The 57,671-nt window shown below is 67.7% G+C and carries 45 protein-coding genes (2 of these 45 running past the window's edge); 17 read left to right on the top strand and 28 right to left on the bottom strand.

What is annotated here, in order from left to right; genetic code table 11:
* From EDD31_RS09135 to EDD31_RS09050, 18 genes are all read right to left on the bottom strand, one after another.
* On the bottom strand, window positions 1-604 hold the 5' end (the start) of the coding sequence (locus EDD31_RS09135) for a molybdopterin-dependent oxidoreductase (RefSeq protein WP_123303871.1). The gene continues 929 nt to the left of window position 1, outside the view; 604 of the gene's 1,533 nt are visible here — the first part of the coding sequence; the start codon lies at window positions 602-604; its stop codon lies beyond the left edge, outside the window.
* A gap of 122 nt (window positions 605-726) precedes the next feature.
* A complete protein-coding gene (locus EDD31_RS09130; RefSeq protein ID WP_123303870.1) occupies window positions 727-1,401 on the bottom strand; it encodes a DUF624 domain-containing protein in 675 nt (224 codons plus the stop codon).
* 3 nt (window positions 1,402-1,404) lie between these two features.
* The gene (locus tag EDD31_RS09125; RefSeq protein ID WP_123303869.1) at window positions 1,405-2,316 is read right to left on the bottom strand and encodes a carbohydrate ABC transporter permease; all 912 of its coding nucleotides are present in this window, start codon (window positions 2,314-2,316) and stop codon (window positions 1,405-1,407) included.
* Window positions 2,316-3,275 carry a carbohydrate ABC transporter permease gene (locus EDD31_RS09120; protein ID WP_483964266.1) on the bottom strand — a complete coding sequence of 320 codons (960 nt, stop codon included), beginning with the start codon at window positions 3,273-3,275 and terminating at the stop codon, window positions 2,316-2,318. Before EDD31_RS09120 ends, EDD31_RS09125 begins: the two co-directional genes overlap by 1 nt.
* Window positions 3,276-3,280: 5 nt before the next feature.
* The gene (locus EDD31_RS09115) at window positions 3,281-4,585 is read right to left on the bottom strand and encodes an ABC transporter substrate-binding protein (protein ID WP_123303868.1); all 1,305 of its coding nucleotides are present in this window, start codon (window positions 4,583-4,585) and stop codon (window positions 3,281-3,283) included.
* A 28-nt stretch (window positions 4,586-4,613) separates the two neighbouring features.
* Window positions 4,614-6,182, bottom strand: coding sequence for an apiosidase-like domain-containing protein (locus EDD31_RS09110; protein WP_123303867.1), 1,569 nt, complete (start codon window positions 6,180-6,182; stop codon window positions 4,614-4,616).
* A gap of 28 nt (window positions 6,183-6,210) precedes the next feature.
* Window positions 6,211-6,882: a GntR family transcriptional regulator gene (locus tag EDD31_RS09105; RefSeq protein ID WP_170163260.1), complete on the bottom strand. Its 672-nt coding sequence runs from the start codon at window positions 6,880-6,882 to the stop codon at window positions 6,211-6,213.
* Window positions 6,883-6,892: 10 nt separating this feature from the next.
* Entirely contained in the window at window positions 6,893-7,744 is an 852-nt protein-coding gene (locus EDD31_RS09100) for a sugar phosphate isomerase/epimerase family protein (protein ID WP_123303865.1), read from the bottom strand.
* Window positions 7,744-8,706, bottom strand: a complete 963-nt coding sequence (locus EDD31_RS09095) for a sugar phosphate isomerase/epimerase family protein (RefSeq protein WP_123303864.1) — start codon at window positions 8,704-8,706, stop codon at window positions 7,744-7,746. The genes EDD31_RS09100 and EDD31_RS09095 overlap by 1 nt, the downstream gene beginning before the upstream one ends.
* Before the next feature lie 102 nt (window positions 8,707-8,808).
* Window positions 8,809-11,685, bottom strand: coding sequence for an FAD-binding and (Fe-S)-binding domain-containing protein (locus EDD31_RS09090; RefSeq protein WP_123303863.1), 2,877 nt, complete (start codon window positions 11,683-11,685; stop codon window positions 8,809-8,811).
* A 69-nt stretch (window positions 11,686-11,754) separates the two neighbouring features.
* Window positions 11,755-13,203 (bottom strand): glucosidase family protein, encoded by a 1,449-nt coding sequence (locus EDD31_RS09085; RefSeq protein WP_123303862.1) that lies wholly within the window; start codon window positions 13,201-13,203, stop codon window positions 11,755-11,757.
* On the bottom strand, window positions 13,200-15,701 hold the full coding sequence (locus tag EDD31_RS09080; protein ID WP_123303861.1) for a hypothetical protein: 2,502 nt from the start codon (window positions 15,699-15,701) through the stop codon (window positions 13,200-13,202). The genes EDD31_RS09085 and EDD31_RS09080 overlap by 4 nt, the downstream gene beginning before the upstream one ends.
* Before the next feature lie 71 nt (window positions 15,702-15,772).
* Entirely contained in the window at window positions 15,773-17,716 is a 1,944-nt protein-coding gene (locus EDD31_RS09075) for a glycosyl hydrolase 2 galactose-binding domain-containing protein (RefSeq protein WP_148058915.1), read from the bottom strand.
* 43 nt (window positions 17,717-17,759) lie between these two features.
* The gene (locus tag EDD31_RS09070; RefSeq protein WP_170163259.1) at window positions 17,760-19,280 is read right to left on the bottom strand and encodes an ABC transporter substrate-binding protein; all 1,521 of its coding nucleotides are present in this window, start codon (window positions 19,278-19,280) and stop codon (window positions 17,760-17,762) included.
* A gap of 45 nt (window positions 19,281-19,325) precedes the next feature.
* Entirely contained in the window at window positions 19,326-20,282 is a 957-nt protein-coding gene (locus tag EDD31_RS09065; RefSeq protein WP_123303858.1) for a carbohydrate ABC transporter permease, read from the bottom strand.
* Window positions 20,283-20,286: 4 nt separating this feature from the next.
* Entirely contained in the window at window positions 20,287-21,189 is a 903-nt protein-coding gene (locus tag EDD31_RS09060) for an ABC transporter permease (protein ID WP_123305367.1), read from the bottom strand.
* Between the two features lie 166 nt (window positions 21,190-21,355).
* Complete coding sequence (locus tag EDD31_RS09055; RefSeq protein WP_123303857.1) at window positions 21,356-22,354, bottom strand: LacI family DNA-binding transcriptional regulator; 999 nt, start codon at window positions 22,352-22,354, stop codon at window positions 21,356-21,358.
* Window positions 22,355-22,432: 78 nt separating this feature from the next.
* Window positions 22,433-24,427 carry a PfkB family carbohydrate kinase gene (locus EDD31_RS09050; RefSeq protein ID WP_123303856.1) on the bottom strand — a complete coding sequence of 665 codons (1,995 nt, stop codon included), beginning with the start codon at window positions 24,425-24,427 and terminating at the stop codon, window positions 22,433-22,435.
* Between the two features lie 128 nt (window positions 24,428-24,555).
* On the opposite strand from EDD31_RS09050, the gene EDD31_RS09045 reads away from it, so the two are divergent.
* The 4 genes from EDD31_RS09045 to EDD31_RS09030 are packed head-to-tail and all read left to right on the top strand — an operon-like array spanning window position 24,556 to window position 29,945.
* A complete protein-coding gene (locus EDD31_RS09045; protein ID WP_123303855.1) occupies window positions 24,556-25,398 on the top strand; it encodes a class I fructose-bisphosphate aldolase in 843 nt (280 codons plus the stop codon).
* Window positions 25,395-26,567: a Gfo/Idh/MocA family protein gene (locus EDD31_RS09040; protein ID WP_123303854.1), complete on the top strand. Its 1,173-nt coding sequence runs from the start codon at window positions 25,395-25,397 to the stop codon at window positions 26,565-26,567. Before EDD31_RS09045 ends, EDD31_RS09040 begins: the two co-directional genes overlap by 4 nt.
* Window positions 26,568-26,583: 16 nt before the next feature.
* Window positions 26,584-28,941, top strand: coding sequence for a glycoside hydrolase family 38 N-terminal domain-containing protein (locus tag EDD31_RS09035; protein ID WP_123303853.1), 2,358 nt, complete (start codon window positions 26,584-26,586; stop codon window positions 28,939-28,941).
* Between the two features lie 14 nt (window positions 28,942-28,955).
* A complete protein-coding gene (locus tag EDD31_RS09030) occupies window positions 28,956-29,945 on the top strand; it encodes an acetylxylan esterase (protein WP_123303852.1) in 990 nt (329 codons plus the stop codon).
* On the opposite strand, the gene EDD31_RS09025 is transcribed toward EDD31_RS09030, so the two are convergent.
* Both EDD31_RS09025 and EDD31_RS09015 read right to left on the bottom strand, forming a co-directional pair.
* Window positions 29,934-32,909 (bottom strand): hypothetical protein, encoded by a 2,976-nt coding sequence (locus EDD31_RS09025; protein WP_148058914.1) that lies wholly within the window; start codon window positions 32,907-32,909, stop codon window positions 29,934-29,936. The two genes, EDD31_RS09030 and EDD31_RS09025, sit on opposite strands and share 12 nt — an antisense overlap.
* 433 nt (window positions 32,910-33,342) lie before the next feature.
* On the bottom strand, window positions 33,343-36,594 hold the full coding sequence (locus EDD31_RS09015; protein WP_148058913.1) for an LPXTG cell wall anchor domain-containing protein: 3,252 nt from the start codon (window positions 36,592-36,594) through the stop codon (window positions 33,343-33,345).
* A gap of 407 nt (window positions 36,595-37,001) precedes the next feature.
* Here EDD31_RS09015 and EDD31_RS09005 point away from each other — a divergent pair, with 407 nt between their 5' ends.
* On the top strand, window positions 37,002-37,958 hold the full coding sequence (locus EDD31_RS09005) for an acetylxylan esterase (protein ID WP_245991328.1): 957 nt from the start codon (window positions 37,002-37,004) through the stop codon (window positions 37,956-37,958).
* Between the two features lie 370 nt (window positions 37,959-38,328).
* On the opposite strand, the gene EDD31_RS08990 is transcribed toward EDD31_RS09005, so the two are convergent.
* Genes EDD31_RS08990 through EDD31_RS08980 form a run of 3 tightly spaced genes read right to left on the bottom strand, consistent with a single transcriptional unit; the run spans window position 38,329 to window position 41,245 of the window.
* Window positions 38,329-39,699, bottom strand: coding sequence for an MFS transporter (locus EDD31_RS08990; RefSeq protein ID WP_123303848.1), 1,371 nt, complete (start codon window positions 39,697-39,699; stop codon window positions 38,329-38,331).
* Window positions 39,696-40,625, bottom strand: coding sequence for an NADP-dependent oxidoreductase (locus tag EDD31_RS08985; protein ID WP_245991087.1), 930 nt, complete (start codon window positions 40,623-40,625; stop codon window positions 39,696-39,698). The genes EDD31_RS08990 and EDD31_RS08985 overlap by 4 nt, the downstream gene beginning before the upstream one ends.
* The gene (locus EDD31_RS08980; RefSeq protein WP_281270464.1) at window positions 40,622-41,245 is read right to left on the bottom strand and encodes a DsbA family oxidoreductase; all 624 of its coding nucleotides are present in this window, start codon (window positions 41,243-41,245) and stop codon (window positions 40,622-40,624) included. Before EDD31_RS08980 ends, EDD31_RS08985 begins: the two co-directional genes overlap by 4 nt.
* Window positions 41,246-41,350: 105 nt before the next feature.
* On the opposite strand from EDD31_RS08980, the gene soxR reads away from it, so the two are divergent.
* From soxR to EDD31_RS08925, 11 genes are all read left to right on the top strand, one after another.
* Window positions 41,351-41,800 carry a redox-sensitive transcriptional activator SoxR gene (soxR, locus tag EDD31_RS08975; RefSeq protein WP_123303846.1) on the top strand — a complete coding sequence of 150 codons (450 nt, stop codon included), beginning with the start codon at window positions 41,351-41,353 and terminating at the stop codon, window positions 41,798-41,800.
* A gap of 235 nt (window positions 41,801-42,035) precedes the next feature.
* Window positions 42,036-43,043 (top strand): ABC transporter substrate-binding protein, encoded by a 1,008-nt coding sequence (locus tag EDD31_RS08970; RefSeq protein ID WP_123303845.1) that lies wholly within the window; start codon window positions 42,036-42,038, stop codon window positions 43,041-43,043.
* A complete protein-coding gene (locus tag EDD31_RS08965; RefSeq protein WP_123303844.1) occupies window positions 43,040-43,891 on the top strand; it encodes a siderophore-interacting protein in 852 nt (283 codons plus the stop codon). Before EDD31_RS08970 ends, EDD31_RS08965 begins: the two co-directional genes overlap by 4 nt.
* Window positions 43,892-43,893: 2 nt before the next feature.
* Window positions 43,894-44,955, top strand: a complete 1,062-nt coding sequence (locus EDD31_RS08960; protein WP_123303843.1) for a FecCD family ABC transporter permease — start codon at window positions 43,894-43,896, stop codon at window positions 44,953-44,955.
* Complete coding sequence (locus tag EDD31_RS08955; RefSeq protein ID WP_123303842.1) at window positions 44,952-46,016, top strand: FecCD family ABC transporter permease; 1,065 nt, start codon at window positions 44,952-44,954, stop codon at window positions 46,014-46,016. Before EDD31_RS08960 ends, EDD31_RS08955 begins: the two co-directional genes overlap by 4 nt.
* Window positions 46,013-46,834, top strand: coding sequence for an ABC transporter ATP-binding protein (locus EDD31_RS08950; RefSeq protein ID WP_123303841.1), 822 nt, complete (start codon window positions 46,013-46,015; stop codon window positions 46,832-46,834). The genes EDD31_RS08955 and EDD31_RS08950 overlap by 4 nt, the downstream gene beginning before the upstream one ends.
* An 18-nt stretch (window positions 46,835-46,852) precedes the next feature.
* Entirely contained in the window at window positions 46,853-47,872 is a 1,020-nt protein-coding gene (locus EDD31_RS08945; protein ID WP_123303840.1) for an ABC transporter substrate-binding protein, read from the top strand.
* A 22-nt stretch (window positions 47,873-47,894) separates the two neighbouring features.
* Entirely contained in the window at window positions 47,895-48,896 is a 1,002-nt protein-coding gene (locus tag EDD31_RS08940) for an iron-siderophore ABC transporter substrate-binding protein (protein ID WP_123303839.1), read from the top strand.
* A gap of 23 nt (window positions 48,897-48,919) precedes the next feature.
* Entirely contained in the window at window positions 48,920-49,858 is a 939-nt protein-coding gene (locus EDD31_RS08935; RefSeq protein WP_123303838.1) for an ABC transporter substrate-binding protein, read from the top strand.
* A gap of 65 nt (window positions 49,859-49,923) precedes the next feature.
* Entirely contained in the window at window positions 49,924-51,813 is a 1,890-nt protein-coding gene (locus tag EDD31_RS08930) for a siderophore-interacting protein (RefSeq protein ID WP_170163258.1), read from the top strand.
* Window positions 51,810-52,784: an ABC transporter substrate-binding protein gene (locus EDD31_RS08925; RefSeq protein ID WP_123303836.1), complete on the top strand. Its 975-nt coding sequence runs from the start codon at window positions 51,810-51,812 to the stop codon at window positions 52,782-52,784. Before EDD31_RS08930 ends, EDD31_RS08925 begins: the two co-directional genes overlap by 4 nt.
* 66 nt (window positions 52,785-52,850) lie before the next feature.
* On the opposite strand, the gene EDD31_RS08920 is transcribed toward EDD31_RS08925, so the two are convergent.
* The 5 genes from EDD31_RS08920 to EDD31_RS08900 all read right to left on the bottom strand — a co-directional run bounded on the left by EDD31_RS08920 (window position 52,851) and on the right by EDD31_RS08900 (window position 57,388).
* A complete protein-coding gene (locus EDD31_RS08920; protein WP_123303835.1) occupies window positions 52,851-53,303 on the bottom strand; it encodes an ATP-binding protein in 453 nt (150 codons plus the stop codon).
* Window positions 53,300-53,632: an STAS domain-containing protein gene (locus EDD31_RS08915; RefSeq protein WP_123303834.1), complete on the bottom strand. Its 333-nt coding sequence runs from the start codon at window positions 53,630-53,632 to the stop codon at window positions 53,300-53,302. Before EDD31_RS08915 ends, EDD31_RS08920 begins: the two co-directional genes overlap by 4 nt.
* Window positions 53,629-55,581: a glycosyltransferase gene (locus EDD31_RS08910; RefSeq protein ID WP_123303833.1), complete on the bottom strand. Its 1,953-nt coding sequence runs from the start codon at window positions 55,579-55,581 to the stop codon at window positions 53,629-53,631. Before EDD31_RS08910 ends, EDD31_RS08915 begins: the two co-directional genes overlap by 4 nt.
* Window positions 55,578-56,726 (bottom strand): PP2C family protein-serine/threonine phosphatase, encoded by a 1,149-nt coding sequence (locus EDD31_RS08905; protein WP_245991324.1) that lies wholly within the window; start codon window positions 56,724-56,726, stop codon window positions 55,578-55,580. Before EDD31_RS08905 ends, EDD31_RS08910 begins: the two co-directional genes overlap by 4 nt.
* 179 nt (window positions 56,727-56,905) lie before the next feature.
* Entirely contained in the window at window positions 56,906-57,388 is a 483-nt protein-coding gene (locus EDD31_RS08900) for a flavodoxin family protein (RefSeq protein WP_123303831.1), read from the bottom strand.
* Between the two features lie 119 nt (window positions 57,389-57,507).
* Here EDD31_RS08900 and EDD31_RS08895 point away from each other — a divergent pair, with 119 nt between their 5' ends.
* Window positions 57,508-57,671, top strand: partial view of an FAD-dependent monooxygenase gene (locus EDD31_RS08895; RefSeq protein WP_123303830.1) — the start only. The gene runs 1,372 nt beyond the window's last position; only the first 164 of its 1,536 coding nucleotides appear in the window; it begins with the start codon at window positions 57,508-57,510; its stop codon lies beyond the right edge, outside the window.

The raw sequence follows: 57,671 nt of genomic DNA, 5'->3' as shown, positions 1-57,671 counted from the left end.
GCACCACGAAGGCCTCGCGCGCCATCCGCACCACGTCACCCGCCCCGCTCACCACCCGGCCTGCGACGATGCCCAGCACGCCGACTACCGTCAGTGAGGTCCCGCCGACCAGCACCGACCGGCGGGAGGGATCGCCGTCGGGCTCCGCCGCGGCAGCAGTCGTGGCCCGCGTGAGCCGCGCGAGGGTGATGGCGCCGAGCGCGGTACCCACCACCGTGGGCAGTGCGTCGGAGAGCCCGGAGCCCGGCCGGCTGAACACCGCGATCACGGCGAGCACACCGACGGCGGCGAAGCCGATGACCGCTGCCGTGGTGCGATGCCGGGCCAGGATCCCCAGTCCGGCGCACACCGCGACGAGCACCAGCCCCATGCCGACAAACAGCGCGATCTTGTCGGCGGTGCCGAAGGTGGCGATCGCGAGTTCCTTGAGCCATGCGGGGGTGAGGTCGACGAACGCCTCGCCCACCGCGAGCAGCGGCGAGGGCGTACCGAGCGTGTCCGTCGCGCGGACCAGGAGGCCGGCGAGCACCTCGGCCAGGCCGATTGTCACCGCCCCCGCGGCCAGTCCAGCCAGCGCGGCGACTCCTCGCGTGATGCGCGTCATCCCGTCATGGTGGCACGGGTAGGCGCGCGGCGCGGGGTGAGTGCGGGTCTACCGCTTGGCGAGCCCTGATGCGGGGCGTCAGGGCTCGAGCTCGGACATCAGGTCTCGGCAACATGCCGTGCTCACCGGCCTGGAGCCAGGCCTCCACTGAGCGAGAACTCATCCCGGCGCAAGATACCGGTGGGACCGCCGCTGTCCGCCCGAGGCGGCACCGCCGGCGCTGTGCGATGCGCGCGCCGCCAGCTCATGGCGGCGATATGCGCGAGTCCCCCTGGCACCACCAGCGCCGCCAGCGGCAGCGCCACGACCAGCACCACCGCGCACGCCATCCCCAGAATCGTGTGCACCGCGCCAAGCGGCGCGCGCAGGAGCGCGCACGAGGCTCGGCGGAGCACCCCCCGGGCGGAAGCGCCCGGATCGGTCACGATCGCCATGGGCAGCACCGACGCGTACAGCGCCAGCGTCATCCCCACGGCCAGCAGCGTTATCAGCAGAGGGATCCGGAGGGCACCCATCGCCCCCACGACGGAGAGATTCACCGCGAGGACCCCGGCCAGCACCACCCATGAGCCCAGCACCACGGTCGCGGTGCGCATGGACCGGCGCAGCTCCCGGGCGAAGGCGCGCGTCACACCGGACTCCAGCCTGGCGTCCTGCATCCGGGCGCTGACCGCAAGGAGCGCTGTCGTCCCCGCAGCAGCGGGCACCACCAGGAGCACGCACAGCCACCACAGGATGCTGAGCCATAAGGTGTCCAGAATCCGCTGCAGCGCAGACATCAATCCGGTCAGGCGCATGATTCAGCCCTTCAGTCCAGTGGTGGAAATGCCCTCGACGATCTGGCGCTGGAACAGCACGAACACGATGATGAGCGGCAGGAGCGAGAGCGTGCTCATGGCGAACATCGGCCCCCAGGAGGACTCCCCCGTGGTGTCCAGGAACATCCGGAGCGCCAACGGCACCGTGTACCGCGCCGTATCGGAGATGTAGACGAGCTGGGAGAAGAAGTCGTTGTACGTCCAGATGGTGGTGAAGATGGCCCCCGTCACCAGGGCCGGGCGCAGCAAAGGGAAAATGATCAAGGCATAGGTCCGGAAGGGGCCGGCACCGTCAACCTTGGCTGCCTGGTCAAGTTCCCGCGGGATCCCGCGAATGAACTGCACGAACAAGAAGATGAAGAACGCATCGGTCGCCAAGAACTTCGGCACGGTCAGCGGAAGGTAGGTGTTCACCCAGCCCAGCTCGAAGTACAGGGCGTACTGGGGGATCAGCGTGGCGTGGTACGGCAGCATGATCGTGCCCAGCATCACCGCGAACCACAGGGTCCGGAACCGGAAGTCCAGCCGCGCGAACGCGTAGGCCGCTAAGGAGCAGGAGAGCAGATTCCCCACCACAGCCAGTGCACTGATGATGAAGGAGTTGAGGTAGAACACCTCGAAGGGTTCACGCAACCCGTTCCAGCCATCGATGTAGTTCTGCCATTGCCAGATCTCGGGAAGCAGGGTCGCACTCCGGAAGATCTCGTTCTCCGGCTTCAGGGAGCTGGCTGCCATCCAGATGATGGGGTAGACCATCGCGAGCGCGCCCGCTGCGAGGAAGAGCTGCAGCACCACCCGACGGAGTGTCAGGCGGGGCCGCTGACGTGATCTGGTGGGCACCGGGGCGGCGTCCTCGCGCGCGGATGCCGGAGCGGAGTGTTCCAGGATCGCCATCAGCGTCCCCCATCCTCGTAGTGCACCCAGAATCGGCTCAGGGCGAAGTTGACCGCGGTGAAGGCCGCGATGATGCCCAGCAGCACCCAGGCAAGGGCCGAGGCGTACCCCATCCGGAAGTTGGTGAAGCCCTCGATGTACAGATACAGGGTGTAGAACAGCGTGGAATCCAAGGGCCCACCGGTGCCGCCGCTGATGATGAACGCCGAGTTGAACGCCTGGAAGGCGCCGATGAGCTGGAGGATCGCGTTCAGGAAGATCACCGGCGTGATCACCGGGATGGTGATGCGGAAGAAACGCTGCACCGGCGAGGCCCCGTCGACCTCTGCGGCTTCGTAGTACTCCTGGGGCACCTGGCGCAGCCCGGCAAGGAAGATCACCATCGGCGACCCGAACTCCCAGACCCGCAACAGGATCAGGGTGTACAGCGCGAAGTCCGGATCGGCGATCCACGTCGGCGGGTTCTCCCACCCCAGGCCGCGAAGGACGACGTTGACCGCGCCCTCACGCCCGAACACCTGACGCCAGAGGACCGCGACCGCCACGCTTCCGCCCAGCAATGAGGGCAGGTAGTACAGCGCACGGTAGGCGGAGATGCCGCGCAACGCGCGATTCAGCAGCACCGCGATACCCAATGCGAACGCCAGCTGCAGTGGCACCGAGACGATCACGTACGTCAACGTCACTCGCACCGCCGCGAAGAAGCGATCATCAGCGGTGAACATCCGCTCGTAGTTGTCCAGGCCCACCCAGTTGGGTGTGGACAGCAGCGAGAAGTCGGTGAAGGAGTAGTACAGCGAGACGAGCATCGGCCCCGCGGTCAGGACCACCAGCCCCACGAACCAGGGCGTCAGGAACAAGTAGCCCCATCGCCCTTCGGCGCGGCTCGCCGAACTGCGGGTGTTGGTGCGCCGTCCGCCCGCGCCGGTGGCCGGTGCGGGCGGACGGCGGATCTGCAAGGACGTCACGAGCCCGCCCGGAGTGCTTGCTCTGCGGTCGTGAAGAACTGCTCGACGGACTCGGAGACGTCCGCGCGACCGAATCGGACGTCCTCGGTGGCGGTGCCAAATGCCGTGTTCACGTCGTTCCACGCCGCAGGGAACTCCTGATCCAGCGTGATGGCCTCATCGGCCAGCTCGTCCGTGATCAGGTTGACGTAGTCGATGAACTGCTGTTCGGCCGGAGAATAGTCCAGAGTGTCGCGCAGCGCCCGGTTGGGGGGTGCCCCGAGCTCCGCGCCGAGGATCTCCACGGCTTGCGGGTCGTTGAACATGAAGTCCAGGAACTCCACAGCCGCCTCGGGTTCGTCGGTCCGGGAGAAGACACCCACCCAGTTCGAACCGCGCAAGAAGTGCCCGCTGCCAGTACCTGAGGGGTCGATCGGCAAGGTGGTGAGCGCCAAGGGGCTCTCAGTGAGCGCCTGCATCGAGCTCATGGCATTGGCATAGGTCTGATGGTTCGCGGCGTAGCCCCGGATGAGCGCAGAGCTGTCGAAGGTACCCCCGGCCTCCGCGGTGACGTCGGCCGGTGGCGCCGCCCCCTCCTCGCGCAACATCTCCCAGTACTCGATCCAGTCGGTCAGGTCAGTGGAGTCGAAGCCGAGTTCGCCGTCTGCTGTGAACGCGTACTTACCGCGCTGGAGCAGCCACACCTTGAAACCCTGGTCCAGTTGCGAGGAACGATCCTCGGTCCCGTAGAAGTCTCCGTCAACGGCGCGAGAGATATCGGCGCTGAAGCTCAGCAGGTCCTCCCAGGTGTAACCCGGCTCGGGCACGCTCTTGCCAATGCTCTCCAGCAGCCCGACGTCGTAGATCACTCCGTGCGCGTTGTCACCGAAGCTCAACGCACTGACCGCGCCGCCGATGCGTCCGAGATCGACCAGGCCGTCGGTGAACTCGCTGGTATCGAGGGCCTGCCCGATGTGATCGTCAAGTTCGAGCAAGGCGTTCTGCCGCGCGAACTGGGCGATGGCATTGTGGAAGATGCCCATGACGTCCGGGGCGTTCCCCCCGCTCACCTGCGTCGCCAGCCGGTCGATGTAGTTGTCGACGCTGGCCGCATCGAGCCGCACCATGCGGTCGGGGTAGCTGCCGGCGTAGGCCTCGAAGACCTGCTCGAGCAGCTCAAGGCGGCTGGAGGACCCGTACTGCGACATGGTCAGGCTCGCACTGCCGGAGCCGCCTCGTGTCCCACAAGCACTCAGGCCTGCGCCGAGGAGCGCCCCGAGTCCGATCCCGGCCGATGCCCGGAGGAAGTTTCGGCGTTCCATCTGATCTCCTTTGATAGTGGTGGGGGCGTTATCGGAGGTGGAGCACGCTCAGCGTCCAGTCCGATGGAGGGGAGAACTGGGCCGAGCCACCATCGGCCGGCCCAGCGTCGTGGCGCTCGCCGCTCAGCGGGGAGAACCAGGTGGCGTGTAGCTGCGCGCCCTCAGGGAGGTCGAGCGTGACGGGAACGGCCTCATCGGTGAGCACGACGTACTCCCTGCCGATGTCGGCGCGCACCATCACCGGAACAGCGGCGGTCGCGACGCCGGAGACCGGCGTCAGGCGCCGATGCTCGAGCGCATCCCAGAAGTCCGCCAGATGCCGCACCGCCCGGTAGCCGGGCGGCGTCGGGAAGGGCACGAACAGGCTCCACGCGGTGTTCCGGTAGTAGTAGTTGGGATAGCCGCCTCCGAGCACGATGTGCCACATCCGGCGCGTGACCTCCTCCCAGCTCTGGTCGTGGTCGGGGTCGTCAGAGGGCAGATCCTCGAGACCGGACTCGTAGCCGAACTCGATGTTGATGTACGGCTTGGACGTGCGGCGATGGTGCTCGCACGCATCGGCGTGGATGTCTTGCAGGATCTGGTCGGAAGTGACGTCGGTGAGGGCTTCGACGAGTTCGTTGTCGGGGTGGAGGTACTGCCGCCCCCAGGTCACGTTCGGCGGAGGGTTGGTGTCGTGCGCGGTCACCAGCCGTCGATAGCCGTCGTACTTGCGGATCGTGGCCAGCCTGGTCCAGATGTAGCCGGCGGGCCGGTGGTAGGACTCCTTCGCGGTGTCCCAGATGATCGACCCGTACGCCTGGTAGCGAGCCACGATCTGTCGCCAGTAGCGATCGTCGTCCGGCGAGGCCGGCTCCGGCCAGTTCACGTCCTTGTTGTAGACGTGAATCATCAGGTGGGTGACCAATCCCCGTCCGTGCAAGTACGCGACGGCGCGATCCATGTGAGCGAAGAAATCTGGATCCAGCCGGCCGTAGTCGGGGTTGCCGTTCCCACCGATCCACGGCGCGATCGACGGGACCACCCACCGCGGATCATGCTCGAGGTCCGCCGGGACGTACTGGCGGAAGGAATGGGCATAAGCGTTGACCGTCACGGCGGTGAACCCGGCCTCCAGGATGGAGTCAGTGAAGGCGTCCAGGCGCGTGAGTTCGTCGTCGTGCTGGTCGAGCATCAGCAGCCAGTTCGCCTCGTACCCCCGGAAGAAGAAGGGGGTGCCGTCGGCCCAGGCGAAATGCCGGCGGTAGGCGGGGTCGATCTGCAGGCCACCACGGTCCGAGCCCGCGGCGTCGACGTCGACGCGCAGCGGTTCGTCGGTGAGGGCCACGCCCGCCTCGTCGTAGGTCTGCACGGTCCACGCTCCTGGCCGAGGGAACGAGACCCGGGCGCGGTACCCCAGCCTGGAGTCATAGAAGGCTGGAACCGTCATGATCTCGCCATCGGGACCGCGCAACGTCGCGGTCGCCTCACGGTCGAAGGGATTGGCCGCTCCGGGCGGTTCGGGAAGTTCCACATCCACGATCGCCGTGCGCGGCACCGAAAGCCGGCCGTGCGCGGGGGCGGGGATCGGCATCACGGGGGAACGTTGGTCGTTCACAGGGCCTCCTCATTGAGGTGATGTGCGGTCAGGGCCGCGACGGTGTGGGCAAGGTCGGAAAGGACCCGAAGCTGGCCTTGAGGAAGGCCACGTTCTCGTCCCGGACCCGGTCGAGGTGGTTCTCGTGTGCGATCCGCGCACGCTGCCCGTCGTGCGCGGCGAGGGCCTCATAGACCCGGCGGTGTTCCTGCGCCGAGAGCGCCGCCCCCTCTGGGCGGATGTTCAAGGACAGGAACCGCACACGGTTGATGACGGTCTCCACCCGCTGCAGCATCGAATTGAGCAACGGGTTGCCCGCCTGGGCGCTGAGCAGATGGTGGAAGGTCTCATCACCCTTGACCCACGCATGTTGATCACCACTGGTCGCCGCCGACTCCATCTGAGTGATCGCCTCATCGAGCGCGCGCAGATCAGCGTCGGAGATCTGCGCGGCAAGGCGCTTGACCAGCATGCCCTCCAGCGCTCCTGCGATCTCGTAGGCCTGTTCGACCTCGTCCACGGTCAGCGGCCGCACCCAGGCCGCGCGATTGTCGTCGCTGTCGACGAGGCCATCAGCCTTCAGTCGTTGCAAGGCTGCACGTATCGGCGTCCGGGAGACGCCAAGATCGCTGGCGAGCCGGACGCTGGTCAGCCGCTCCCCCGGGGAGTACGCCCCCTGCAGGATCGCATCGCGCAACCGGGCGTAGCACTGTTCCGCCACGGGTGAAGAGTCAGACTGCGGCACGGGTACCTCCGGTGGACCAGAGCGGGTTCAGGGCAGGGTGGGAACGAGCCGTCATCGCCGACTCGCGGCGCCAGCGCGTCTCGGTGGTGATGGCGTCCTGCAGTGAGGAGCCGGCCGGTGACCACTGCTCGAGGATCACGGCCATGCCCTCCGGTGCATGCGGAGCGATCTCCTCGACGATCGCCGCGATGTCGCTCCAGCCCTGGGCCAGCGGTGCACCGATCACGGCCGCCCCCACTCCGTCAGGGCTCGGCTCGATCCGGTAGTCCTTGAGATGCAGGCAGCGCACGAAGGGCGCCAGCGCGGCAATCGTCTGGTCCGGCCATTCCTGGCAGGCGATCGAGTTCGCCACATCCACGGTCAGACCCACCGCGCGGCTATCGATCTCTGCGACCAGTTCCACCAAGCTGGCGCTGGAGGTCAGGAAATGGTTCTCGATCGCCAAGGTCACGCCCGCCGCTTCATAGTCGGGTGCGAGCCGCGTGAGCGCCCTGGCTGCTTCGCGCTCGTCCTCGATCCCGCGCCCATGCAGGACGACCCGGGCCAGATCGGCGCCCAGGCTCGTGGCAATCCGCAGGTGATCGGTCAGGCGCTCGACGGTGGCACCGGTCAAGCCCGTCTGGAGGGCTACCCCGGCGCTCGCTGCGTGCGCACGCAGGTCGGTGAGCTCGGCGGCCGAGGCAGACTCGAGCGCGTCGAGATCCGCCAGTTGCAGCACCTCACATCCGAGGTCGGCCGTCTCCCGGATCAGATCCGGGACGCTCCCGAGGGCCGCGGGCGACGGCGTGCCGATGCCCATGGCCCATCGGAAGGCGTAACTGCCGAGTCCAAGACGCATCAGCGGACCAGCGCCTTGATCAGATAGGCGGTGGCCTCGGCCGGCTCGACATCGTCGATCAGTTCCTGCAGCTTCTCGCGGCTCAAACGGTCCAGCAACGCGACCAGGGAGTCCATGACCTCGATCGTGGAAGTGAAGGCCTGGACCGGATCGCCGTGCTTGGTGAACACGTCGTAGGCCAGCCATCCCTCCCACCCCATGCGTTCCAGGTAGAAGAGGGTCTCCACCATCTCCCAGAGATTCACCGCGCCCGGGACGATGTCCCAGTCCCAGCCACGGTTGTTGTCATTGAAATGCACATAGAACATCCGCCCGGCGGCCTGCGCCATCGCCGCACTCATCGCCGGGGTTTCTTGGGCGATGAGTGCGTGGCCGACGTCCATCGTGACCCCGAGGTTGTCCAGGCCCACGCGATCACAGAGGTGCAGGGTGGTGCCGATGTCCGGGACGGTGATCTTGGTGCGGGACTCGAAGGCCTTGTACTCGATACTCACTCGCACGTCGGATCGGTGGCTGGCCCCGGCGTGCATGCTCTCTGCGAGCCAGTTCCACTGATTGACGTAGTCGACCTGAAAGCTGTAATCCCACCCGTCCATCAGCGGGCAGACCGTCACCATGTTGGCTCCGAGGTCGGCGCTGAGATCCATCGCGGTCTGCAGCCACGTCACTGCTTCGCGGCGGATCGCCGGGTCCGGGTTGGTGAAGGAGCCCTCGCGCCAGCGCTCATCGGTCTTGATGTTCAGATTCACTGCCGAGACATCCAGGCCGGAGGCCTGCACCAGCGTGCGTGCACGCTCCACATCGCCGAGGTCTGCGGGGTAGACCAGCTCGACACCGTCGGCACCGGGGATGCCGGCAGCCTGCTCCATGCGTCGCTCCAGCGGAACGGCAGGCTGGAACTCCGTGAATCGGTCGGCGTAGCGGTCGAGGATCCCGACCATGATCGAGTGGCGGAGCTTCATTGCGCTGTATCCCTTTCTGGATCCACTTTGGAATACAGGAACAGTAGGGACGTGCTCGAACGTGTGTCAAGTGTTCTGCCAAGGGTGCGGGCGAGGACCCGCCTACGCCGGCCGGGTCACCCGCGCGAGCAGCTCCAGCACGTGCTCGTACTCGCGCCCGGTGGCGCGGGTCATCCCCATCTCGCAGGTGCGGTTACAGGAGGCGTAGGCCTCGAAGGCACCGTGCTCGGCCTCGGCTTGCGCGATCTCCGCGGCCTCGGCCTCTGTGGCTCCGGCGGTGAGCTCGGGGTGCAGCATGCCGCGATCCCCGGCGTAGCCGCAGCAGCCCCAGGACGGCGGCACCGTCACCTCCCGGGCCACCGCTGCGGCCACGGTCTGCAGGTCGCCACCGGTGCCGAGGTGTTCGGTGGAGCAGGTGGGGTGCAGCGCCAGCGACTCGAGCGGTGCGGTCACGTCGAGCCGGGCGAGCACCTCGCGGCGCACGTAGCTGACCGCGTCGAGCACCTCCACGCCCGCCCAGGCCTCGGCCCGCGCGGGATCCAGGTGCTCGCCGAGTTCGGCGAGACCGTGGGTGCACGAGGCGGCGTCGCTGATCAGTGGCAGCCGGCCGCCGTCGGTGGAAGCCAGCACAGAGTCGGCGACGCGCACGGCCATGGCGTCGTGGCCGGCGGCGAATCCCTTGGAGGCCCAAGGAGTGCCGCAGCACAGCCCGTCGATCCGATCAGCGAGCGCCACAGTCAGTCCGGCCCGCTCACAGACCTCCAGGAACGCAGCCGAGGCCCCCTCTCCCCCGGCGGCCGGGCCGAACATCGCGCCGGTGCAGGAGGGGAAGAAGACGGCGTCGATCGTGGCCGATCCGGCTGTGGCCCCGGTTGCGGACGCCTCAGGCGCCGGTAGGGCGCTGCGCTTGCGACCTGCGCCGGGCAACTCCGGCCCCACGGCGGGCACGAGTTCGTGCGGCAGCACGGCACGCAGGGCCGAGGTGACACCGGAGAGCACCGGCGTGGGCATGACATCGGCCACCCGCATGCCCGTGCGCACCCCGGCCGAGACCGGCCCCCAAGCGCCGGCCACCGCCCGGCCGCCGCGCTGGGCGAGGGCGCCATGCCCCTCGGTGCGCAGAGACTTCATCAGTGAGCCGGTGTCGATATCCACCGGGCAGGCCCGTGCGCACAGCGAATCGGCCGCACAGGTCTGCACGGCGTCGTAGTCGTAGGCGGACTCGATCGCGTCACGGGTGGCGGTATCCCCGGTGGCGGCGGCCAGTTCGGCCTCGCGCAGCAGAGCGATCCGGCGCCGCGGCGTGGTGGTGGTGTTCCGCGAGGGGCAGGCCGGCTCGCAGAAACCGCAGTCCACGCAGCGGTCAGCCGCCCCACCGACGGTGGGCACCACCTTGAGGTGACGCACATGGGCGCGCGGATCGTCGTCGAGCACCACTCCGGGGGCGAGGATCCCGCGCGGGTCGCAGAGCCGCTTGACCTCGCGCATCACCTCGTACAGCTCGTCGCCGAACTGGCGGCGCACATAGGCGGACATGATCCGGCCCGTGCCGTGCTCGGCCTTGAGGGTGCCGTCCATGCCGAGCACCAGATCCACCAGATCCTCGGTGAAGGCCTCATAGCCGGCGAGCTCGGCGGGGTCGTCGAGGTTGGGGGTGATCATGAAGTGCAGGTTGGCGTCGCGGGCGTGACCGAAGATCACGGCGTCGTCGTAGCCGTACTGGTCGAACATGCGGGCGAGGCTGCGCACCGTCTCGGTCAGCGCGGCGGGTGGGACGGCGATGTCCTCGAGCAGGTTGGTGGTGCCCGGACGACGCGCACCGGCCACCGCGGCGTACAGGCCCTTGCGCACCGTCCACATCGCGGCTCGCGCGGCCGGTTCCGCGCTGAACTCGGTGGCGAGGCCCAGGCGCTGGACCACCGGCGCGGCCGCGGCGACCTGAGCGGCGAGCTGGTCGGCGTCGGTGGTCTGGAACTCCACGAGCAGGCCGGCGTGGCGCTCGATGCGCAGGTCTTTCATCTGCGCCGGCGCGGCGGTGAGCTGCTGGGCCACACGCAGCGCGGCCGCGTCCATCAGCTCCGCCGCCCGCGCGCCAGCGCCGAGCAGCTCCGGCAACGCATCGGTGGCGGCCCCGGCGTCGGGCAGCACCAGCAGGGCGGTAGCGTGCTCGGTGGGCACCGGCACGGCGCGCAGCACCACCGAGGCGATGTAGCCCAGCGTGCCTTCCGAACCCACCATGAGGTGGGCGAGGATCTGCGCAGGCTCGTCGTGGTCGAGGAAGGCGTTCAGGGCGTAGCCCATGGTGTTCTTCATGGAGAACTGATGCGCGATCACCGCGCGCAGGGTGGGTGTGGCACGGATCCGGTCCCGCAGGCGCAGCAGCCCGGCGTGCAGCTGCGGTTCGGCGGCGCGCAGGCGGGCATCGGCGTCCGCCAGGCCGGTGTCCACCACAGTGCCGGTGGGGAGCACGAAGCGGATCTCATCGAGCGTGTGATAGGCCGTGGCGGCGATGCCGCTGGTCATCCCGGAGGAGTTGTTGGCCACCACCCCGCCGACGGTGCAGGCGATCTCGCTGGCCGGATCGGGCCCGAGCTTGCGACCGTAGCGCGCCAGCAGCGCATTCACCCGGCGCAGCACCGCGCCCGGTGCGCAGCGCACCCGGGCGCCGTCGTCGAGCACCTCGACCTCGGCGAAATGCCGGCGCACGTCGATGAGCACGCCGTCGGTGCCGGCCTGACCGGACAGCGAGGTTCCGCCGGCACGGAAGACGACGGGTTGGCCGGCACGATTCGCCGCAGTGAGCGCCCCCACCAGTTCCTCGAGGGTAGAGGGCGTGGCGATCGCGCGCGGGCGGAGCAGGTAGTGCGAGGCGTCGTGCGCCATGCCGGCGAGATCGGCCGTCGTGGTGCTCCACGCCCCGGGATCCAGGGCGTCTCGCACCTGATCGAGCGGGGCTAGGGCTGCGGGCGTGGGGGCCATTCGAGCCAGCTTAGCCACGTGCGCACCACTGCGTGACGGCGGTCAGCACTCGGCGCGTGAGGCGCCTGGTCACGGGCGCACGCGCACACGCAGGGTGTGGTCACCGCGCAGATCAGCAAGAGCGATCGGGGCACCGGGGTCATCCCGGGCCACGTCATCCAGGCTGAGCTGCTCGACCACGTTGCCCGCGCCGCTCACCGTGATCGTCAGTCGCGCGCTCGCGAGCCGCAGGCCGCGCAGCTCGATGTGCTCGACCCCTGTGGGGAGTGTCGGCTCCAGCCGCAACTCGCCGTCGCGCACGCGCAGGCCGAACACCCCCTCGTGCACCATCCGCAGGAAGGCTGTCGCGCTCCAGGTCTGGTGGGGCTCCGAGTCCCACTGCCGCCCCGTCTGCCAGCCGCCGTCCACAGAGCCATCGACGGCGGAATAGAGCTCATAGAAGTCGCCGCCAGAGCCCTCCACCAGCCGGCGCAGATCATGCCAGGTGTCCGTGAAGGCTGCTGCTTGACCCCGCAGCGCTGCGGCAACCGCCCACTGGCCCATGGCCATCGGCCACAAGGCGACGTTGTGGCGCCCCGGCCGCTCATCGCTGTAGCGGGAGAAGTGAGGCCACACCAGCGCCAGGCCGGCCGGCGTACGTTGCATCCCCTCAACGATGGTGCGCACGCGGTCGTCGTCGATGCCACCGCACTCCAGGAGTAGCGCGAGCCCGAGGAGCTCCTGGTACTGCTCGGTCCGACCGTCGGTGCGCCGGAGGTAGGCGTACCGATCCCCCGTCCACAGGTGCTCCTCGATCGCCCGGCGGAGAGAGTCTGCCCGCGCGACAAGGTCATCCCCGGGCGCTGCGATTCTGGCTGCGAGTGCGGCGAGCGAGTCATGGGCTGCGGCGTAGAGGACATTCGTGGACAGGCACATGATCGACCGTGACCAGGAATGCTCGAGAACGAAGGGCGCGATCTCCTGCGCCCCGTCGGGCAAGGGGAACCCAGCCACGCCGTCCTGCATCACGGCGGGCCCGAGGTAGAGGCCCCACTGCGGGTCCCGGTACTGCTCGAGTTGCTCCAGGCTGTTGCGGCCCACGCGGTACGCCCACCTGGCGAACTCGGTGTCATCGGTCCATGCCGCATGGCGCTCCGCCGCGAGGATCCAGATCACCTGGTCCCACCATTGGTCGTCCTGCGCGACCAGGGGGCCGGACTCCCCGGTCTCGATCACGGCGCGCAGGGTCGCTTCCGCCAGACCGGGCGCCAGCAGCGAGAGCGCACTCCAGGAGTTGATGGCCGCGTCACGAGTCCACGGCGTGGGGTACCCACCGCCGGCTCGAACGAAGGCACCGTCCTCGTTCCGCACGGTGTTCACCGCGAACACGTTCTTCAGCGCGGCCGCGTAGAGACGCCCGATACCCGGATCGGAACCGCTGACTGTCGGCACGGTGCGCCGCAACTCCGGTGGGGTCTCGGCACCGCCGATTGACATGGCGGCTTCGATGGCGGCGAGGTCAGCGTGACTCAGTGTCATGATGCTCGGTCTCCGGCCGCTCCCACGGCGGCGTGGTGGGCGGATGTGGCGGGCCTGGCGCCATCGGCGGCGCTGTCCATGGTGAGCGGGTGACTGAAGCCCGGAGCAACCTCGGTGAACTCGCGCCGTCGCCCCGCCTCGGTGTCCGTCATGGTGGCAGTGTTCGCCGGGACGTCGATCTCCAGGGCCCAGACGTGGCCGCGCACATGCAGGCCGTCCAGGCCGCCCTGGACTCCTGGCAGGCCCAGGAGCAAAGGCGTGCCGCGATCCATCCGCAAGCCGTTGTTGAGCCAGACCGAGTCGATCACCTGAGTCATGCCGAAGATCGAGGGCCGCACACCGGAGGGGCGGGGGCGATCCGGGCCCCGGTCATACACCTCAGCGAAGGATCCACTGCGGACGACGTCGCGCAGGGCGATATTCGTCAGGGTCTGCGCCTGCTCCCACCTGGCACTGAGGAGCAGTCCGGCCACCGTGTAGCCGAGATTGGAGTGCTTCACGACGTCGAAGCCGGCGAGTTGGTCCTGCGGGTCGTACTGCTCGTCGAAGCGCGCATGCAGCGACGAGCGCTGCCAGTCCGCCAGGCCCTCGACCGCGAGGCCCATCACCACCGGGAGACCGAGCCCGTCGCAGCCACCGCGAGGTACGCATTCAGGATCCCCGGGAAACCAGTACTGGATCGCCCGGCGGCTCTCGCCCTGGAAGCAATGCGCAGCGTAGTCATCGAGGAGCGAGGCACGTAGCCCCGCATAGCTCTCGAGGTCGGCGGTCTCGCCCAGCACCTCGGCGATCTGCTGGGCGAAGCCGAGATCGATCACAACCGAGGTGAGGAACTCCGCGTCCTGCTCGCCCGGGTGGTCGTAGTCGCCGTACACCCACCGCGGGTGTTCAGCCTGCCAGCGCAGTAGCCGACGCAGTTGCGGGTAGTGGGAGGCGAGAGCCGCTCGGTCACCGGTGAGCTCGTAGAGAAGCCACGCGGTCTGAGCCTTGCGGCTGGGAAGACCCTCCCCCGCCAGTGATCCGTCCTCCACCACGAGCGTCATCAGCCCGTGGAAGGACGCCCAGGCGGTCTGCGGGTCCAGATAGGCCAGGTACTGGATCGCAAGAAAGGTCTCCCATGCGGCCGCGGTCCGGGCGCCCGGTGCGCCGTAGTTCCACATCGATGCTTTGCCGGTGGCCACGGTGGGGTGGGAGAAGCCGCTCTCGGGCTGCGGCGGCAGCACGTTCGAGGACAGACCGAGGAAGGCGCGGTAGTACGCGGCGCGCACGTCCTCCGCACTCACCCCCTCGTCATCCGGGAGACCGCGTAGCGCAAAGGAACGCGGTTGCGGCACGCGAGCGAGCACGCCGTCCCAGTACTCGTTCCAGTGCGCCGCGCGCTCCGCAGCCGAGTGGGCAGCAGCGGCGAGGGCCAGTCCAGCGGCCGCCTCGGGGTCATCGGGCGAGAAGCCGCACCCCAGCCGCAAGGAGCGCGTCCCCGAGGCGATGTGCGCCGCCCACAGACCGCTCCTGGCGAGCGGAGCGGAGGCCCCAGGAGCGCCGGACTGCAGTTCGGCTTCATCGGCGAAGAAGCGGATCTGCGAACCGGCGGGAAGGGCAACGGCCGCGACGGCGTGGGGCAGGCACATTCGCACGAGGCCGCGCGTCTGGTCCACCTCCACGTCCCCGACGTACTCCCCGGCCACCACCAGCTCAGCGCCGTCAGCGAGAGGCTCGCGCGTCACCTCCCGGAGCACGCTGTTCTCGTCGACGAAGACGTCCCGGCCCCGCAGGGCGCCTCCGTCGCGATACTCGGCCCTGAAGTCCAGGCTGCCCGGCGCCCACTCGGTGCTATACCGCCGCACGCCGGTGGCGTCGTCGTACCCGCCGAGCAGAGCCATCTCCTCCACGCGGACCGAGGCCCCGGCGCCGAGCAGGACCACGGAGAGTTCCACCTCAGCCTCGTGGTGTTCGCCCAGCAACTCAGCCAGGTCATAGCGGTGCAGGCCCACGGTGGCCGCACCGTCCTGGACCCTGATCTCCCGCCCAGCACCATCGCGGAGGCGAAGTGCCCACTGGCCCTGGACGGCACCGATGCTGACGCGCAGGGTCGCACGGGCCGGGTCGATCCGGATTCGCTGCCACAGCGTACCGCTGGGGGCACCGCCCTCCAGTGCCGCGGTCAGCACGCCCTCCGCATCATCGCAGGTCACATTCTCACCTTCCATCCACCGGGAGGCGTCCAGACGCTGCGGCGTGGCTGCGGGTGACGAGGCCGCCGCGGGCGACGCCCACAACGTCAGGAATCGCGGCAGGAACAGCGCCTGATCATGGGCGAAGTACCCCAGCCCCAGCGGGAGTGTGGGGCCACAGTTCTGCTCCACCTCGCTGCGCTCGTCGAAGAAGTTCTGCGGGTTGAGCACCACCCGGCTCCGCGGCAGGCTCAGTGAGCGTTGCTGCTCCGGCCCGGTCTGGCGCAATGCCGAGGCGGCCGGGGCCCGGCCAGGTGGGTGATGCATGAAGGCTCTCCTCATTACCAGGTGGTCATGGTTCGTTGTTGCCGCCGTGGCGCGCGTCGTTCGTCGGCGCGTCAGGCGGTGAAGATCGCACCGAGTGCGCGTGCCGCCGGCTTCAGCTCGCCGTCGTAATCGAGCAGGGACAGGCTCACCGGGCAGGGGAAGGTGTCGTGGCCGAGCCAGACGAAGTAGCCCGTGCACCGGGGGAAGCGTTCCTTGCTCCGTTGAGCCGAATAGGCGAGCATCTCGGCTTGGCGCGTCCGGCTCTGCTCCACCCACTCGGGGAGCTGGGACAAATCGTGGCCGGCCTGCAGCCACGCGTCGAGCGGTGCCAGCCACCAGCCTGCGGCATGGGTCCAGAGCTGGCGAAGCTCCGCCCCGGAGCTCGCCGCAAGCAACCCCTGCCGGTCGAGCAACTCCCAGGAGGAGGCCCCGACCACTCCCACCTCGGAGCGCATGACGGCGTCATCGTGGTCCCAGTACTGCTGCCATTGCTCCTGAGTGCCCTCGAACTCCCAGGGGCCGTGAACATCGTGGTGCAAACCTTGGCCGAACTCGCCAGCGTCCGCCTCGAAGCGAGGCCCCGTCGGGGAGGTCGCGATGAAGCGACGTCCCGGGTCCCCGCGGCGGGCCACCTCGGCCAAGGCCGCGAGCGTGGGATGGTCCGCGGCCAGCGGGGTTCCGGGGACGCCGGGCTCATCCACGATGGTGAGTTCGTTGCCGCCACACCACAGGGCCAGGCAGGCGTGATGCCCGAGCCGCTCGATATAGCTCTCGGCCACCTGGGCCAGTTCGTCGATGAAGCCCAGGTCCGCCGGGGGTTCGTTGTCGAGCCCGGACGAGCTCAACGGGAACTCCTGCCAGACGAGTAGCCCCAACTCGTCGCACAGGTCGTAGAAGACCGGGCGCTCGAGTCCCGCACCACCCCAGACCCGCACCATCACGAAGCCCAGGTCACGGTAGCGCTGCAGGCGCAGCCGGTAGTCGGCCTCGGTCAGATCGGCATAGTCGGGCCGGATCGGCACCCAGTTGACGCCCGCGAGGAAGACCGGCTCCCCATTGACCGAGCACAGCCAGTCATCAGCACCCGGCGGCGCTTCCGCGGCCGCTGACCAGGAGACGTGGCGGAAGCCGACGCGCCGCACGCTCTCGTGCAGCACCGAGCCGTCCTGGGCCACCACCCGCACCCGGCAGTCATAGAGCGGCTGGTCACCGCGCCCGGCGAGTTGCCACACACGGGCCGCCACCTCGGCCCGGAACCGGAAGTCAGGTGCCGGCCCAGAGCCCACCACCTCGTCCCCGAGGAGAACGTCTGCCCGCGCACCGGCAGGCAGCGGGCGATCAGCACTCAGTGTGACCTCGAGGACGGCGACGTCGCGAGCAGGGTCGACATCGGCACGAACGCGGGCGGTGATGGCAGGACTCGCGGCGGGGCGCCGCTCCAGCCGGATGCGACCGGGTACCCCGGCCGACACCATCCGGGGTGTCCAGTCCCAGCCGTAGCTGAAACGGGGCTTGAAGGCCAGGATCCGGGAGGTCCAGCCGTTCTGCGCCAAGCCATCCGGCGCTCCGGTCAGGATGACCCGGAGCCTGCGCTCACCCTCGCGGTAGGCCGCAGTGAGGTCGAAGCTGTGCGGCGTGAAGCTCCCCGCGAAGCGCCCCACCTCGAGGTCGCCCAGGAGAACCACGCCCGTGTAGTCGAGCTCCTCGCACTCCAGCCACAACCGCGACGTCAGGGCATCCTCGCCATCGAGCAGCCCGTCCGGGAGATCCCGGCGGAACTCCCAGTCGCGGTGTTCGACCCACTCCGCCTCGCGGGACTGCACTCCCACCGTGGGGTCAGCCACGACTCCGGCCGCCAGCAGGGCACCCCGGACTGAACCCGGGACCCGTGCGGCAACTGGTGCCACGTCGGGATTGGTGACCTTGCCTGCAGCTGGAGTCCTGGCCAACTCCCAATCATGGCGGCGCCATCCGATGAGGGTCCAGTCCTCACCATCGAGAAACATCGTGCGCATCCTGTCCTCTTCGGTCGGGCGAGCTCAGTGGAGCGTGGCGATCTCAGGAGTCGGCGAGGAATTCCAGGGCTTGGCGCTGGTACTCCTCCACCACGGTCTCGTACCCGGCGTTCTCCAGAGCGGTGCGCGCCTCGTCCAGGCCGGACTGCACGTCCTTCACCCCGGCGTACAAGGGCAGCACGTACTCGCTGAAGGCCGCGCCGACCTGGGCCTCCTCGCTCGACACCGACGAGGAGTCGAAGTAGAAGCCGGCCAGCCTGTCGGGGTAGAAGTGCTCGATGTCGCGAGCCCACGCCACCCAGGCGCGGTCGGTGTCGACCATGCCGGCCAGGTCGCGTTCGAGCGGCGTCCGCCACGACATCGCGAAGGCCGGGAAGGCGTAGCCGCTGATCTGCTCATAGCTGTGCTCCCCGACGGCGTTCCAGTCCTCGCCCTCAATGCCGTACGAGAGGCGATCGTGGTTCTCCTGGATCGAGAGCCAGTCCATCATCTCGAACACCTGCTCGAGGGTCTCGGTGTTCGCTGGGGCCACCATGTTGTTGGCAGCCTGGAAGGTGCTGGACATGCGGGCATCGAGGCCGTCGGCGAAGGGGATCACCTGAGCGATGGCGGCGCCCTCGACATTGTCGGCCACCGGGCCGAAGGTGGAGCTGGTCAGTCCGTCGGCCCCGGCGGTGGTGGAGGCGTATCTCCCCTGCGCGAACAGGCTGCGCACCGCGCTCATGTCCAGCGTGAGGGCGTCCTCGTTGAGGATCCCGTCGAGGTAGTACTGGCGCACGCGGTCCAGGGAGTCCAGTACGTCCTGCTGCTCCCAGAACGGGACCGGGCTCAAGCCGTCGCCTTCGAAGTAGGTGCCCAGAAGCTGCACGTTCTTGTTCGCCTCCTCCCAGGCCTGGGCATTGAACAAGGACACGGGGTTCGGTATCACGGTGTTGTTGACGTACCCGTTGTCCAAGCCGAAGGGAATGAGATCCGGGTCCTTCTGCTTCACGTCGTAGAGGAACCGTTCCAGGGTCTCGTAGTCATTGACCTCACCGATGCCGTACTTGTCCGCCAGGTCCTGTCTGATCACAAATCCGGGCGGGCTCGTGAAGTTCGCCACCAGCGGGATCGTGTAGAGCCTGCCGTTGTACTTCGCGTACTCCACCATGCGCTCATCGATCGTGGCATTCAGGTTGGGATAGTTTCCACTGTCCCAGAGATCAGTCATGTCAGCGAGGGCGTTATCTGACAGCAGTTGCTGCAGGTTCAGCCAGGTCGCTTCCAGAGCAGTGTCAAAGCGCTCACCGGTGGTGAACTTCAACATTTCCTGCTCTGCGTAGTTGGTCCACGAGATGAACTCGGGATCGATGCGCAGGCCTCGGTCGGCCTCAAGGGCCTCGTTGACGTGCGCTCGGACTTCACTCCATCGCTGCGGGATGTCACCCGGCAGCAGGGAGTGCAGCGTCGTGCCGTTGCCGGCACCCGAACCATTACCACAACCGGCGATGGCGCCGAGGAGCCCCAATCCACCGACAGCGAGCGAACCCTGCAACAGTCGACGGCGACTGAATTGAGACGACATGGGTGACGTCATGAGATTTCCTTTCATCAGGGACGAACAGGCCTCTCAGCCCTTCGTCGCACCGAGCGTGAGTCCGGTGACGAAGAAGCGCTGGACGAACGGGTAGGCGAGAATGATGGGACCGATGGTCACGACGGTCAGCGCCATCCTGAGCTGGTAGACGGGCGCTTGAACGCCTGAGGTTGGCTGCAACGCCTGGGCGGCGTTGAGGTTTCCGATCATGTTCTGCAAGAGCAACTGCAGTGGCCGCAGCTCCTGGTCGCTGATGAACAACAGCGGGAAGAACCACTCGTTCCAGTACGCCACTGCGTAGAAGAGTGCGATGACGGCGACGATCGGTTTCGCAATGGGAAGCACGATGGCAAAGAAGGTGCGCAGCTCGTTGGCGCCGTCGATCCGGGCCGATTCGAGAACGGACTCCGGAATGCTCCTGAAGAAGGCCATCGCCACGAAGACCAGGAACGGCGAGACCAGAAGCGGAAGGATCACCGCCCAGTAGGTGTTCCGTAGTTGCAGCACCTGGGTGACGAGGATGTACAGCGGGACCAGGCCACCGCTGAAGACCATCGGAATGTAGACCACCACCATGAGGCGCCGCGCCATGACCGTGCGACGCGAGATCACCCACGCCATCCCGAGTGTGGCCATGACTGCGCCGGCGGTTCCCACCACCGTGATGAACAGGGTGGAGAAGTAGGCGTTGACCAGCGTCTCACTGCCGGAGAAGAGAACTTGGTACGCCTCCAGGGAAAAGTCCGTCGGCCAGAGACTGAAGCCGGTCCGCACCAGGGTCCGCTCCGCGGTCAGCGACGACGAGAAGATGATCCAGAGCGGGACCACACAGGCCAGGGCGTAGATCGTGACCGTCAGCGTGCTCACCGCCACGAAGGGCTCACGCCACATACCGCGCACACGGCGTTCTGGCCGCCGTCGGCGCTGCGCCGGCGTGGTCTCGCTCGTGGCTTCGATGACGGTCGGGGTGATTGCTGTCGTCGTGTTCATGGGATCAGAAGCCTCCTGACTTTCGGCTGACGCGACGGGCGATCAGTGCCGTAGCAGCAATGAGGATGAATCCGACGACCGACTGGAAGAGACCCACGGCGGCGGTCATTCCCAGGTTTCCACTGGTACGCAGCGCACGGAACACGTAGGTGTCGATCACGTCCGTGGTCGGGAACAACGTCCCGTTGTCGCCGATGATCGCGTAGATGGTGCCGAAGTCACCCATGAAAATGCGCCCGACCTGGAGGATCAGAAGGATCACGGTCACCGGCATGATGAGCGGCACCGTCACGCGGAGCGCGATCTTCCAGCGGGATGCGCCGTCGAGGACAGCGGCCTCATAGACATCGGGCGGGATCGCGGTCATCGCGGCGAGGTAAATGATCGAGGTGTATCCCGCCAGCTGCCAGATCTTCACGATGGTCAGAATCCACGGCCAGGCTCCTGGTTCCGTGTACCAGGACACGGGCGAGATGCCCAGGCCGCCGAGCATGTTGTTGACGACGCCGCCACTGCCGCCGAAGCCGGAGAGAAAGGCTTGCAGCATCACGCTGATCACGATCGGCGAGATGAAGTACGGCAGGAAGATGACGGACTGCGCAGTCCGCTTCAGCAGCCGGAATCTGATCTCGTTGATCATGACCGCCATGGCCATTCCCGCAGTGATCGTGCCGCCGATGAAGAGTGCGTTGAGGATCAACGTGTTCCGGATGACCCGGCCGGCGTTGCCCGACTCGAAGAAGAAGCGGAAGTTCTCCAAGCCGTTCCATGGGCTGCCGAAGATTCCCTCAACGACGTTGAAGTCCTTGAAGGCCACGATGGCTCCCACCATCGGCCCGTAGCTGAAGACGGCGAAGAAGGCCAATGCCGGTAGCGCCAGGACCAGGATGCTTCGGTCCGGACGCATCGTCCTGGTCCTCGGCTGGCTGCGGTTCCGCTCGAGCTTGCGCTCGCGGGCTTCGATCATCACGTGAGACGTACCGCCCATCTGGATCAAAACAACGTTGTTTCGGTGAAACATACCCCCTGGGTGGACCGATGACAACCAGCTCTCACGAGCTGTTACCGGAGAGTTACTGGACGCGCAGCTCGGACCCTCGCCGCTGCAAGGTCACCGGAAGGACAGTCGTCTGCTCAGCGGGGACCCCTCCATCGAGGAGTGTGAGGAGGGTGCCGGCCGCGACGGCGCCCATGTGCGCGATGTCGTGACTGACAACGGTCGTGGGTGGTGAGGTCAACTCGGCAGACTCAAAGTCGTCGAAGCCCACCAGGGGAACGCGCGCACCGCGGGCCCGGAAGGCACGCAGAGCACCAATGGCGGCTCGGTTGTTCGCCGCGAAGATCGCATCAGCGCCGTGGTCGTCCAGGAGCCTCTGCACCGCTCCCGCCGCCTGCTCATCGGTGTGCACCCCGTGGTCCACCAGGGAGAGATCGACCTCCAGACCTGCGGCCAGCAACGCCTCCTCGTATCCCTGACGTCGCTCCGCCATGGTGGAGATCAACTCGGAGTCGCCCACGAAGGCGATGCGGGTGGCGCCCTCGGCCAGCAACACCTCTGTGGCGGAGGCTGCGCCCCGGGCGTTGTCGGCGAGCACGCTGTAGCCATCACCCTCTGGTGCCGGGCGGTCGACGAGCACCCTCGGGGGCAGTGGTGGGCGAAGCTCGTTCCATGGCCGCCCGCCTGTGTAGGGCGGGACGATGATCAGACCATCCACTCGCTGCTCGAGCATGCGGTCGATGAGTTCGTCATGACGTTGGCCGTTCTCGTCGGAGCTGGCCGTGGTCAAGAGGTAGCCACGTTCGTGGACCTCACGTTCCACCCCCCGGGCCAGCGTGGAGTAGTACGGGTTCCCGAGGTCGCCGATGATCAAACCGAGCATGCGGCTCGTCCAGCCCGGGCGGATACTGGCCGCTGCCAGGTTGCGCCGGTAGCCGAGCGCCAGCACTGCTTCCCGGATCCGCTCTGCCAGCTTGGGGTCGATGTTCGTGGCACCGTTGATGTACCGCGACACAGTCTTGAGGGACACCGAGGCCGCCTCGGCGACATCGACCATCGTCGGACCGCGGTTCATGTGCGCCTCCCTGGAGCAAGTCGGCAACACGATACAAGCCGCGACGCGAGGGAACTCGGCGCCTCACCCGCGACAGCTTCAGGAGGCCGGCGGCCGCAACACGATCACACGACCCGTGCCGGCCAGCCATCGGCCCCGCGCAGCGGCGGGGACGAGCGCCACCCGGCCGGCGGCAAGTGCGGTCGGCAGACAACCGGATGCGCCGAGTTGCACCTCGCCCTCCAGGCCGACCATGACGGCATACCCATCGTCGAGCGGCACCGTGCCAGCAACCTGATGGACCTCGAGCCGGAAGAAGGACTCGGCTTCTTCCGGCAGCCATGGCCCGGTAGCCGGTGCACGGGCGACCAGGGCCGACACGCGCTCGTCGGACATGGCCGAGAGGTCCACGGCACCCAGTGCGCGGTCAAAGCCGAGCCCCAGATGCCCCTCGGCGGCGCCGTCGAGATCAAAGCCTCGCCACTCCAGCAAGATGGAGAGATCCTCCGGCTCCTGCACCTCCACGAGAAGGATGCCCTCCCCGATCGCATGCAGGGTGCCTGGCGGGACGTACACGCAGTCCCCCGCTTCGACCTGGATCTCGTGCAGCAACTCAAGCATCGTCTCGGTCTCTTGCCGGGCGACGAGATCCGCCATCGCCTCCCGCCCGATCGACTCGCGCAACCCCAGATACACCGTTCCAGGCGTCAGGATGTACCAGGCTTCCGCCTTGCCATGGGAGACCCCCAGAGCGTGCTGGGCGAACTCACCCCCCGGGTGCGCGTGGACCGGTAGCCGTTGACCAGCGTCCAGGAGCTTGACCAGGAGCTTGGTGTCGGCGCCAAAACGCGCGGCGTGCTCCCGCCCCAACCAGCGCTCTGGATCCTCCGCAATGGCCTCACGCAGGAGGCGGCCATCGGGCAGCCGGGTCAGCCCCACCGGTTCCTGGCCGCGGACCTCCACGGTGGAGGCCACCCAGTCCTCTGGAGTGTGATCGTCCACGTGCTGCTGCCCGCGGAAGCCCGCGATCTGCGACCCTCCGCGATAGAAGCGCGCAGAGGGCTGGTTGGCACCGATCGGGATGGGTCCCGATCCGGCGCTCAGGAGGCCAAGGCGCGCGATGGCGCGCGCATCGGGCGTGCCCCCTGAGACCACAGCGGCAGCCACTGCGGCCATCAGCGCGCCGGCCTGCACGGGGGAGAGTCCTACCGAGAGGGCATAGAGCACCGCCGCGCTGACGGCATCACCGGCACCGTTGGTGGTCACGACGTGATCCACAGTCACCGCAGTCTGATCGATGGCGGCGCCGGCCCAGGATGCGCTCAGGGGCGCAAGAGCAGCGCCCCCCTCCCGCAGCCGGCCTGCCGTTCCGGCGCGCAGGGCCAGGCCGGCCTCGCCATCGGAGACCACGACGACCCCTGCACCCCACCGCACGAGCTGGTCCGCACAGGAGGCCGCCGAATGCGCGCCCGCCGGGAGGATCGACTGCAGGTCGGCCAGGCTTGGCGAGAGGACGTCGCACTGCGCCGCCAGCGCCGGCAGGAGCCGCTCCCAGTCGGGCCCGCTGACGAGATCAGCAGCACTGACCACCGCCAGGTCGACGGACGTGGTCACTCCCTGCGCTCGCGCACGTCGCAGGAGCGCAAGCAGCGGTTCGCCCTCGTCAACGAGCAGCCCGGGCAGGAGTGAGGGATACCCCAGGTGCAGGATCTCCGCGTCACCCAGGTCGAGCACGCCGGGATCGAAGTCTGCGTTGGCGCCCACATGGTGCCAGAAGGCACGGTCCTGCCCACCGGGCTCCACCACGAGGCTGTACGAGGTGGTCGCCGGAACCTGCGTGAGATCGGCCTGCACCAGCGGGCCCGAGAGCCGCTTGCGGAGCACGTCAGCAAGATCGTCATCTCCGATCGTCGCGCAGGCCCGCACAGGGTGACCGAGTTGCTGGAGTGTCCGGGCGGTGTTGGCCACACTCCCCCCGAGCGAGATGTCGAGATGACCCACCTCGACGAGTGACCCCGGCGTCAAGCCACCGTGCGGCAACTGCCGCGGGACCAGGTCAAGGCAGACGTGCCCCGCGACCGCAACTCTGCGCATCCTGAGGTTCCTTCTTCTCGATAGACAACGTTGTTTCGCTGCACTACTGTGGCACACGGCTGGCCAGATCGCACCTCCTTCCTCGTGGCGCGCAGCCGCGATCCCCCAACGACGGACAAGGACCGCACGTGACTCCCTATCGCCTCAACCGGCTGTTCCATCCCACTTCCGGACGCGCTCTCGACGTGGCCGTGGACCATGGCTTCTTTGGCGAGCCGTCGTTCCTCGCCGGCATTGCCGACATGCCCGCGACAGTGCGCACACTGGCCGAGGCCGGGCCGGACGCCGTCCAGCTGACCATGGGTCAGGCCCCATTGCTCCAGCGCATTCCGCAACGCACCAAGCCAGCGCTCGTCATGCGCACCGACGTTGCCAACGTGTACGGCAATCCGCTCGATGAGCACCTCTTCAGCCATCACGTGCCGAACGCGATCGAGGTCGCCGTGCGCCTCGACGCCGTCGCGGTCTGCGTCAACCTCATGCAGCTGCCTGGCCGCCCCGATATCCGCGAGGCCAACATCCGGTCCATCATGGCGCTGCGCGAGGACGCCACCCGGCTCGGCATGCCCTTGATGATCGAGCCGCTGGTCATGCAGGACAACGCCACGGCCGGTGGGTACATGGTCGACGGCGACATCGACCGCATCACCGCGCTGGTGCGCCAGGCCGTCGAACTCGGCGCGGATCTGATCAAGGCCGACCCCTCGGACGACCTCGCCGAGTACGGGCGCGTCATCGAGGTCGCCGGGGAGGTCCCCGTGCTGGTCCGAGGCGGGGGCCGCGTGGACGACCGCACTTTGCTCGAGCGCACGCATGCGGTACTCCGGGCCGGAGCGCGCGGCATCGTCTACGGACGCAACATCATCCAGCACCGCAGCCCGGCGGGCGTCACTGCCGCCCTGATGGCGACGGTGCACGAGGGCGCCGGCGTCGACGAAGCCCTGGCCATCATCGAGGAGCACGCACGATGAACGGCGCCGAGGTGCGCGTCGGCATCATCGGTGGCGGACTCATGGGACGTGAACTTGCCGCCGCACTCGGCCGATGGCCCGCACTCATCGATCATCCGGTGTGCCCCCGCCTGACGGCCGTCTGCGACATCCGGCCCGAGGCCCTGGACTGGTTCCGGCAGATCGAGACGGTCACCCAGCTCACCACGGACTACCACGAGCTGCTGGCCTCGGATGAGATCGACGTCGTCTACGTCGCCGTGCGGCATGACCTGCACGAGAGCATCTATGCGGACGTGATCCGCGCCGGCAAGGACCTGCTCGCGGAGAAGCCCTTCGGCATCGACGGCGCCGCAGCCGAATCGATCCTGGACGCCGCTGCCGCACACCCCGAGGTCTTCGTCCGCTGCTCCAGCGAGATGCCGTACTTCCCGGGAGCGCAACTCGCCTACCAGACCATTGCCTCCGGCGCCCTGGGACGCATCGTCTCAGTCCGCAGCGCCTTCCTGCACTCCAGTGACCTCGATGTGCACAAGCCCATCAACTGGAAGCGCCAAGTGGCCACCTGCGGCGCCGCCGGGGTGATGAACGACCTCGGCCTGCACGCCTGGCATGTGCCGCTGCGGCTCGGATGGGTTCCCAGCACGGTGTACGCCGACCTGGAGAACATCGTCACCGAACGCCCCGGGCCGGACGGCACCCCGGTTGCCTGCGACACCTGGGACAACGCCGTCCTGCACTGCCGCGTCGACTCAGCAGGCTCGTCCTTCCCCATGACGGTGGAGACCAAGCGCATCGCTCCGGGCGAGAAGAACACCTGGCTGCTCGAGGTCGTGGGCATGGACGGCGGGGTCCGCTTCAGTACCAAGAACCCGAAGCGGGTCGAGCTCTTCGCGAAGATCGCGATCCCGGGCGGGGGCACCGAGCAGTCCTGGCAGCAGATCGATGCCGGCAGCCAGTCAGCCTGGCCGACGGTCACGGGCGGGATCTTCGAGTTCGGCTTCTCCGACGCCATCTTGCAGATGTGGGCGTGCTTCCTCGCCGAGCGTGCGGGCGCCCTGGGTGATCGGTTCGCCACTGCCAACCCCCACGAGGCAGCCATGACCCATCGCCTGGCAGCCGCAGCCGCGGAAGCCCACGTTGAGGGCCGCGCGGTCGCCGTGGCGAGCCCGGCTGCCGCCAACTCCTGACCTGCGAGGTACTCCGATGTCTGCCACTGCCACACCTCCGCGCACCGTCCACCTCATTCCGCACTCGCACACCGATATCGGGTACACCTCACCCCGAGCCGAGGTGGCCCGCGCCCACGCGGACTTCCTGCACGAGGTGATCCGGGCGTGCCACACGGCACCGGAATACCGCTGGCAGCTGGAGAACTTCTGGCAGCTGGAGCAGTTCCTGGCGGCTGCGGACGACGGCGAGATCGCCGAGATGTCGGAGCTGATCCGGACGGGGCGGGTGGGTGGTTCGGCGAGCTACCTGAACATGACCGAGCTGCTGGACGCCACTACCTTGGCGTCGGTCACGGCACGAGCGGCCCGGTGGTTCGCCGCGCACGACCACCCGCTACGCACTGCCCTCACGGCCGACATCAATGGCTACTCCTGGGGATACGCCGACATCCTGGCCCAGCACGGAGTGGACCAGCTCTTCGCGAGTATCCACACCCACCACGGCCTCGCTCCCGGCGGCACGGACCAGCGGGCATTCTGGTGGGAGGGCCCCGGTGGCGGTCGGGTTCTCGCCTGGGTGGCACCGCACTATCAGCTCGGCAATGATCTCGGCTTCTGCCCGCGGGGTGCCATGAGCTACACCATCCGGGACGCCTACGACGCCCGCGGCGCCTCCGCCTCGGCGCAGATGCGGGAGGACCGCCTGGGGCGCTACCTCACCGAGCTCACCGAGCGCGACTACCCGTACTCGATCGTCCCGGCACTGATCTCCGGCGCGGCCTCGGACAACGCCCCACCAGACGTCGAGCTCACCGCGGCGGTGCAGGATTGGAACGACAGGCATCCCGAGGGCGTCCGCGTGGTGCTGTCCACCGCGGAAGAGTTCTTCCAGGCTCTCCGTGCCGAGGAAGCCTTCCACGACATCCCCACCGAGCGCGGCGACTGGACCGACTGGTGGGCCGATGGCGTCGCCTCGACTCCTCGTGAGCTTCGCATCGCTCGGGACGCCCACAACCGACTGGAACGTGCCCGCGCCCTGGCTGCCGTCTCCGGAGCCGACATCTCGGCGCAGGTCGCCGAGGCACAGCAGCAGTTGGCGCTGTACGCCGAGCACACCTGGGGGCACTCGCACTCGGTGCTGATGCCATGGTCGACCGAGGTCGTGGCCCAGGATGTCGCGAAAACGTCGGTGGCGGCCAAGGCGCATGCGGCGGCCACCGGTGCGCTCACCCGAGCCCGGGCTGTCGCCGGGGAGTCGCTCTTGCCGCCACGGCACACCACGCTGCGCTACCGGGCCGTCAACACCACCACGACCACACTCTCGATGCTGCGCATCCACGTCGACGACTGGCTCCTGGCCCACCCCGGCACCGAGCCGGTCGCCTTTCACCAGGGCAAGGCGCTCCGTTGCCAGAGCCGCCCGGTGGCTCGAGGTGTGGAGTTGCTCGTCGAACTCGAGATGGCGCCCGGCGCAGACACCGTGATCGACGTGCGGGAACAACCGTGGAAGCACGCCCGGATCGCGGGAGTGGACCGGGTGCACGATGTGAGCGCTGCCCCAGTCGATGACCACGTCCTCGAGGCACGCCACCTTCGCCTGGTGCTGGACCCGGAGAACGGAATCGTCGAGGCGGTGGATCCCTCGCGGGGCGCCAGCATCCTGCGCGGTGCGGCGCCCTTCGCGGCGGTGCACTCCCGCTGGGAGAGCGGCGCCGACCCGGTCAGCCCACGGGCGAACTCGGGTCGCAACAGATCACCTGCCGCCGCCAGCATGACCACCGCGTCAGTCACCGCAGCGCGCGTCACCTCTCGTGGCCCACTCGTCTCGCGAGCCGAACTGCTCATGGAACTGCCCGGATTCGAGCATCTGAGAGTGGGCGTGGAGTGCTCGATGATCGACCCGCTCCTGAGTGTCTCCGTCACCTTCCGCGCGGCGGGGAGCTGGGAAGCCGAGAATCTGCTCCTCCCGCTGCCCTTCGGCCCGACCGAGCCTGGCACACTCTGGGTGGACAAGACCGGTGCGCTACTGCGTCCGGCGATCGATCAGATCGCCGGCACACTGCAGGACTACATGCTGGTGCAACGCGGTTTCGTCCAAGAGGCCGGCGGCTTTGCTGTGGCAGTGGCGACGCCGGATACGCCGTTGATCGCACTGGGAGGGATCGAACATCGGACCGTGTGCCTGCACTCCGGCCCGGATGCGCGCGCTAACCAGCGCGATGTTGCCGCCTGGGCCATCAACACCACATGGGAGACGAACTTCCGCGCTGATGCCGGCGGCTTTCACGAGTTCCGCTTCCATCTCACCTGGGGAGAGCTGGACGCCGCGGCAGCCCTGGAGCGGGCGGGCGCCCTCGCTGCCGGGCCCGAGACCTTCCGAGTTCAGGACTGAACCAGGGCGCCTCCGTGCCGCTCACTGATTCTCCACTCGAGGAGCTCTGGTCCTACCGGCCGGAGGTCGGCCGGCCAGCGGATTTCGAGGAGTTCTGGTCGCTCACCCTGCAGGAGGCGCGGTCGCTGGCCGGCCCCACCATCGCGGAGCGAGCCCGCACACCACTGTCCGAACTCGAGGCCTGGGATCTCACCTTCTCCGGTTTTGGCGGCGACCCGATCAGGGCGTGGCTGCTCCATCCGCTGGGCGCAGGACCCTTTCCGGTCGTCGTCGAGTTCATCGGCTACGGCGGGGGCCGAGGACTGCCCACAGATCGGCTGGGGTGGGCAGCCAGCGGTTTCGCCCACCTGGTCATGGACACCCGGGGGCAGGGCAGCGCCTGGCCGAATGCCGGCCCGGGGGCGACGGCGGACCCACACGGGAGTGAGTCCGCGGCCCCCGGCTTCCTCACGCGCGGGATCTCCGATCCGAGCACGAGCTACTACCGGCGTCTCCATACAGATGCCGTGCTCCTGGTCGAGGCCGCTGCCCGGCTGGACATCGTGGACCCGGCTCGCATCGCCGTGACGGGAGTGAGCCAAGGTGGCGGGGTGTGCCTGGCAGCGGCTGCTCTGAGCCCGCTGGTCCGCGCGGTGATGCCCGACGTCCCCTTCCTGTGCCACTTCGAACGTTTCATCGCGAGGGCGTCCGCGGCCGCAGCCGGAGAGATCCGGCAGTACCTCACTGTCCACCAGGACTCAACCGCCGAGGTGCTGCGCAGCCTGTCCTACATGGACGGCGCGTGCTTCGCCGGGCTTGTGACTGCACCAACGCTGATATCGGTGGCCCTCATGGACGACATCTCCCTGCCGTCAACGGTCTTCGCCGCCTACCACCAGCTGCAGAGTGCCGAGAAGGAGATGGCCGTCTACCCCTACAACGGTCATGAGGGTGGCGGCACAGTGCACTGGGCCCGGCAGGTGGACTGGCTCCGCCAGCGCCTGCCCGGCCCTTCAGCCGAGTGACAGCTGCCGGCGTAGGCCGAGTAACACACCGCCGATGAGGAGGGCGCCGAGAGCTGCGCCGATCACGCCCGGCTCCACGGCACTTCCGGTCTGCGCGAGGTCCCCGCCCGGTGCAGCGACTGGCCCGGAGACCTGATCCGCGCTTACCGACCCGGCGGCCTCCTGCTGCGTCCGTTCGGGTTCGATCGGTTCGGGGTCAATGGGGTCAGTGCCCTCGGGCTGCGCCGGGTCGGTGGGGTCGGGGTCGACTGGGTCGGGGTCGGTGCCTTCGCATTGGGTGGGCAGGGCGATGGTGGTGCCGACCTGGACGCCGGTGATGGTGTTGCATTCCTGGGTCGCGGCGACCGCGGGTCCGGAGAAGGTCACTTCACCGGCTGCAGCGTTGACGTCGGTGTTCAGCGTCTGGCCGCGGTAGGTGATGCCGTGCAGGCCGCCGGTGGCTGCTGGGGCGAGCAGGGCGTGGGGGTCTCCCAGGTCCATGCGGTAGCCGTTGTTGAGCCAGACCGCATCGATCACTGTGGCCAGCCCAAAGATCGACGGACGCACCCCCACCGGCACTGGGCCATCCTCGGAAGGGTTGTAAGCCTCAGCGAAGGAGCCACTGGCGATGGAGTCGCGGAGCACCGAGTTGATCAGTGTCTGCGCGTCCTGCGACCTGCCATGATCGAAGAGCCCGTAGGCGGTATGCGACAGGCTCGTGTATTTGACGCCGGCGAATCCCGCCAGTTGCGTGCCTGGAGCGAACACGGAATCAAAGTGCGCTTCCAGTGCCTGGCGTCGAACCGCATCAAGATCAGGGATGTGGAGCGAACTCGTGGTTTGCAGATCGTGCAGATCGTCTCCGTAACATCCACCAATGGGCGTGCACGCTGGATCACCAGGGAAGTACCACCGGGCCGGCTTACCGTCGAGGGTGTCCCAGTAGTGGTGGTGGTAGCCGGTCAGGAGTTCTTCGCGGAGGTCGTTGAGCATGTCGATGTCGTCATCGTGGCCCAGGACCTCAGCGATCTGAATGCCGTAGTCGATATCGATGATCAAGGTGGTCACGAACTCGGAGTCGCGTTCACCGGGATTGTCATACGCGCCGTAGATCCAGCGCGGGTTATCGGCCTGCCACTGCAGCAACCGGATCAACGCGTCATAGCTGTACGCCAACTCCTGGCTTTGTCCGGTCATGGCATACAGCACCCAAGCCGCCTGAGCCTTCCGGCTGGGCAGGCTCTCCCCAGCCAGGGAACCATCTTCATCAACCAGTGACATCAGCCCATTGAAGGAATCCCAGGCCGCCTCGGGATCGACATAGGCCAGGAACTGGACACCGATGAAACTCTCCCACGCCGCAGCAGACTGCGCCCCGGGAGCTCCGTGGTTCCACATCGAGGGCTTACCGGTAGCCACCGTGCGATACGCGAAACCGGTCTCAGGCTGCGGGGGCAACACGTTGGAATACAGCGCCACAAAGGCCCGGTAGTACGCGCTACGCACCTGGTCATCACTGAGCCCGCCATCATCGGCCACACCCAGCAACGAGAAGTCCTGCGGATGCGGAACACCAGCTAACGCATCCGCCCAGAAACTCACCAGCTCAGCACGAGCATCCGCGATCGGCGTCGCAGCCGCCGCCTGAGCACGCGCCACCGCCTGGGCGTTGTCATCAACGGAGAACCCCGCCCCGATCCGCACCTGACTGGCCGACTCCGGCACCGCCGCGGCCCACACACCCATCCGCGAGGTCGGCTCACTCGAGGCCGGACCACCAGCTTCCAGCTCCTCAATGGACTCGAAGAAGTACACATCCTCCATGCCCGGGATCGCCACCGCGTAACGCACGTGATCCCCGGCAACAGTGATCACCCCGGCATCGGCATCGACCTCCACAGCCCCCACAAAGGAGCCCGCCACACGAAGAACCTCACCCTCACCGGGCGCCTGATCGATCTCGAACTCACGCACCACCGAGTCCAGCCCCACCATGGCATCCGCACCAGAGACCGCCGCACCACCGGGATACGTCGCAGAGAAATCCAACGACGCCGGCGACCAGAAGTTCTCATACTCCGCAGCACCACGAACCCACTCCTGGCCCTGGGAAGCACTCACCAACCGCACGCTGTCGACCACAATCTCAGCGCCACCACCCACGGCGAACAACTTGATCGTGAACGACTGCGAACCCGACCAACCCGTCGCGGCAGAAACATCAAAACTGAACACACCAGAAGCATTCGAACCCGGCTCAAGATCCACATCGTCCCCAGAACCATTGTTGACCTTCAACGCCCAGTCACCATCAACACTGGGCAACGCCAACCGCAGCACCGGGAAAGCATCCAGATCAACATCGACACCACGCTGCACAGCACCAAAGCCATGAGCAGAGTCCGGCCCCACCGTGATCCTCAACGTCCCATCGGCCAGCACAGTCTCCAACCCCTGACCCACATCCCACTCCAACGTCTCCGAGGAGAAGTTGTCCACAAAACCAGCCTGCTGGCCCTGCACACGCACACTCTCCACCGCGATCGAAGCATCCCCACCCACGGCGAACAACTTGATCGAGAACGTCTGCTCACCACTCCACCCCGTCAGGGCCGCAATATCGAAACTATGCACACCACCCGCAGAAGAACCCGGCTGCACATCGATATCAACAGCACCACCGTCATTGAGCTTCAACGCCCACTGACCACTCACCGACGGCAACGCCACCCGCAACACCGGAGTCACATCCACATCAACAGTGATCTCACGAGCCATCGCCGGCCACGGAACCGGTGAATCCGGCAACACCTCAAGAAGCGCCACCCCATCATCAACCGTCACACCAAGACCAGGCTCCAACACCCACTCCTGCGACAGCTCCTCGAACTCATCAGCAAAACCAATCTCAATCGCATCCGGATCATCCGCCAACACCGGCGGCTCCCCCGAAACCCCCTCATACAACTCCAAGAACCGAGGCATCGTCACCGCCTCGTCATACGCGTAATACCCCGCACCCAACGGCATCGAAGGACCAGTACTCTGCTCAAACTCCGACTCCGCCAAATAGAAATTCTGCGGATTCAACACCAACCGACTCTCCGGCACACTCATCGACCGCTGCTGATCCGGCCCACTCAACGACAACTCCAACGGATCCACCACCCCCTCAGGAACAGCCACCGCACCACCCACCGGCCCCACAGCCACCACACCCGCCGCCAGAACCCCCGACACCAACACACCAGAGAGTCTCCGCATCAGAAACCTCTCCCTCCCGCCACAACACTGTGGCTCAACCAACCGAAACAACGAGGACGCGGCGGACTGCCTACCTCACACGGGAGGGTCAGTGCCTGGTCAGACGGCTCTGGCGCCGCCCTGGCCACGATGACCAGGGCGGCGCCAGGGTGATTCAGCGACCTGCCGTGAGCGCGCGGTGTCGCACCGCCAGGATCAGACCGCCGAGCAGCATCGCGGTGATGGCAGCCAAGGCAAGGTGAGTGCTGCCGCCGGCGCCGGTGTTCGGTAGGGCACCGTATTTCCCGGCAGCGTCACCTCCGGCAGCACCTGCGCCGTCCACTCCTCCACCGGAGACCGGCGCCGCCACGATCTCGATCGGTGCCCAGCCGATGAGCTCACCATCGGCCCATTGCACGACGATCCGGTGATCGCCCAGGGTGGCACCCTCCGGGATCGTGGCAGCGATGGTGCCATCAGCGGACACGTCCCCGGTCGTGAGCAGCACCGGATCCGAGTGCAGCCACACGCGCACCTGCTCCCCCGACGCACTCGGAACCGTGACATCGATCGTCTCGCCCCGCTCGGCCGATTCCGGAACACTCACGTCACCGCGGACATCCTCACCGAGCTCCTCATCCGGCGTGGCGACAGGCTCTCCCGGAGGATCGGTCGGGTCGGGGTCGGTCGGGTCGGGGTCGGTGGGGTCGGGGTCGGTCGGGTCGGGGTCGGTGCCTTCGCATTGGGTGGGCAGGGCGATGGTGGTGCCGACCTGGACGCCGGTGATGGTGTTGCATTCCTCGGTCGCGGCGACCGCGGGTCCGGAGAAGGTCACTTCACCGGCTGCAGCGTTGACCTCGGTGTTCAGCGTCTGGCCGCGGTAGGTGATGCCGTGCAGGCCGCCGGTGGCTGCTGGGGCGAGCAGGGCGTGGGGGTCTCCCAGGTCCATGCGGTAGCCGTTGTTGAGCCAGACCGCATCGATCACTGTGGCCAGCCCAAAGATCGACGGACGCACCCCCACCGGCACTGGGCCATCCTCGGAAGGGTCATAGGCCTCCGCGAACGAACCACTGCCAATGATCTCCCGCAACACCGCACTGGTCAGCGTCTGCGCGTCCTGCGACCGCCCATGATCGAGCAGACCGTAGACGGTGTAGGACATGTTGGGGTACTTCACATCTGCGGTTCCTGCGAACTGCGCTGCTGGATCGTAGACCGAGTCGAAGAAGGCGAGCAGGGCATCTGCCCGCTGCTCCTCGAGCCCGTCCACGTGCAGGGCCATCGTGGTCTGGAAGAGGTTGCCGTAACAGCCGCCACGCACACTGCAGTCCGGGTCGCCCGGGAAGAGGTACTGCCTCGGGGGCACATCGTGCGGAGTGTCCCAGTAGTGGTGGTGGTAGCCGGTCAGGAGTTCTTCGCGGAGGTCGTTGAGCATGTCGATGTCGTCATCGTGGCCCAGGACCTCAGCGATCTGAATGCCGTAGTCGATATCGATGATCAAGGTGGTCACGAACTCGGAGTCGCGTTCACCGGGATTGTCATACGCGCCGTAGATCCAGCGCGGGTTATCGGCCTGCCACTGCAGCAACCGGATCAACGCGTCATAGCTGTACGCCAACTCCTGGCTTTGTCCGGTCATGGCATACAGCACCCAAGCCGCCTGAGCCTTCCGGCTGGGCAGGCTCTCCCCAGCCAGGGAACCATCTTCATCAACCAGTGACATCAGCCCATTGAAGGAATCCCAGGCCGCCTCGGGATCGACATAGGCCAGGAACTGGACACCGATGAAACTCTCCCACGCCGCAGCAGACTGCGCCCCGGGAGCTCCGTGGTTCCACATCGAGGGCTTACCGGTAGCCACCGTGCGATACGCGAAACCGGTCTCAGGCTGCGGGGGCAACACGTTGGAATACAGCGCCACAAAGGCCCGGTAGTACGCGCTACGCACCTGGTCATCACTGAGCCCGCCATCATCGGCCACACCCAGCAACGAGAAGTCCTGCGGATGCGGAACACCAGCTAACGCATCCGCCCAGAAACTCACCAGCTCAGCACGAGCATCCGCGATCGGCGTCGCAGCCGCCGCCTGAGCACGCGCCACCGCCTGGGCGTTGTCATCAACGGAGAACCCCGCCCCGATCCGCACCTGACTGGCCGACTCCGGCACCGCCGCGGCCCACACACCCATCCGCGAGGTCGGCTCACTCGAGGCCGGACCACCAGCTTCCAGCTCCTCAATGGACTCGAAGAAGTACACATCCTCCATGCCCGGGATCGCCACCGCGTAACGCACGTGATCCCCGGCAACAGTGATCACCCCGGCATCGGCATCGACCTCCACAGCCCCCACAAAGGAGCCCGCCACACGAAGAACCTCACCCTCACCGGGCGCCTGATCGATCTCGAACTCACGCACCACCGAGTCCAGCCCCACCATGGCATCCGCACCAGAGACCGCCGCACCACCGGGATACGTCGCAGAGAAATCCAACGACGCCGGCGACCAGAAGTTCTCATACTCCGCAGCACCACGAACCCACTCCTGGCCCTGGGAAGCACTCACCAACCGCACGCTGTCGACCACGATCTCCGCGCCACCACCCACGGCGAACAACTTGATCGTGAACGACTGCGAACCCGACCAACCCGTCGCGGCAGGAACATCAAAACTGAACACACCAGAAGCATTCGAACCCGGCTCAAGATCCACATCGTCCCCAGAACCATTGTTGACCTTCAACGCCCAGTCACCATCAACACTGGGCAACGCCAACCGCAGCACCGGGAAAGCATCCAGATCAACATCGACACCACGCTGCACAGCACCAAAGCCATGAGCAGAGTCCGGCCCCACCGTGATCCTCAACGTCCCATCGGCCAGCACAGTCTCCAACCCCTGACCCACATCCCACTCCAACGTCTCCGAGGAGAAGTTGTCCACAAAACCAGCCTGCTGGCCCTGCACACGCACACTCTCCACCGCGATCGAAGCATCCCCACCCACGGCGAACAACTTGATCGAGAACGTCTGCTCACCACTCCACCCCGTCAGGGCCGCAATATCGAAACTATGCACACCACCCGCAGAAGAACCCGGCTGCACATCGATATCAACAGCACCACCGTCATTGAGCTTCAACGCCCACTGACCACTCACCGACGGCAACGCCACCCGCAACACCGGAGTCACATCCACATCAACAGTGATCTCACGAGCCATCGCCGGCCACGGAACCGGTGAATCCGGCAACACCTCAAGAAGCGCCACCCCATCATCAACCGTCACACCAAGACCAGGCTCCAACACCCACTCCTGCGACAGCTCCTCGAACTCATCAGCAAAACCAATCTCGATCGCATCCGGATCATCCGCCAACACCGGCGGCTCCCCCGAAACCCCCTCATACAACTCCAAGAACCGAGGCATCGTCACCGCCTCGTCATACGCGTAATACCCCGCACCCAACGGCATCGAAGGACCAGTACTCTGCTCAAACTCCGACTCCGCCAAATAGAAATTCTGCGGATTCAACACCAACCGACTCTCCGGCACACTCATCGACCGCTGCTGATCCGGCCCACTCAACGCCAACTCCAACGGATCCACCACCCCCTCAGGAACAGCCACCGCACCACCCACCGGCCCCACAGCCACCACACCCGCCGCCAGAACCCCCGACACCAACACACCAGAGAGTCTCCGCATCAGAAACCTCTCCCTCCCGCCACAACACTGTGGCTCAACCAACCGAAACAACGTTGTCCCGCAGGCTACTATGAGATCTGCCTCACCACAAGGGACCGGAGCAACCAATGACGTCAGGCGTGACCGATATGCCACTCGAGGAGCTGTGGCGCCATCGGGCGCCGCGGACGTGCCCCGCAGACTTCGAGGACTTCTGGAACCAGACCATCGAGAGTGCACGCCAGGCCGCTCAACCTGCCGACCTGCGCAGGGAAGCCAGCCCGGTGAGTACCGTGCTCATCGAGAACCTGACCTTCTCCGGGTACGCCGGCGATCCCATCCAGGCGCAGATCGTCCGCCCCACGACCTCCGCCCCCGCCCCCGCCGTGCTCCAGTTCCTGGACTACGGGGAAGGGGCGGGACTCCCGGGCGAGCGCCTCCACTGGGCAAGCTGCGGATACGTGAGCGTCATCATGGACTCCCGGGGCCAAGGCACGAGGCTTACGGCAGGCCACACTGCCGATCCGCACGGCACGGGCCCGTCAGTGCCGGGGTTCATGACTCGAGGCATTCTCGATCCCGAGACCTTCTACTACCGGCGCTTGTACACCGATGCCCTTCGTTTGGTGGACGCCGTCGCCGAACTCCCTTTCGTGGACGCCTCTCGCATCGCCGTCACCGGCAGGGGCCAGGGCGGGTCACTCGCTCTCGCCGCAGCGGCGCTCCACCGCAGGGTTGCTGCTGCTATGCCCTGCGCGCCCTTGCTCTGCGATGCCGGACGAAGCATCGTCATCACACCGCAGCCACCCATCACGGAGATCACCCGGTTCCTCAGCGTCCACCACGGTCGCGAACCGGAGGTGCTCCGCACTCTCGCGTACACCGACGGGGCCGAGCTCGCGTACCGCGTGACCATCCCGACCTACATGTCCACCTCCTTGATGGACGGCGTCGCCATGCCGTCGACCGCCTTCGCCGCCTTCCACAACCTCGCTTCGCAAGACAAGAGCCTCGAGGTGTACGAACACAACGCTCACGAGGGGGGCGGCTACCGCCATTGGCTTCGACAGGTCGAGTGGTTGCGCGAGCGCTTCGGCTCCGATTGAGGGCCCCGCCACATCTTCGCTGCTGCTCGGCGAACTCACCGCCCACTGATCCATCGCCGTCACCAGCGCTTCGAGGGACCGGGCCCGTGCGGTGAGGTCGTACTCCACGCGGGGCGGCACGTCCGGATAGGCGGTGCGGCGCACGATTCCGTCTTCTTCGAGCTCGCGGAGGTGCCGCCCCGCGCCGACCGCCTCTCCGACTACGAGCACGCCCGAGACGACCTTCACCGGCGCCTGAAAAGGCTGTTCACCGGCGCCCCATCCCGTACCGCCCGCAGTTCACTGGTGACTACACCCCCGAGTGGGAGCTGGCGCCGCATGTCCGCCCCGGCGAGCACGGGCTGTGCGCGCGCACCGTGAACTTGGCCGACTACGTGACTGCGCCACGCAGTGCGATCACGATGCCGGCCCCGGCGAGCATGAGGAGGATTCCGAATGCCAAGGTGAAGGTGGCCCCGGTAGCGAGCACGACGGCGATGAGCGCGGTGGTGACGCCGATCCCCATACTTTCTCCTGACTGCAGGGCGGAACTGTAAGCACCGTGGTCCTGGGTGCTTGCCAGCGCCAGTGTGGCGCTGGCGAGCCGGGGGTAGGCAGTGCCCATACCTGCACCCATCGCGAGACATCCGATGACGAGCCCCCAGAGCGGCAGGCCGATGCCCGTGTAGATCAGCACCAGAGCCGTCCCGGTCGCAACCAGCAGCGCGGCCTGCAGAACGAGACGCCGATGGCTGGCCTGTGTGGCGGGAAAGCGCCCTTGAACCCAGGCGCCCAGCGCCCATCCGCTGGCGCCCATCGCGATGACCAGGCCCGCAGTGGTGGGCGGGTAGCCGCGTTCGCTCTGGAGGTAGAGCGTCAAGTACAGGTTGGTCGTAGCGACGGTGGCACCCAGGATGGCGCGGAGCGCCACGAGCCGTTGAGGTCCGCCGCGCAGGAGGAGCGTCCCCGCAGGGAGGATGATGCGCGCTGTGGCAAGGAGCGCGACGGAGGCCACCGCCACGACCAGGACCGAGACGGGTGGGCTGAGCTGGCTGCTCAGGTGCAGGGCGACGAGTAACGCGGCGGCCAGGCAGGCCAGCGCTCCGTTCCGCCCGATGATCCCCGACCACACGCCACGTTCAGGCCGTGCGGCGCCGGCTTCGCGTGGCCGCACAGGGGTGCGGGTGACATGCAGCAGCGCCAGGAGCGAGACGGTGGCTCCGGCAAGGACGATCCCGAACACGGCACGCCAGGTCATGAGATCGGTCAAAGCTCCCGCGATCACGGGCCCGGCCAGGGAGGGGACGAGCCAGGCGGCGGTCAGGAGCCCGAACATGCGCGGCCGCGGAGCTTCAGGAATGTGGCGGGCAATGAGGACGTAGAGAATGACCGAGTCGATCCCACCGCCGATTCCTTGCAGGAGCCGCCCGAGAACGAAGGTCACGCTTTCCGGTGCGACCACGCTCAGGGCCAGGCCGAACAGGAATATGCTCCCGCCGACGATCAACGGCACACGAGGCCCGGATCGATCGGCCCAGTTGCCGCCGACGACCATACCGATCAGGGCGGTGGTGATCGTGGCTGCATAGGCGAAGGAGTACCACCCGATATCCCCGAGGTCGGCCATCGCGACCGGGAGGACGGTGGTGACGGCAAAGGACTCGAAGGCAATGAAGGTCATCAATGCCAGCACACTGGCGATGAACGGCCACGTTCGCGCCGTCCACAGTTTCTCCTGCAGATCGGGAGTACGGGCCCTCACGGCATCTGGCCGATCTCGAGGACGACCTTGCCGCGCCCGTGCCCGGTTCCCACCTCGCGGTGCGCGTCAGCAACATGATCAAGTCGGTAGTGACGGCGGATGTGCACGTCCAACTCACCTCGCTCGAGCCGTGACATGAGATCGGCCAAGCGGTCGGCGCTACGGCGGCTGCGCACGATCCGGCATCCGAGTTCGGCTGCCAGCGCCATGTCCACGATCGTTGCTACTCGATCTCGATCGGCCACCAGTTCGAGCGCGGTGCGCAGGTTCTCGTGCCCGGCCGCATCGAGGGCGACGTCAATGCGCGGCGCCATGGCGCGGATGCGATCGCCTTGCCCGTCCCCATAGGCCACGGGAACAGCACCCAGGGACCTGAGGTAGTCATGATTGGCCTCGCTGGCGGTCCCGATGACGGTCGCGCCGGCGCGGACGGCTAGCTGAGTGAAGATCGTGCCCACTCCACCAGCAGCACCACAGACGAGCACGACCTCGCCTGCGGCCACAGCGAGCTCCTCGAACGCAGTGTGAGCGGTCTGCCCCGAGGCCGAGAGCGCCCCGGCCGCCGACCACGTCACGCTCTCCGGCTTCCGCACGATCTGCGCTTGCGGCACGGCGACGTACTCGGCGTAACAATTCAGCACACTGAAGCCGGCAACCCTGTCACCGACTCGGAAGTCGTCCGCATCGGCACCGACCTCCTCAATGAATCCGGAGAACTCGTTGCCGAGAATCTGCGGGAACCTGATCAGGGCACCGGGAGGCGTCCAGCCGGCACGGATCGCCGTGTCGGTGAGCTGAACCCCCGCAGAGATCACTCGCACAAGAACACCGTCAGCAGGCACCACGGGGCGATCCATCTCGCGCACCCGGAGCACCTCGGGCCCACCGAAGCTGTCGATTGCCGCCGCTCGCATGATCGCGCTCACGAGACCACTCCTGCGGCCGCCAGGAAGTCGGTCAGTTCGTCGAGCGGGGCCATGCCGGAGATCTGTCGGCCGTCTGCTGCCACGATCGTCGGCACGGAGCTGATCGCCAAGCGCCGCGCGTCCTCCTGATCACCAATGACCTCATCGGCGAAGCTCGCGCCGGCCAGTGCATGCTCTAGCCCCACGCCATCGACGCTCCAGGACGTCGCCAGTTCGCGCAGCGTCTCGGCCTCTCCCAAGTTCCTGTTGTGGCCGAAGTGTGCCGCGAAAGCGGAGTCCCACGCAGCATCGGTGTCAACGGAATCCGTGGCCTCAGCAAGTTTGAGGAGCCGGTGGATCCGACGGGAATCGAACATCACCGCTCCGTCCAGGTTGATCTCGACCCCTTCAGCCCGCCCCACGCTCCGGATGTGCCGGCTCTTGGACTCCCACTGCTCGGCCGTCATGCCCCATTCGCTCCTCGCAACGTGTGCTGTGGCGCGGCCCGGGCTGACCGGCCCTTCGGGTTCGAGCAGAAAACTCCGCCGCCGCACCCGCACCTGCTCAGGAAGTGCTCCTCGGGCGCGCTGTAGACGCCGCATGCCGATCCAGCACCACGGGCATCGCACGTCCGCCCACATATCCACACCGATCATCACCAGGCTCCTTCGTCGAGTTCGCTTGATCTAAAGTGGACTACGTCAAGTCCACTTGAGGTCAAGCTGACCGGTGAGGAGTCGGCGACGATGCGCCAGGTACCCAAGGACGTTCTCTGGCTCAAGCCCGGACAGATCGCCGACCGCGCCGGAGTAGCTGTATCGACGTTGCACTACTACGAGTCGATGGGCCTCATCCACAGCAGGCGAACCGCAGGCAACCGGCGCGAGTACCGTCGCGACACTCTCCGTGTGCTCGCCTTCATCCGGGCGTCCCAGCGAGTGGGCATCAGCCTGGACCGCATCAAGGATGCGCTTGACGGGCTCCCCCAGCACGGGCTCCCCACGAAGAAGGACTGGGCGCGGATCTCGCGAGAGTGGCGGGAAGATCTGACCAATCGCATTGAGCACCTGACAGCGCTGCGCGACAGGTTTAGCAACTGCATCGGCTGCGGCTGCCTCTCACTTCAGTCGTGCCCATACTCCAACCCGGATGACATTCTCGGTGCGGGTGGACCAGGACCACAGCGCCTTCTTTAGAGACCTCCACTCGCGCGATGGACGCGGTCAGCCCTTCGTGATCACCACCGGCCACCCCACGACTGCTCTGCCAGTTCCGGGCTAGCTCCGCGAAGGCCCTGAGCCAGGACCGCCAGCCCCTGACGACAGGAGCGCCCTCCTCGCACCGCCCCACCACCCCCTGGACCAGATTTACAACAAGGCATCTCGTGCTTATAAGGTAAGCCTGACCTTACCCCCGGCTGAGAGTGTCGCCATGCCTGCCCGCTTCCCCCTGTCCACACGACTGTCCCGCCCTGGAGCCATCGCCATCGCGCTCGTCTTGACCTTGGGCGCCTGTGCCGCGACGACCTCGGCTAACCCGGAGGCCGAACCGGTCGAGCCCGAGACGGCTGACTCACCCGCCGAGGAGTCCAGCGACGAGACCGTCCACTTCGAGTACGGCGAGTTCTCCGCGGAGATCCCCGCCGATCCGCAGCGCGTCGTGGTCATCGAGGGCCGGGCGGATCTGGAGTTCGCCCTGACCGTCGACTACCCAGTGATCGCCTCCGGGTTCTTCTTCGGCCGTGAGGGCGCGCTCTTCGACGAGCTCGACGAACTGATCTCTCCGGACCTGCACACCTTCCACTTCGCCGACAGCAACGAGCCCGACTACGAGGTGATCGCCTCCCTGGAGCCCGATCTGATCGTGATGCGCCAGAACGCGTACCTGGGAGATTTCTACGGCCGCGACCGACTGTCGGAGATCGCTCCGATCCTCGGCGTGGAGACCGGCGTGGCGGACTGGCAGGACGTGCTCCTCGACCAGGCCACGGAGCTGGGACGAGAAGAGGCGGCGGCTGAGCAGATCCAGCAGTACACCGACCTCGTGGAGGAGATCACCGCCCGGTCCGGGGACGAACTGGCCGGGATGTCCATGGCCTGGGGCACGGCCCTCAACGAGCCGGGGATGCTGGTCATCACCAACTCCCTGGGCTATGCCGTCGCGGAGGATCTCGGCATTGACGTGCCGCACTTCGATCCCACCGATGAGGACGGCTACTACGAGGTCTCCGAGGAGAATCTCGATGCCGTGGCCGATGTGGACGCACTGGCCATCTTCGCCTTCGATGAGCGACCGGCCCTGGGCGAGTCGGAGACCTTCGCCCGGCTGCCTGCCGTTCAGGACGGGCGGGTGCGCTCGGTGGACCTGACGGTGAACCAGGGCCTCGCCCGCGCCGCCCGGGCGCTGGCCCTCGAGCTCGAAGCGCTGGCCACCTCATGAGCCGCTTCGCTCGCCTCCTCCCGCCGAAACAACGCGTCGAACCGCCGCCGCGCCGCGGCACGTACCGGGCCTTCGCCACCACCGTGCACCAGGTGCAGGACCTCTCCGCGCGCATGCGACGGGTGACGCTGGGAGCACCGCAGTTCCAGGATTACTCCCTCTGCCGGCCCGATGACTTCTTCGCGCTGCTCCTCCCCGGCGAGCGCGGGCTCGAGCTCCCGCCCGAGGGAACGACCGGCACCACGCCCCGCGGGTTGGTCGCGGACATGCCCGAGGACCACCGCCCGGAGATGCGCTGGTACACCATCCGCGAGCACCGACCCCAGGCCGGCGAGGTCGACGTCGACATCGTGCTGCACGGCGACGGCCCCGAGAGCGGTCCCGGCAGCCGGTGGGCCTCACACGCCCGGCGCGGTGACCCGGCGGGTTTCGTGGAGGGCAACGGCATGTACAACCCCCCGCCCACCACGCGCCGTCAGCTGTTCTTCGCGGACATCACCGCCGTCCCGGCCCTGGCGGCGATCCTGGAGTCCCCGGATCCGGCCCCGGGCCGCCCCAGGCCGGGAGCAGCCGATGTCGCCCACATCGAGGTACCTGAGGCCGGCGACATCCTCGACATCGACACCGAGGTCGCGATCGCCTGGCATGTGCGCGGGTCACAGCCACCCGGCTTCTCGATCGAGCAACTCCTGCGCGACGCCCCGCGCGGCGAGATCGACTACGCCTGGGTCTGCGCCGAGGCTGGCCTGGTCAAGCAGGTGCGCCGGGCACTGGTCCACGACTCCGGGGTGCCCAAGAACGCCATCACCTTCAGCGGCTACTGGCGCGAGGGCGAGGCACGGACCTGATCATGTCCGCCACCACCATCGAGGCTCCCGCGCGCCCGCGTGCGGCCACGCCGCGGCGCTCCTGGCGCACCACACCCCGCAGGGCCGCCATCTGGCTGCTGCTCCTGGCCGCCCTGGTGGCCGCCGTGCTGGTCAGCATCGCGGTCGGCTCCCGGGAGATCGCACTGAGCACGGTGATCGAGGCCCTCACCTCCTACGACGCCGCTGTCGATGAGCACTTCATCGTGCGCGACATGCGCCTGCCCCGCGCGGCCACCGCCATCGCGGTGGGTGCCGCACTCGCAGTCGCGGGGGCGCTGATCCAGGCGCTCACCCGCAATCCGCTGGCCGACCCCGGCATTCTCGGCGTCAGCTCGGGCGCCGCCTTCTTCGTGGCCCTCGGCGTCGCGGTTTTCGGCGTGGGTGCCATCCAGCAGTACGTGTGGTTCGCCTTCCTCGGTGCGCTCGTGGTCACCGCAGCGGTGTATGTGATCGGCTCCAGCGGCGGGGCGCCGGATCCGGTGCGCCTCACACTCGCGGGGGTGGCGCTGGGCGCCGTGCTCTCCGGCGTCACCACCGGCATGGTGCTGCTGAACCCCACGGCTTTCGACCAGATGCGGCACTGGAACGCCGGCGTCGTCGCCGGGCGCGGCTACGACGTGCTCCTGCCGGTGTTGCCCTTCCTCCTGGGCGGCCTGGTGCTCGCCCTCTCCCTGGGCGGCCCGCTCAACGCGATCGCGCTCGGCGATGATCTCGCCGCCTCACTCGGCACCCGCATCGCCCTGGTGCGCGTCGGTGTGATCGCCGCCGTGACGCTACTGGCCGGCGGTGCAACCGCGGTGGCCGGCCCGATCCTGTTCGTCGGGCTCATGGTGCCGCATATCGCGCGGTGGATCACCGGCCCGGAACAACGCTGGATCCTCGCCTACTGCGTGGTCATGGGACCGATCCTGCTGCTCGTGGCCGACACGGTCGGCCGGGTGGTGATGCGACCGGGTGAACTCCCCGTGGGCATCGTCACCGCCTTCGTGGGCGCCCCGCTACTGATCCTGCTCGCACGGCGCAGGAAGGTGAGCGGACTGTGAGCCTGACCAGCGAGCGCTCCGCCATCGACTTCGGGCCTCGCCAGCGCATCTGGCGCAGGGGGCCGTTCTCGCTCCGCGCCTCCTCGCGCGCGATCGTGGTCTGCGCCGTGCTCGCTGGGCTCTCCGCCGCCGGTGGTGTGCTCGCCCTGGCGCTCGGCAGCTACTCGATCAGTCTCGCCCAGTTGCTCGACGTCCTCCGCGGCGCGGATGACAGCTTCGCGCGCACGGTGGTGCTCGAGTGGCGGGCGCCGCGCATCGTGGCTGCGCTGGTCTTCGGCGCGGCTCTGGGCATGTCCGGCGCGGTCTTTCAGGCGCTCACGCGGAACCCGCTCGCCAGCCCCGACGTCATCGGCTTCGCCTCCGGCGCCTACACCGGGGCGCTCGTGGTGATCATTGTGCTCGGCGGCGGTTACGCCCTCGTGGCCGGAGGCGCGCTCGTCGGTGGCATCGCCACCGCCGCCGCGGTGTACCTGCTCGCCTACCGCAACGGGATCACCGGCTTCCGGCTGATCATCGTCGGCATCGGCATGTCCGCGATGCTCGGCGCCCTCAACACCTGGCTGATGCTGCGCGCCGACCTTGAAGTGGCCATGAGCGCCGCGGCGTGGGGCGCCGGCTCTCTCAATGGCATCACCTGGCAGCAGACCGGCGCCGGCTGCGTCATCATCGTCGCTCTGGTGATCGGAGTGAGCGCGCTGGGCCGGTCGCTGGGCCAGCTGCAGCTCGGCGACGACGCCGCACGCGCCCTGGGCACGCGCCTGGAGCCGGTCCGGCTCGGGCTGGTGATCGGCGGGGTGGCGCTCACCGCCGCCGTCACGGCCGCAGCGGGGCCCATCTCCTTCGTGGCCCTGGCCGCACCGCAGATCGCACGGCGCTTGGCCCGCACGCCAGGCATCACCCTGGCGCCAGCGGCCTGCACGGGCGCGGCGCTGCTGCTGGCGGCCGACATGGTCGCCCAGCATGCGCTCCCCCGCCCCCTGCCCGTCGGCGTCGTCACGGTTGTCATCGGCGGCAGCTACCTGATCTGGCTGTTGATCCACGAAATGAGGAAGCGCGCATGAGCTCCCGGCTGCATGCCCAGAACATCACCATCGGCTACGACGGCGCCCCGATCTCGAAGGACTTGAGCGTCGCGATCCCCCCGGACGCCTTCACCGTGATCATCGGCCCGAACGCCTGCGGGAAGTCCACGCTGCTGCGCGCGCTCTCCCGCCTGCTCAGCCCCACAGCGGGCCAGGTCATCCTCGACGGCGCCGACATCTCCTCCTACAAGACCAAGGAGGTCAGCCGGCGCCTCGGCCTGCTTCCCCAGTCCTCTCTCGCGCCGGACGGCATCACCGTGGCGGACCTGGTGGCACGTGGGCGTGCCCCGCACCAGAGCTTCCTGCGGCAATGGTCGCCCGCGGACGAGGCCGCGGTGGCTCGCGCAATGTCAGCCACGGGGACCACAGAGCTTTCGGCACGGCTGGTGGACGAACTCTCCGGCGGGCAGCGCCAGCGCGTGTGGGTGGCCCTCGCCTTGGCGCAGGAGACCGAGCTGCTGCTCCTGGACGAGCCAACCACCTTCCTGGACATCGCCCATCAGATCGATCTGCTCGAACTCTTCACCGATCTCCACCTGCAGGGCCGCACGCTCGTGGCCGTGCTGCACGACCTCAACCAGGCCGCCCGCTACGCCACCCACCTGATCGCCATGAAGGACGGGCGCGTGGTGGCCACCGGCACGCCGGACGAGGTCATCACCGAGGAGCTCGTCGAGCACGCCTTCGGGCTGCGGTGCCGCGTGGTGCCCGACCCGGTGGCCGGCACTCCCCAGGTGGTGCCGCTCGGCCGCGAGCGCAGCGCCACTCCCCTCGCCCCCTCCCAGGCACCCGCCTGACCGAAAGGACCCCGCACCATGCTCTCTTCCCGACCGCGATACCTCCTCACCCTGGCGCTCGCCGCCGCGCTGGCCGGCTGCTCGGCGGCCGGCTCCGAGGAGGGCGAGGCCGACCACGCGACCCCGGAGACCTCGGCAGCCGAGGAGGCCCCGGAATCCTCTGCCTTCCCCGTCACGATCGAGCACGCGTTCGGCGAGACGGTCATTGAGGCCGAACCGGAACGGGTGGTGGCGCTCGGCCGCACCGAAGCTGACGTGCTCCTGGCGCTCGGCGTGGTGCCCGTGGGCTATGTGGGCTTGGCCTTCCTGGAAAGCGGCCTGGGCCCCTGGTCGGAGGAACTCCTGGGCGAGGAACAGCCCGTGCGGCTCGAGGCCGAGCCCGAGGTGGACCTCGAGGCCGTTGCCGCGCTGGAACCCGATCTGATCGTCACCATCAACTCCGTCGTCGACGAGGAGATCCACCGCAACCTCGAGCACATTGCGCCGACGGTCGCGCGCCCGGCGGGTACTGCGCCGTGGCAAGTGGAACGCGCCGAGGAGACCGAGCACATCGCGGCAGCCCTGGGGCGCGCGGAGGACGGCCGGGCGCTCAACGACGAGGTCGAGGAGCTGCTCGCTCAGGTGCGGGAGGAGCACCCGCAGTTCCAGGGCAGAACGGCCGTCGCGATCCTCCCCTACAACGACGTCATCGGCGCCTACACGCCCGGGGATACCCGCGGTCAGTTCCTCGCCTCGCTGGGCTTCGAACTGCCGCAGGGAATCCGCGACGCCGACGACGGCTCCAGCGCCTTCATCGACGTCTCGCCCGAAAACGTCGACGTCCTGGACGGCGACCTCCTGCTGGTCATGGCCGACGACGCCGACTTCGACGTCACCGCTGACATCGCGAGCCTCGGCCGGCTCCAGGTCGCCCAGTCCGAGGCCATTCTCGCCACCGATCGCGAGCAGCGGGCCGCGATCACCATCAACACCGTGCTCTCGCTCCCCTACGCCCTGGAGCATCTGGTGCCCCGCATCGCCGAAGTCATCCACAACTGACCCTTCCCCGAGAGGAACCACCATGACCACCCTGCACTCCACCAGCCGGCTGGCCGCGCTGGGCGGCGCCGCCCTCCTGGCGCTGAGTGCCTGTTCTGCGAGCACAGCAAGCGAGCCCGCCCCGGAGGCTCCGGCAGCCGAAGAGGCGCCGGAATCGTCCGCTTTCCCCGTCACCATCGAGCACGAGTTCGGCGAGACGGTCATCGAGGCCGAACCGGAACGCATCGTGGCCATCGGCTGGGGCGATCTCGACAACCTCCTGGCGCTCGATGTCCCCCCGGTGGGCTACTTCGGAGCACTCTCCGAAGGTCTGCTGCCCTGGGCCGCGGACCAGATCGACGGCAGCGAGCCGGAGTTCCTCGGCTACACCACGGAGGTGGACTACGAGCAGATCGCCGCTTTGGAGCCCGATCTGATCATCGCCGTGCAGGGAACTGCGGTCGATGACGAGTCCTACCGGCTCCTCGACGAGATCGCACCGACCGTCGCGCGTCCGGCGGGGATGGGCGGATGGCAGGTCGGGCGAGAGGACGGCACCCGGCAGATCGCTGCGGCACTGGGCCGCGCGGACGAGGGCGAGGAGCTCTTACGCGAGCTGAGTGCGCAGTTCGAGGCGGCACGGCAGGCCTACCCCGCGCTCGAGGGCGCGACCGGGGTCTCGGTCATTACCTACGACGCGAGCCTCTACTACGCGTTCGCCCCGATCGATGGGCGGGGCGCCTTCCTGGAGGATCTCGGCCTGGAGTGGCCCGAGGCGGTACGCGACCAATACGACGGCACGACCTTCAGCGTGGAGCTCTCCCCCGAGGAGGTGGGGATCCTCGACGGCGACGTCGTGCTCTTCATGGTGGACGAGCCCGAGTACGACCCCATTGCTGACAACGGGCTGTTCGAGCGCTTCGACGCCGACCTGATTGCCGTCACCGCCGAGACCCGCACGGCCATCTCCCTCAACACGCCGCTGTCCACGGCGTACGCGATCGAGCACCTCACCCCGGTAATCGCCGAGGCTCTCGACGACTAACTGGCTTCCGCCGAAAGGACTCCATGAAGACTCCGCACGCCCACCGAACCTGGCCGGCCGTCGCCGTGTTCGCTGCTGCCACTCTGGCCGCTTGCTCCACGTCGCCCTCCGCGACCGCGGAGGATGACGCAGGTACCGTCGCCTTCAGCTGGGGGGATTACGAGACCCAGTTGCCCAGCGAGCCCGAGCGCGTCGTGGTGCTTGACTCCCGCGCCGCCCTCGATTTCGCGATCATCGCCGACTTCCCGATCGTCGCCACGAACTGGGATGACGGGAGCGTCCTGCCACCGATGCTCCCGGATCACGTGGAGGCCTTCGAATGGAGCAATACCGAGCCCGACATGGAAGCCATCGTCAACGCTGACCCTGACATGCTCGTGGTCAGCGCCGGTTGGTTCGACTGGTATCGCGAGCGCGATCAGATCGACTTCGACCTCATCCCAACCTTCGTGGTCGACCAGGGAAGCCCCACCAGCCAGTGGCGCGACGCCATGGCGGCACAGCTGTCGTCCATCGGTCGCGAGCAGGAGGCAGAGCAGATCGAGCGGCGCTACGAGGAAGCGATCGCGGTAGCTGCGGAGCAGATCGGCGACCTCCTCGACGGCAAGGTCATCGCCATCGCCGGCGCGTACGGGGGTGACTACTGGCTCCAGGGCGACACCTTCAGCGTCTCTGTTGCCGAGGACCTCGGCCTCACCGTTCTGCGGGATGACCCCGACACCATTGACGACGGCACGTGGACATACAGCGCCGAGAATCTCGACGTCTTCTCCGAGGCCGACCTGATCATCGTGCAGAACATCGACGCACCAGAGACTGCGGCCGCGGCATGGCAGCGCATTCCCGCCATCGAGGCGGGTCACGTCGCCGAGCTGCCCTACTACCACGTGAACGGTCTCGCTCTGACGGCGATCGACCTCGCTCACCATCTGGCGGAAGCGGCCCAGCTCCTGGCGGACTAGTCAGCCGAGCCAGTCGCCACCCCGTCCGTGGCCTTCGACAACTGACCGGCGCAGGAAAGGCATGCATGACACGCAATGACCGACCCGTACACCTCCACCCCGTGGCACTGCGCCACCTCGTGGTCGCCAGAAAGGAAGACGTCTCGCCGGCGATGCTCCGCCTCACCCTCACCGGTGACCAGCTGAGCGGATTCACCCGCGAGGGCATCACGGTGGGCCCCTTCACCAGCGACGGCTTCGACGACAGCGTCAAGCTGTTCTTCTCGTACCCGGGCGAGACCGACCTGGTGCTGCCGGTGCAGAAGGACGGACGCCTGGAGACCCCGCGCCACAAACGGCCGCTCGGCAAGACGTACACCATCAAGCGCTGGGACGCCGAGGCCGGCGAGATCGACATCGACTTCGTCCGGCACGAGACCGGCGTGGCCGCGACCTGGGCCGAGCGCTGCCGCCCGGGAGACCGCATCCACATGGCGGGCCCGGCGCGCAGTCAGGGCATCCCGGAGGGCGCCGACTGGCTCCTGCTCGCCGGCGATGAGACGGCACTTCCGGCGATCGGCCGGTTTCTCGACTCCGCCGACGGCCGCCCGATGCAGGTGTTCATCGAAGTGCCGGATCGCCGGCACTGGCAAGACCTCCCCGAGATCGAGCACGCCGAGGTCACCTGGCTGTACCGGGGCGAGGACCCGCCGGGCTCGCGGCTCCTCGGCGCGGTGGCAGCGACTACCTGGTGGCCGGGCACGCCCTTCGCGTGGGTGGCGGTGGAGTCCCAGGCCATGCGCGCACTCCGCCGGCATCTGGTGGACGAGCGACACCTCCCCAAGGAGTCCGTCGACGCCGTCGGTTACTGGCGCCAGCGCGTGGTGCAGCGCCACACCGATGACTCCTCCCTGCCCGCGATGGACAGCAGTGCGCCCGTGCCCGCCTGGCAGCTCCGGGCCTTGGCCAGCCTGGCCACGCCCATGGCGATCCGCACCGCCGTCACCCTGCGCATTCCCGACGTGATGCTCGACGGCGTGGAGGACGCGGCGGCGATCGCGCGGCGCATCGGGGCGGCCCCCCAAGCAGTGCACAAACTGCTGCGGTACCTGAGCACCGTGCAGATCACCGCCGCCTCCGGCCCGGGCCGGTACCAGCTGACCGAGCTGGGCGAGCTCCTGGCCCACGAGCATTACACCGAACTCTTCGACCTCGGCGGGCTCGAGCATCACCTCGATCTCAGCGTCCTCGACCTGGCCGAGGTCGTCGGCGGAGCCACAGCCGAGCCGTGCCCGATAACGGCTCAGAACGGCCGTGGCCGCCGCACGCTCACCAGCATCGAGGACTCCCAGGCCGAGCAGGCGGACCGCAGCGCCTCCGGGGTCGCTCCGGCCGTAGCCGCCAGCCCTCTGGTGCAGGACGTCGAGCACCTCGTCCTGCACGCTGACGCCTGGGGCCGCTACGCCCATCACCTCCTCGAGGCCGTGCCCCAGCTCGACGTCACCATCATGTGCCCCCCGGAGCACACCGGCACGGTCCGCGCCCAGCTGCCGTCCCTCCTCAGCGACACGTCACGGCGGGCGCGGGTGAGAGTCCACGGCGACTCACCTGCCGAACACCCACCCATAGCCGATGCCGTGTTGTTCGCCCAGGTCCTCACCCGCCAGGACGACGTCCAGGCCGCACAGGCACTGCGACAGGGCGCGCAGTCCCTGCCGCCCTCCGGGCGCCTGCTCGTCGTCGAGCAGCCGCTGGACGAGACGGCACTGATCCAGGTCGATGCCGAGGCCGATCTGCGCGCGTTGACCTGCCACGGCTCGGGGCGGCGCACGGACGCCGAGTACCGCGAACTCCTAACCGCTGCGGGCCTGGGAGAGCCCGCCGCGCACTGCCTGCCGTGGGGCTACACCGTGTACGAGCTGCGCAAGACGCCGGAAACTCTGAACACCCACCACCGCTCCGAGAGGACCTCATGAACTCCCGACACCCTCGTGCTGCGCTGGTCGCGCTCACTCTGCTCGCGGCCACGGCTCTGGCCTCGTGCGACGACGGCGAGAATGGCTCCGGCGAACCTGACTCCTCAGAGACTCTCCTCGTGGAACACGACCTGGGCACCGCGGAGATCCCGGCCGACCCGCAGCGGGTCTTCGTGATGCCCTCCGGTGCCATCGAACTCGCGATCTCCCTGGATCTCGAGATGGTCGGTAGCCCCATGTGGGGTGGCATCGAGGAGTTCCCCGAGCACATCTCCTCCCACTTGCCCGAGGAGTTCAGCACCGCCGGGACGGATGCGGAACCAAGCTTCGAGGACATCGCCGCACTCGAACCGGACCTCATCGTGGGCGATGACCGCATCGCGGAGCACCTGGAGCGGCTGGAAGGCATCGCGCCGGTCGTCGGATTCGACCGGGAGGACGCGAACGGACGCGTGGACTGGCGGTTCCAACTCAGCCGGCTCGCCGAGATCCTTGAGCTCGAGGAGCGCGCCAATGCGGTCCTCGCCGATGCGGAGCAACGGGTTGCCGAGGTCGACGCCACGATCCCCGACAACGGCGAGACCATCGCCGCGCTGCGCGTACGGCCCGAGGAGGTCCGCTTCTACACCACCACCAGCTCACTCAGCTCCGGCGTGCTGCAGAACCTGGAGCACATCACCCTCGCGGACCCTGATGCTGGTGACCTGCACGAGGCGGGTCTGTGGGCGACTTTCTCATCGGAGAACCTGCTCGACATCACCACCGACTGGCTCTACCTGGTTCCAGACAGCCCGGCCGACCTGGAGGCGCTGCGTTCCACCGGCGTCTGGGACCGGCTCCCCGCTGTGCAGGCCGGTCAGGTCTGCGTGGCCGAGGATCTGGGAACGTGGATTCTCAACGGCCCTCTCGCCACGCAGATCATCGCGGATGAAGTGGAGGCCTGCCTCGGTGAGGCGGGCAGCGCAGAGTAGCGATCTGGACCCCGGTTGCGCCCGGGGCGAGCAGGCCGGCTCCGGTGGAGCTGCTCTGCGGGAACTTCAGGGGCGGCGCCAGCGACTCAAGTGCCAGGTGTTCGACGGGCTGGCGTCGTGGCGGAGTTCGTCGAGCACCTGCAGGGCCAGAGCCAGGCCGCGCCCGGACTCCTCCCACTCGTCGGGCATCGTTGCCTGCGCCAAGGGCATCTCGGATGCCTCGGCGGTGTCGGTCACGGTGGCGCGCAGCGCGTCCGTGGTGATCTCGACGCACACATCGATGTCGATTCCGGGCCGCGGCGCTTCCGGTGCCTCTCCCACAGCGATGCGGTGCGCGCCGTGCTCGACCACGTTGGTCACGATCTCGCTGACCGCGAGAGAGAAGTGCAGGCGATCCTCGGGATCGACGTCGGCGACCTCGTCATAGAGCCGCTCCAGCGCATCGAGGACCACCTCGACGACCTCGGGGTCGGCTGCCGCCTGCACCCGGGTGGAGCCGGTCCCTCGCGGATTATTCATGCCGTGTCGAAGGCTGAGTCGGGATCCGGATAGGCCCGCAGGACCCGGTCGAGGTTGGTCAGGCGCAGCACCGAACTCACGGCCGTCGTCGGGGCGGCGATCCGCAGGTCGCCCTCGGCCAGCCGCGCCGTCTTCAGGCTGCCGATGAGCGCGCCCAGGCCGGAGGAGTCGATGAAACTCACCTGCGAGAGGTCGACGACGATACGTACCTCGTCCTTGCCCACCAGGTCAGTGACGGCCTTGCGGAACACCGGTGCTCCGACGGCGGTGAAGCGCCCCTCCAGGGCAATCGTCGCGTAGCCGGTGTGGTGGGAGACGTTCACCTTCATGTTGTAGTCCTTTCCGGGAGGGCGGCCACGGGGCCGCGGTAGCGCATGGCCTGGATGATGATGCTGAGCACTGCGAGGCTGTAAGCCACCCAGATCACGTTGACGATGGTGCCGGTGCCGTCGTTGGTTCCCACCGCCCACTGCGCCAGGCCCGTGATGAGCGCGACGATGAGCAGCACGATGGCGGTTAGCTGGGGCCAGACCTCCCGCCAGGGGATGCCGTCACCGGTTCCGTCCTTGCGGGTGACCACGAAGCCCAGGGGCTGACGGAAGTAGACATTGGCGGCGGTGGACACGCAGGCCTTGATCCACACGGGGAAGAGCGCCAGCGAGTACTGCTGCCCCCGCCAGGTGCGGATCCCGCGGGCCACCACCACGAACATCAGTTGGTTGAGCAGGAAGTAGGGCAGGAAGCGGGCGAAGAAGTCCAGGCTCCATGCGTTCACCGGGAGCACACCGGCGGTCAGGTAGATCACCGGGGCGCTGAGGTAGGCGAGCGCGGCGAAGCCGGAGAGGTAGCTCCACATGGTGGAGAAGTACATGAGGCGCTGCCCGGCGGAGAGGCCGCGCTTGACCAGGGGGTTGTCGCGCAGCATGACCTGCAGGGTGCCCTGCGCCCACCGCAGGCGTTGCTTGAGCATCGTGCTGAGGTCTTCGGGGGCCAGGCCGTGTGCCAGCACCTCGTGGTGGTAGGCGCTGCGCCATCCCAGGGAGTGCAGCTGCATGGCGGTGGCCATGTCCTCGGTGACCGAGATGGTGGCCATCGGCTGGATGGGCTGGGCTTCACCGGGCCGGTCCACGCGCAACTCCGCGAGCAGATCGGCCACCGAGGAGATCGCGGTCAACGGCGAGAGGTCGCGGGCGCTGAGCTCCTGCAGTCCCTGGTCGTCGACGATGACGCCGTTGAGTTCGGCGTCGTGCTGGATGGGCAGGGCGCCGAGTTCCTCGAGGTCCTGGCGCATCTCGGCCACATCGGCGTCCAGCAGGCGCTGCGCGGACTTCTCCGCGTGCTGCTGTACCCGCCACAGCACTTCGGCGATGGGCTCGCCCTGGCGGATCTCCCGGATGCCCTCAGCGGCGTCACGGCCCAGTTCCCGCAGCTCGGAGGCCAGCTCAGGGGCCTGGCGGTGGCGCCGGGCCTGCCGAGTCAGCATGCCCTCGGCGGCGCGCAGGGTGCGCAACGCGGAGGACTGCAGGTCGTGAACGTAGCCCACGATGCCGAGCTGCATGAGTGCGTCGCGCCGCAGCACCGCGTTGGACCCGCAGAAGAAGGCGGCGTTCCAGCCGTCCTTACCTTGCTGGATCGGGCCGTAGAACAGCGGGGCCTGGCTGCCGAGCGGATCGGCTTCGTCCACGTTGGTGAACCACTGCGGGGTCTGGACGAGGGCCAGCTCGGGGTCATCGGCGAAGTAGCCCAGGGTCTGGTGCAGGATCAGGGGGTCGGGGACCTGGTCGGCGTCGAGGATGAGCAGGAACTCGCCGTCGGTCTGGAAGAGCGCGTTGTTCAGGTTGCCGGCTTTCGCGTGGCGCGGTTTGCCGGTCCAGTCCTCGGAGCGGGTGAGGTAGCCGACGCCGAGTGCTTCGGCTGCGGCGCGCATCTCGGGGCGGTTGCCGTCGTCGAGGATCCAGGTCTCGTGCGGATAGGCGATGTTCTTCGCCCCCCGGGCGGTGGCTTCCACCAGCGCCACGGGCTCGTTGTAGGTGGTGATCAGGACGTCCACGGTGCCGGTGGGCGCGGAGCGGGGCTTCTCGCGTTCCTTCGAGCGCCACATCGTGGTGGCGAAGAGCATGGTGTCGATCAGGCTGTAGGTCTCGGCGAGAATCAGCGGCACGGCGATCCACCACGCCGACCAGTTGACCGATTCGAGCCAGCGCCAGGTCACGTAGTTGAGGCCGAAGATCACCGAGCACACCGCAAGGACGCGGATGACGATGAGCCGGCGGCTCATGGGTTCCTGCGTAGCGCGAGCACGGTCACATCATCGGTGGCGCGGCGGTCCGTGGCCAGTTGGAGCAGATCCTTGACGAGCCCGGCAGGCGAGGTGCGGCCACTGAGCTCATCCAGGTGGGAGAGCAACGCTTCCGACTCGATCAAGTCGAGGACGCCGTCGCTGCAGCAGACCAGGGTGTCGCCGCGACGCAGCTCGGCTCGTGCCACCTCGTGGCCGGTGTCGAGTCCCATCCCGAGCGGCATCCCGAAGGAGGTCAGATGCTCAGCGGATCCATCGGCCCGGATGATGAAGCCCAGGTTGTGGCCGGCGTCCACGAAATCCAGCGTGCCGCGCTCGAGATCGAGATCGGCGTGAAATCCGGTGACGAACAGGTTGATGTCGCCGAAGGACTCCCCCAGCTGGCGGTCGACCTCAGCGACGCTCTCTGCCAGCGACCGCCCCGGCGCCGTCCGCAGCGAGGCGCGTACGCCCGCCGCCACGATCCCAGGCCCCACGCCTTTGCCCATGACATCGGCGACGGTCAGCCGCAGTCCGCCATCGATCATCGTGGCGTCGTAGAAATCGCCGCCGATCTCGCTGACCGGCCGGGAGTCGGCGGCGAAGGAGTACCCAGGCAGGTCCGGCAGCCGGCGCGGGCTGAGTGCGCGCTGGATGAGGACTGCGTGGTCGAGTTCTTGCTTGCGCGCGAGCTCGGTTTCCACCCAGGTGGCCAGATCGCGCAACAGCTGGCGCTGCGGCTCGGCCATCGAGCGCACTTGGGTATCCAGAATGCACAGCGTGCCGATCCGCTCCCCGCAAGGCGCCTCGAGGGGGTGCCCGGCATAGAACCGTAGATGTGGGTCACCGGTGACAAAAGGGTTGTCCGCGAAGATCGGATCCTGCGCGGCGTCCTCAATGACCATGGTGGTGCCGAGGCGCACGGTGGCGTCACAAAAGGCACCTTCACGTGGCGCCTCCTGACCGCCGAGACCGATCTCGGACTTGCGCCATTGCCGGTCCCTGTCCAGCAAGGTCACGCTCACCATCGGCACACGGAAGGCCTCTTGCGCCAGGCGCGTGATCTGGTCGATCCGCTCATCCGGGGGCGTGTCGAGAACGCCGAGCGCCTCGACGGCCTTCTGACTCCGGGCCTGGTCGTACATGCGCTTCACGTCCTCAGCTCCATCGGCAGCAACTGCGCTGCACGAGCCGCGAAGAGCGCACGGCCCCACCCGAATCCGGAACAGCGATGACACAGACCCTATCGACGCTCGCTCGTCTCCGGCAACGAATCGCGGGCTCGCGCCCGGGGTCTGGCTTGCGCGGCTGGCCCGGTTCTGGGCTACGAGCTGGCGAGGCTCTGGCCCCATTGATGTGCGGCTTGCGTCTCACCGTCCTTCAACGGCCCCTCCTTGCCGGTGATGACGAAGCTCTTGATCTCCGCGGAGAGGTGGGGCTCACGGCGGGTGAGCTTCCGCGCAGCAGCCTTCGCCGCCGAACCGGCGAGCCAGCGCATGCTCGCCGCGGTATCGAAAAGCGCCAGCCGGAGCCCTTCTCGCAATTCGACGGTCTCGATCCACTCCCGGACGCCGGGTCCACCACGGCCGGAGCTCGCCTCTTGCCGGGTCTGGCTGGTGGACAACCCTCGGATGTGCGTCGGTGCGCCGATGATCAGGAGGTCGACGTCGTCGGGTATCTGCACCTCCGCGTCCTCGACTTTGACCACGCGCGCCCGCCCGCCGCCGTCGATGATGCCCTCCGCGACGGACTCCGCGATCGTGAGGGTGTTACCGAACCACGATTCGACGACCACTAGTGCTTCCATCGCACGCTCCTCGGTGGGCTTTTGTCGATCGTAGTCCTCGGCGGGCGCCGGGTGAGGCCATGCGCGCGCTGGAGCAACAAGTCCCTGACGCTTCCGCTCAGCACCGTTAGCCTGGGGTCATGGCAGCGTCTGCCTCGAGCCCCTCGGTCCTCATCGTGGGCGCCGGCCCGGTCGGGCTCGCGCTGGGCCTGGGGCTGGCCCGCCAGGGTGTGCCGTCATTGGTGCTGGAGCGGGAGCACGCCACCAGCGAGCACTCGAAGGCCCCCGGCATCCACATCCGCAC

Origin of the sequence: Bogoriella caseilytica (assembly GCF_003752405.1) — a bacterium.
Lineage (GTDB): Bacteria > Actinomycetota > Actinomycetes > Actinomycetales > Actinomycetaceae > Allobogoriella > Allobogoriella caseilytica.
Note: the sequence above shows the minus strand (reverse complement) of the source record. Positions and strands in the feature narration are given on the sequence as shown.

Bases quoted from the DNA above. Each gene is read 5' to 3' on its own strand.
- EDD31_RS09130 (WP_123303870.1), bottom strand. From the start codon at position 1,401: ATGCGCCTGACCGGATTGATGTCTGCGCTGCAGCGGATTCTGGACACC.
- EDD31_RS09125 (WP_123303869.1), bottom strand. From the start codon at position 2,316: ATGGCGATCCTGGAACACTCCGCTCCGGCATCCGCGCGCGAGGACGCC.
- EDD31_RS09115 (WP_123303868.1), bottom strand. From the start codon at position 4,585: ATGGAACGCCGAAACTTCCTCCGGGCATCGGCCGGGATCGGACTCGGG.
- EDD31_RS09100 (WP_123303865.1), bottom strand. From the start codon at position 7,744: ATGCGTCTTGGACTCGGCAGTTACGCCTTCCGATGGGCCATGGGCATC.
- EDD31_RS09095 (WP_123303864.1), bottom strand. From the start codon at position 8,706: ATGAAGCTCCGCCACTCGATCATGGTCGGGATCCTCGACCGCTACGCC.
- EDD31_RS09090 (WP_123303863.1), bottom strand. From the start codon at position 11,685: ATGGCCCCCACGCCCGCAGCCCTAGCCCCGCTCGATCAGGTGCGAGAC.
- EDD31_RS09085 (WP_123303862.1), bottom strand. From the start codon at position 13,203: ATGACACTGAGTCACGCTGACCTCGCCGCCATCGAAGCCGCCATGTCA.
- EDD31_RS09080 (WP_123303861.1), bottom strand. From the start codon at position 15,701: ATGCATCACCCACCTGGCCGGGCCCCGGCCGCCTCGGCATTGCGCCAG.
- EDD31_RS09075 (WP_148058915.1), bottom strand. From the start codon at position 17,716: ATGCGCACGATGTTTCTCGATGGTGAGGACTGGACCCTCATCGGATGG.
- EDD31_RS09070 (WP_170163259.1), bottom strand. From the start codon at position 19,280: ATGTCGTCTCAATTCAGTCGCCGTCGACTGTTGCAGGGTTCGCTCGCT.
- EDD31_RS09065 (WP_123303858.1), bottom strand. From the start codon at position 20,282: ATGAACACGACGACAGCAATCACCCCGACCGTCATCGAAGCCACGAGC.
- EDD31_RS09060 (WP_123305367.1), bottom strand. From the start codon at position 21,189: ATGCGTCCGGACCGAAGCATCCTGGTCCTGGCGCTACCGGCATTGGCC.
- EDD31_RS09055 (WP_123303857.1), bottom strand. From the start codon at position 22,354: ATGAACCGCGGTCCGACGATGGTCGATGTCGCCGAGGCGGCCTCGGTG.
- EDD31_RS09050 (WP_123303856.1), bottom strand. From the start codon at position 24,427: ATGCGCAGAGTTGCGGTCGCGGGGCACGTCTGCCTTGACCTGGTCCCG.
- EDD31_RS09040 (WP_123303854.1), top strand. From the start codon at position 25,395: ATGAACGGCGCCGAGGTGCGCGTCGGCATCATCGGTGGCGGACTCATG.
- EDD31_RS09035 (WP_123303853.1), top strand. From the start codon at position 26,584: ATGTCTGCCACTGCCACACCTCCGCGCACCGTCCACCTCATTCCGCAC.
- EDD31_RS09025 (WP_148058914.1), bottom strand. From the start codon at position 32,909: ATGCCTCGGTTCTTGGAGTTGTATGAGGGGGTTTCGGGGGAGCCGCCG.
- EDD31_RS09015 (WP_148058913.1), bottom strand. From the start codon at position 36,594: ATGCCTCGGTTCTTGGAGTTGTATGAGGGGGTTTCGGGGGAGCCGCCG.
- EDD31_RS09005 (WP_245991328.1), top strand. From the start codon at position 37,002: ATGCCACTCGAGGAGCTGTGGCGCCATCGGGCGCCGCGGACGTGCCCC.
- EDD31_RS08980 (WP_281270464.1), bottom strand. From the start codon at position 41,245: ATGTGGGCGGACGTGCGATGCCCGTGGTGCTGGATCGGCATGCGGCGT.
- soxR (WP_123303846.1), top strand. From the start codon at position 41,351: ATGCGCCAGGTACCCAAGGACGTTCTCTGGCTCAAGCCCGGACAGATC.
- EDD31_RS08970 (WP_123303845.1), top strand. From the start codon at position 42,036: ATGCCTGCCCGCTTCCCCCTGTCCACACGACTGTCCCGCCCTGGAGCC.
- EDD31_RS08965 (WP_123303844.1), top strand. From the start codon at position 43,040: ATGAGCCGCTTCGCTCGCCTCCTCCCGCCGAAACAACGCGTCGAACCG.
- EDD31_RS08960 (WP_123303843.1), top strand. From the start codon at position 43,894: ATGTCCGCCACCACCATCGAGGCTCCCGCGCGCCCGCGTGCGGCCACG.
- EDD31_RS08950 (WP_123303841.1), top strand. From the start codon at position 46,013: ATGAGCTCCCGGCTGCATGCCCAGAACATCACCATCGGCTACGACGGC.
- EDD31_RS08945 (WP_123303840.1), top strand. From the start codon at position 46,853: ATGCTCTCTTCCCGACCGCGATACCTCCTCACCCTGGCGCTCGCCGCC.
- EDD31_RS08940 (WP_123303839.1), top strand. From the start codon at position 47,895: ATGACCACCCTGCACTCCACCAGCCGGCTGGCCGCGCTGGGCGGCGCC.
- EDD31_RS08935 (WP_123303838.1), top strand. From the start codon at position 48,920: ATGAAGACTCCGCACGCCCACCGAACCTGGCCGGCCGTCGCCGTGTTC.
- EDD31_RS08930 (WP_170163258.1), top strand. From the start codon at position 49,924: ATGACACGCAATGACCGACCCGTACACCTCCACCCCGTGGCACTGCGC.
- EDD31_RS08925 (WP_123303836.1), top strand. From the start codon at position 51,810: ATGAACTCCCGACACCCTCGTGCTGCGCTGGTCGCGCTCACTCTGCTC.
- EDD31_RS08920 (WP_123303835.1), bottom strand. From the start codon at position 53,303: ATGAATAATCCGCGAGGGACCGGCTCCACCCGGGTGCAGGCGGCAGCC.
- EDD31_RS08915 (WP_123303834.1), bottom strand. From the start codon at position 53,632: ATGAAGGTGAACGTCTCCCACCACACCGGCTACGCGACGATTGCCCTG.
- EDD31_RS08910 (WP_123303833.1), bottom strand. From the start codon at position 55,581: ATGAGCCGCCGGCTCATCGTCATCCGCGTCCTTGCGGTGTGCTCGGTG.
- EDD31_RS08905 (WP_245991324.1), bottom strand. From the start codon at position 56,726: ATGTACGACCAGGCCCGGAGTCAGAAGGCCGTCGAGGCGCTCGGCGTT.
- EDD31_RS08900 (WP_123303831.1), bottom strand. From the start codon at position 57,388: ATGGAAGCACTAGTGGTCGTCGAATCGTGGTTCGGTAACACCCTCACG.